At 60.8% G+C, this 54,341-nt stretch carries 65 protein-coding genes and 1 pseudogene (1 of these 66 running past the window's edge); 13 read left to right on the top strand and 53 right to left on the bottom strand.

Annotated elements, in window-relative coordinates; all coding sequences use genetic code 11:
• From trbG to GVI59_RS11220, 10 genes are all read right to left on the bottom strand, one after another.
• A protein-coding gene (gene trbG, locus GVI59_RS11265; RefSeq protein WP_029329730.1) for a P-type conjugative transfer protein TrbG crosses the window boundary here: on the bottom strand, nucleotides 1-263 show its beginning. It extends 739 nt beyond the left edge of the window; the window shows 263 of its 1,002 coding nt (coding positions 1-263); its start codon is at nucleotides 261-263; the stop codon falls past the left edge of the window.
• Entirely contained in the window at nucleotides 260-943 is a 684-nt protein-coding gene (trbF, locus tag GVI59_RS11260) for a conjugal transfer protein TrbF (protein ID WP_010516386.1), read from the bottom strand. The genes trbG and trbF overlap by 4 nt, the downstream gene beginning before the upstream one ends.
• Nucleotides 943-2,367 carry a P-type conjugative transfer protein TrbL gene (gene trbL / locus GVI59_RS11255; protein ID WP_077813798.1) on the bottom strand — a complete coding sequence of 475 codons (1,425 nt, stop codon included), beginning with the start codon at nucleotides 2,365-2,367 and terminating at the stop codon, nucleotides 943-945. The genes trbF and trbL overlap by 1 nt, the downstream gene beginning before the upstream one ends.
• Before the next feature lie 3 nt (nucleotides 2,368-2,370).
• Entirely contained in the window at nucleotides 2,371-3,078 is a 708-nt protein-coding gene (trbJ, locus tag GVI59_RS11250; protein WP_077814490.1) for a P-type conjugative transfer protein TrbJ, read from the bottom strand.
• Between the two features lie 23 nt (nucleotides 3,079-3,101).
• Nucleotides 3,102-5,534, bottom strand: a complete 2,433-nt coding sequence (gene trbE / locus GVI59_RS11245) for a conjugal transfer protein TrbE (protein WP_110912913.1) — start codon at nucleotides 5,532-5,534, stop codon at nucleotides 3,102-3,104.
• 12 nt (nucleotides 5,535-5,546) lie between these two features.
• Nucleotides 5,547-5,822, bottom strand: a complete 276-nt coding sequence (locus GVI59_RS11240; RefSeq protein ID WP_110912912.1) for a VirB3 family type IV secretion system protein — start codon at nucleotides 5,820-5,822, stop codon at nucleotides 5,547-5,549.
• Nucleotides 5,822-6,154, bottom strand: a complete 333-nt coding sequence (locus GVI59_RS11235; protein ID WP_035444205.1) for a TrbC/VirB2 family protein — start codon at nucleotides 6,152-6,154, stop codon at nucleotides 5,822-5,824. Before GVI59_RS11235 ends, GVI59_RS11240 begins: the two co-directional genes overlap by 1 nt.
• Nucleotides 6,151-7,080, bottom strand: coding sequence for a P-type conjugative transfer ATPase TrbB (gene trbB / locus GVI59_RS11230; protein WP_031241578.1), 930 nt, complete (start codon nucleotides 7,078-7,080; stop codon nucleotides 6,151-6,153). The genes GVI59_RS11235 and trbB overlap by 4 nt, the downstream gene beginning before the upstream one ends.
• Before the next feature lie 194 nt (nucleotides 7,081-7,274).
• Nucleotides 7,275-7,721: a hypothetical protein gene (locus GVI59_RS11225; RefSeq protein ID WP_023979799.1), complete on the bottom strand. Its 447-nt coding sequence runs from the start codon at nucleotides 7,719-7,721 to the stop codon at nucleotides 7,275-7,277.
• Between the two features lie 7 nt (nucleotides 7,722-7,728).
• Entirely contained in the window at nucleotides 7,729-9,720 is a 1,992-nt protein-coding gene (locus GVI59_RS11220; RefSeq protein ID WP_173574329.1) for a conjugal transfer protein TraG, read from the bottom strand.
• Nucleotides 9,721-11,029: 1,309 nt separating this feature from the next.
• On the opposite strand from GVI59_RS11220, the gene GVI59_RS11215 reads away from it, so the two are divergent.
• Nucleotides 11,030-11,446, top strand: a complete 417-nt coding sequence (locus GVI59_RS11215) for a hypothetical protein (RefSeq protein WP_062497118.1) — start codon at nucleotides 11,030-11,032, stop codon at nucleotides 11,444-11,446.
• A 132-nt stretch (nucleotides 11,447-11,578) separates the two neighbouring features.
• Here the strand turns inward: GVI59_RS11215 and GVI59_RS11210 are convergent, their stop codons facing one another.
• The 6 genes and pseudogenes from GVI59_RS11210 to GVI59_RS11190 form a co-directional block, all read right to left on the bottom strand.
• Complete coding sequence (locus tag GVI59_RS11210) at nucleotides 11,579-12,658, bottom strand: ArsO family NAD(P)H-dependent flavin-containing monooxygenase (protein ID WP_062497120.1); 1,080 nt, start codon at nucleotides 12,656-12,658, stop codon at nucleotides 11,579-11,581.
• A gap of 8 nt (nucleotides 12,659-12,666) precedes the next feature.
• Nucleotides 12,667-13,365, bottom strand: coding sequence for an arsenical resistance protein ArsH (gene arsH / locus GVI59_RS11205; protein ID WP_110912971.1), 699 nt, complete (start codon nucleotides 13,363-13,365; stop codon nucleotides 12,667-12,669).
• Between the two features lie 23 nt (nucleotides 13,366-13,388).
• Nucleotides 13,389-14,684: an arsenic transporter gene (locus tag GVI59_RS11200; RefSeq protein ID WP_062497122.1), complete on the bottom strand. Its 1,296-nt coding sequence runs from the start codon at nucleotides 14,682-14,684 to the stop codon at nucleotides 13,389-13,391.
• A complete protein-coding gene (arsC, locus tag GVI59_RS19045; RefSeq protein ID WP_231100611.1) occupies nucleotides 14,684-15,121 on the bottom strand; it encodes an arsenate reductase (glutaredoxin) in 438 nt (145 codons plus the stop codon). The genes GVI59_RS11200 and arsC overlap by 1 nt, the downstream gene beginning before the upstream one ends.
• Before the next feature lie 141 nt (nucleotides 15,122-15,262).
• Nucleotides 15,263-15,601 (bottom strand): annotated as a pseudogene (locus GVI59_RS19040) (arsenate reductase ArsC); the annotation flags it as partial.
• Between the two features lie 8 nt (nucleotides 15,602-15,609).
• Nucleotides 15,610-15,951, bottom strand: a complete 342-nt coding sequence (locus GVI59_RS11190; RefSeq protein ID WP_062497124.1) for an ArsR/SmtB family transcription factor — start codon at nucleotides 15,949-15,951, stop codon at nucleotides 15,610-15,612.
• Nucleotides 15,952-16,207: 256 nt separating this feature from the next.
• Here GVI59_RS11190 and GVI59_RS11185 point away from each other — a divergent pair, with 256 nt between their 5' ends.
• Entirely contained in the window at nucleotides 16,208-16,390 is a 183-nt protein-coding gene (locus GVI59_RS11185) for a hypothetical protein (RefSeq protein WP_062497126.1), read from the top strand.
• Here the strand turns inward: GVI59_RS11185 and GVI59_RS11180 are convergent.
• Nucleotides 16,379-16,810, bottom strand: coding sequence for a MerR family transcriptional regulator (locus GVI59_RS11180; RefSeq protein WP_062497128.1), 432 nt, complete (start codon nucleotides 16,808-16,810; stop codon nucleotides 16,379-16,381). The genes GVI59_RS11185 and GVI59_RS11180 overlap by 12 nt on opposite strands.
• Nucleotides 16,811-16,879: 69 nt before the next feature.
• Between GVI59_RS11180 and GVI59_RS11175 the strand changes: the two genes are divergently transcribed.
• The gene (locus GVI59_RS11175) at nucleotides 16,880-17,242 is read left to right on the top strand and encodes a mercuric reductase (protein WP_062497130.1); all 363 of its coding nucleotides are present in this window, start codon (nucleotides 16,880-16,882) and stop codon (nucleotides 17,240-17,242) included.
• Nucleotides 17,235-17,459 (top strand): GDCCVxC domain-containing (seleno)protein, encoded by a 225-nt coding sequence (locus GVI59_RS11170; RefSeq protein WP_081107315.1) that lies wholly within the window; start codon nucleotides 17,235-17,237, stop codon nucleotides 17,457-17,459. Before GVI59_RS11175 ends, GVI59_RS11170 begins: the two co-directional genes overlap by 8 nt.
• 71 nt (nucleotides 17,460-17,530) lie before the next feature.
• Here GVI59_RS11170 and GVI59_RS11165 read toward each other — a convergent pair whose 3' ends face one another.
• The 17 genes from GVI59_RS11165 to GVI59_RS11085 form a co-directional block, all read right to left on the bottom strand.
• Complete coding sequence (locus GVI59_RS11165; protein ID WP_155723214.1) at nucleotides 17,531-17,671, bottom strand: hypothetical protein; 141 nt, start codon at nucleotides 17,669-17,671, stop codon at nucleotides 17,531-17,533.
• Between the two features lie 253 nt (nucleotides 17,672-17,924).
• Nucleotides 17,925-19,664 carry a relaxase/mobilization nuclease domain-containing protein gene (locus GVI59_RS11160; protein WP_010666219.1) on the bottom strand — a complete coding sequence of 580 codons (1,740 nt, stop codon included), beginning with the start codon at nucleotides 19,662-19,664 and terminating at the stop codon, nucleotides 17,925-17,927.
• Nucleotides 19,665-19,958: 294 nt separating this feature from the next.
• Nucleotides 19,959-20,630: a lytic transglycosylase domain-containing protein gene (locus tag GVI59_RS11155; protein ID WP_010666220.1), complete on the bottom strand. Its 672-nt coding sequence runs from the start codon at nucleotides 20,628-20,630 to the stop codon at nucleotides 19,959-19,961.
• 4 nt (nucleotides 20,631-20,634) lie between these two features.
• Nucleotides 20,635-20,973, bottom strand: coding sequence for a DUF736 domain-containing protein (locus tag GVI59_RS11150; RefSeq protein WP_010666221.1), 339 nt, complete (start codon nucleotides 20,971-20,973; stop codon nucleotides 20,635-20,637).
• Between the two features lies 1 nt (nucleotide 20,974).
• Nucleotides 20,975-21,532, bottom strand: a complete 558-nt coding sequence (locus GVI59_RS11145) for a S26 family signal peptidase (RefSeq protein ID WP_010666222.1) — start codon at nucleotides 21,530-21,532, stop codon at nucleotides 20,975-20,977.
• A complete protein-coding gene (locus GVI59_RS11140) occupies nucleotides 21,529-22,029 on the bottom strand; it encodes a DUF2840 domain-containing protein (RefSeq protein WP_146893096.1) in 501 nt (166 codons plus the stop codon). Before GVI59_RS11140 ends, GVI59_RS11145 begins: the two co-directional genes overlap by 4 nt.
• Complete coding sequence (locus tag GVI59_RS11135; protein ID WP_018308123.1) at nucleotides 22,026-22,268, bottom strand: ribbon-helix-helix protein; 243 nt, start codon at nucleotides 22,266-22,268, stop codon at nucleotides 22,026-22,028. Before GVI59_RS11135 ends, GVI59_RS11140 begins: the two co-directional genes overlap by 4 nt.
• Nucleotides 22,265-23,008 carry a DNA-methyltransferase gene (locus tag GVI59_RS11130; RefSeq protein ID WP_018308124.1) on the bottom strand — a complete coding sequence of 248 codons (744 nt, stop codon included), beginning with the start codon at nucleotides 23,006-23,008 and terminating at the stop codon, nucleotides 22,265-22,267. The genes GVI59_RS11135 and GVI59_RS11130 overlap by 4 nt, the downstream gene beginning before the upstream one ends.
• A complete protein-coding gene (gene parA, locus GVI59_RS11125; protein ID WP_018308125.1) occupies nucleotides 23,005-23,643 on the bottom strand; it encodes a ParA family partition ATPase in 639 nt (212 codons plus the stop codon). Before parA ends, GVI59_RS11130 begins: the two co-directional genes overlap by 4 nt.
• Entirely contained in the window at nucleotides 23,640-24,731 is a 1,092-nt protein-coding gene (locus GVI59_RS11120; protein ID WP_018308126.1) for a replication initiator protein A, read from the bottom strand. Before GVI59_RS11120 ends, parA begins: the two co-directional genes overlap by 4 nt.
• Nucleotides 24,728-24,979, bottom strand: a complete 252-nt coding sequence (locus tag GVI59_RS11115; protein ID WP_010668883.1) for a helix-turn-helix transcriptional regulator — start codon at nucleotides 24,977-24,979, stop codon at nucleotides 24,728-24,730. The genes GVI59_RS11120 and GVI59_RS11115 overlap by 4 nt, the downstream gene beginning before the upstream one ends.
• Before the next feature lie 222 nt (nucleotides 24,980-25,201).
• Entirely contained in the window at nucleotides 25,202-25,750 is a 549-nt protein-coding gene (locus tag GVI59_RS11110; protein WP_018308127.1) for a DUF2285 domain-containing protein, read from the bottom strand.
• Nucleotides 25,751-25,769: 19 nt separating this feature from the next.
• Entirely contained in the window at nucleotides 25,770-25,988 is a 219-nt protein-coding gene (locus GVI59_RS11105; protein WP_010518331.1) for a transcriptional regulator domain-containing protein, read from the bottom strand.
• Nucleotides 25,989-26,126: 138 nt separating this feature from the next.
• Nucleotides 26,127-26,390, bottom strand: a complete 264-nt coding sequence (locus tag GVI59_RS11100; protein WP_010518332.1) for a DNA -binding domain-containing protein — start codon at nucleotides 26,388-26,390, stop codon at nucleotides 26,127-26,129.
• Nucleotides 26,391-26,520: 130 nt separating this feature from the next.
• Nucleotides 26,521-26,805 carry a helix-turn-helix domain-containing protein gene (locus GVI59_RS11095; protein WP_018308128.1) on the bottom strand — a complete coding sequence of 95 codons (285 nt, stop codon included), beginning with the start codon at nucleotides 26,803-26,805 and terminating at the stop codon, nucleotides 26,521-26,523.
• A gap of 180 nt (nucleotides 26,806-26,985) precedes the next feature.
• Nucleotides 26,986-27,138, bottom strand: coding sequence for a hypothetical protein (locus GVI59_RS11090; RefSeq protein ID WP_010518334.1), 153 nt, complete (start codon nucleotides 27,136-27,138; stop codon nucleotides 26,986-26,988).
• Nucleotides 27,139-27,478: 340 nt separating this feature from the next.
• Complete coding sequence (locus GVI59_RS11085) at nucleotides 27,479-27,805, bottom strand: DUF736 domain-containing protein (protein ID WP_018308129.1); 327 nt, start codon at nucleotides 27,803-27,805, stop codon at nucleotides 27,479-27,481.
• Here GVI59_RS11085 and GVI59_RS11080 point away from each other — a divergent pair.
• Nucleotides 27,804-28,034: a hypothetical protein gene (locus tag GVI59_RS11080; RefSeq protein WP_010517748.1), complete on the top strand. Its 231-nt coding sequence runs from the start codon at nucleotides 27,804-27,806 to the stop codon at nucleotides 28,032-28,034. The genes GVI59_RS11085 and GVI59_RS11080 overlap by 2 nt on opposite strands.
• A gap of 1 nt (nucleotide 28,035) precedes the next feature.
• Here the strand turns inward: GVI59_RS11080 and GVI59_RS11075 are convergent, their stop codons facing one another.
• The 3 genes from GVI59_RS11075 to GVI59_RS11065 all read right to left on the bottom strand — a co-directional run bounded on the left by GVI59_RS11075 (nucleotide 28,036) and on the right by GVI59_RS11065 (nucleotide 29,111).
• A complete protein-coding gene (locus GVI59_RS11075) occupies nucleotides 28,036-28,227 on the bottom strand; it encodes a hypothetical protein (RefSeq protein ID WP_173574328.1) in 192 nt (63 codons plus the stop codon).
• A gap of 174 nt (nucleotides 28,228-28,401) precedes the next feature.
• The gene (locus GVI59_RS11070) at nucleotides 28,402-28,842 is read right to left on the bottom strand and encodes a hypothetical protein (RefSeq protein ID WP_010517753.1); all 441 of its coding nucleotides are present in this window, start codon (nucleotides 28,840-28,842) and stop codon (nucleotides 28,402-28,404) included.
• A gap of 116 nt (nucleotides 28,843-28,958) precedes the next feature.
• The gene (locus GVI59_RS11065; RefSeq protein ID WP_010668868.1) at nucleotides 28,959-29,111 is read right to left on the bottom strand and encodes a hypothetical protein; all 153 of its coding nucleotides are present in this window, start codon (nucleotides 29,109-29,111) and stop codon (nucleotides 28,959-28,961) included.
• On the opposite strand from GVI59_RS11065, the gene GVI59_RS11060 reads away from it, so the two are divergent.
• Together GVI59_RS11060 and GVI59_RS11055 are read left to right on the top strand one after the other, a co-directional pair.
• Nucleotides 29,110-29,496: a type II toxin-antitoxin system RelE/ParE family toxin gene (locus tag GVI59_RS11060; protein ID WP_010517758.1), complete on the top strand. Its 387-nt coding sequence runs from the start codon at nucleotides 29,110-29,112 to the stop codon at nucleotides 29,494-29,496. The genes GVI59_RS11065 and GVI59_RS11060 overlap by 2 nt on opposite strands.
• Nucleotides 29,474-29,803, top strand: a complete 330-nt coding sequence (locus tag GVI59_RS11055; protein WP_018308131.1) for a helix-turn-helix domain-containing protein — start codon at nucleotides 29,474-29,476, stop codon at nucleotides 29,801-29,803. Before GVI59_RS11060 ends, GVI59_RS11055 begins: the two co-directional genes overlap by 23 nt.
• Before the next feature lie 30 nt (nucleotides 29,804-29,833).
• Here GVI59_RS11055 and GVI59_RS11050 read toward each other — a convergent pair whose 3' ends face one another.
• From GVI59_RS11050 to GVI59_RS11030, 5 genes are all read right to left on the bottom strand, one after another.
• On the bottom strand, nucleotides 29,834-30,763 hold the full coding sequence (locus GVI59_RS11050) for a DUF2493 domain-containing protein (RefSeq protein ID WP_010517762.1): 930 nt from the start codon (nucleotides 30,761-30,763) through the stop codon (nucleotides 29,834-29,836).
• Between the two features lie 320 nt (nucleotides 30,764-31,083).
• Nucleotides 31,084-32,130 carry a DUF7146 domain-containing protein gene (locus tag GVI59_RS11045; RefSeq protein ID WP_029604266.1) on the bottom strand — a complete coding sequence of 349 codons (1,047 nt, stop codon included), beginning with the start codon at nucleotides 32,128-32,130 and terminating at the stop codon, nucleotides 31,084-31,086.
• Nucleotides 32,117-32,557, bottom strand: a complete 441-nt coding sequence (locus GVI59_RS11040; protein ID WP_010517766.1) for a hypothetical protein — start codon at nucleotides 32,555-32,557, stop codon at nucleotides 32,117-32,119. Before GVI59_RS11040 ends, GVI59_RS11045 begins: the two co-directional genes overlap by 14 nt.
• Nucleotides 32,558-32,640: 83 nt before the next feature.
• The gene (locus GVI59_RS11035) at nucleotides 32,641-33,843 is read right to left on the bottom strand and encodes a hypothetical protein (RefSeq protein WP_029604267.1); all 1,203 of its coding nucleotides are present in this window, start codon (nucleotides 33,841-33,843) and stop codon (nucleotides 32,641-32,643) included.
• Nucleotides 33,844-34,195: 352 nt separating this feature from the next.
• Entirely contained in the window at nucleotides 34,196-34,594 is a 399-nt protein-coding gene (locus tag GVI59_RS11030) for a MerR family transcriptional regulator (protein WP_003618791.1), read from the bottom strand.
• Nucleotides 34,595-34,667: 73 nt separating this feature from the next.
• Here GVI59_RS11030 and GVI59_RS11025 point away from each other — a divergent pair, with 73 nt between their 5' ends.
• The 4 genes from GVI59_RS11025 to GVI59_RS11010 are packed head-to-tail and all read left to right on the top strand — an operon-like array spanning nucleotide 34,668 to nucleotide 40,918.
• Nucleotides 34,668-35,318, top strand: coding sequence for a cation transporter (locus GVI59_RS11025; RefSeq protein WP_010516881.1), 651 nt, complete (start codon nucleotides 34,668-34,670; stop codon nucleotides 35,316-35,318).
• On the top strand, nucleotides 35,311-36,753 hold the full coding sequence (locus GVI59_RS11020) for a TolC family protein (protein WP_019088956.1): 1,443 nt from the start codon (nucleotides 35,311-35,313) through the stop codon (nucleotides 36,751-36,753). Before GVI59_RS11025 ends, GVI59_RS11020 begins: the two co-directional genes overlap by 8 nt.
• Nucleotides 36,750-37,784, top strand: a complete 1,035-nt coding sequence (locus tag GVI59_RS11015; protein ID WP_011251445.1) for an efflux RND transporter periplasmic adaptor subunit — start codon at nucleotides 36,750-36,752, stop codon at nucleotides 37,782-37,784. Before GVI59_RS11020 ends, GVI59_RS11015 begins: the two co-directional genes overlap by 4 nt.
• Nucleotides 37,784-40,918 carry an efflux RND transporter permease subunit gene (locus GVI59_RS11010; RefSeq protein WP_019092215.1) on the top strand — a complete coding sequence of 1,045 codons (3,135 nt, stop codon included), beginning with the start codon at nucleotides 37,784-37,786 and terminating at the stop codon, nucleotides 40,916-40,918. Before GVI59_RS11015 ends, GVI59_RS11010 begins: the two co-directional genes overlap by 1 nt.
• 26 nt (nucleotides 40,919-40,944) lie before the next feature.
• Here GVI59_RS11010 and GVI59_RS11005 read toward each other — a convergent pair whose 3' ends face one another.
• Nucleotides 40,945-41,157, bottom strand: a complete 213-nt coding sequence (locus GVI59_RS11005; protein WP_242013065.1) for a hypothetical protein — start codon at nucleotides 41,155-41,157, stop codon at nucleotides 40,945-40,947.
• Between the two features lie 288 nt (nucleotides 41,158-41,445).
• On the opposite strand from GVI59_RS11005, the gene GVI59_RS11000 reads away from it, so the two are divergent.
• The gene (locus GVI59_RS11000) at nucleotides 41,446-42,168 is read left to right on the top strand and encodes a hypothetical protein (RefSeq protein WP_029604276.1); all 723 of its coding nucleotides are present in this window, start codon (nucleotides 41,446-41,448) and stop codon (nucleotides 42,166-42,168) included.
• Between the two features lie 97 nt (nucleotides 42,169-42,265).
• Here the strand turns inward: GVI59_RS11000 and GVI59_RS10995 are convergent, their stop codons facing one another.
• The gene (locus tag GVI59_RS10995; protein ID WP_173574327.1) at nucleotides 42,266-44,323 is read right to left on the bottom strand and encodes a ParB/RepB/Spo0J family partition protein; all 2,058 of its coding nucleotides are present in this window, start codon (nucleotides 44,321-44,323) and stop codon (nucleotides 42,266-42,268) included.
• A gap of 837 nt (nucleotides 44,324-45,160) precedes the next feature.
• Here GVI59_RS10995 and GVI59_RS10990 point away from each other — a divergent pair.
• Nucleotides 45,161-45,915 (top strand): IS5 family transposase gene (locus tag GVI59_RS10990; RefSeq protein WP_366125317.1). Its coding sequence is split into 2 segments (ribosomal slippage): nucleotides 45,161-45,499 and nucleotides 45,502-45,915, totalling 753 coding nucleotides; the frame shifts between segments, so codons are not numbered across the junction.
• Between the two features lie 270 nt (nucleotides 45,916-46,185).
• Here GVI59_RS10990 and GVI59_RS10985 read toward each other — a convergent pair.
• From GVI59_RS10985 to GVI59_RS10945, 9 genes are all read right to left on the bottom strand, one after another.
• Nucleotides 46,186-46,968, bottom strand: coding sequence for a cytochrome c family protein (locus GVI59_RS10985; RefSeq protein ID WP_029604277.1), 783 nt, complete (start codon nucleotides 46,966-46,968; stop codon nucleotides 46,186-46,188).
• Complete coding sequence (locus tag GVI59_RS10980; RefSeq protein WP_173574326.1) at nucleotides 46,965-47,693, bottom strand: hypothetical protein; 729 nt, start codon at nucleotides 47,691-47,693, stop codon at nucleotides 46,965-46,967. Before GVI59_RS10980 ends, GVI59_RS10985 begins: the two co-directional genes overlap by 4 nt.
• On the bottom strand, nucleotides 47,694-49,793 hold the full coding sequence (locus GVI59_RS10975; RefSeq protein WP_156478031.1) for a 2Fe-2S iron-sulfur cluster-binding protein: 2,100 nt from the start codon (nucleotides 49,791-49,793) through the stop codon (nucleotides 47,694-47,696).
• A 170-nt stretch (nucleotides 49,794-49,963) separates the two neighbouring features.
• Nucleotides 49,964-50,527: a c-type cytochrome gene (locus GVI59_RS10970; protein ID WP_173574325.1), complete on the bottom strand. Its 564-nt coding sequence runs from the start codon at nucleotides 50,525-50,527 to the stop codon at nucleotides 49,964-49,966.
• 65 nt (nucleotides 50,528-50,592) lie between these two features.
• Complete coding sequence (locus GVI59_RS10965) at nucleotides 50,593-50,985, bottom strand: hypothetical protein (RefSeq protein WP_062497143.1); 393 nt, start codon at nucleotides 50,983-50,985, stop codon at nucleotides 50,593-50,595.
• A gap of 80 nt (nucleotides 50,986-51,065) precedes the next feature.
• Nucleotides 51,066-51,872, bottom strand: coding sequence for a copper resistance protein B (locus GVI59_RS10960; protein WP_062497145.1), 807 nt, complete (start codon nucleotides 51,870-51,872; stop codon nucleotides 51,066-51,068).
• On the bottom strand, nucleotides 51,869-53,701 hold the full coding sequence (locus tag GVI59_RS10955; protein WP_062497147.1) for a copper resistance system multicopper oxidase: 1,833 nt from the start codon (nucleotides 53,699-53,701) through the stop codon (nucleotides 51,869-51,871). Before GVI59_RS10955 ends, GVI59_RS10960 begins: the two co-directional genes overlap by 4 nt.
• 76 nt (nucleotides 53,702-53,777) lie before the next feature.
• The gene (locus GVI59_RS10950) at nucleotides 53,778-54,185 is read right to left on the bottom strand and encodes a hypothetical protein (protein WP_236748168.1); all 408 of its coding nucleotides are present in this window, start codon (nucleotides 54,183-54,185) and stop codon (nucleotides 53,778-53,780) included.
• Between the two features lie 2 nt (nucleotides 54,186-54,187).
• Nucleotides 54,188-54,341 (bottom strand): metal-sensing transcriptional repressor (locus tag GVI59_RS10945; protein ID WP_173574324.1); only part of this gene is annotated, 154 nt, incomplete at its 5' end.

The raw sequence follows: 54,341 nt of genomic DNA, 5'->3' as shown, positions 1-54,341 counted from the left end.
AGATTGGCCTGGGTCACGCGCACGGTAGGGTCAGCCGCCTCGGGCACGACATGGGTACGCCGTAAGGGCGGAAGCGGCTTGAGCTGGCCCGGCAGCGGGAGTGGCTGTGGCACCTCCGCCACCCGCACAGGCTTCGGCGGATCAGGCAGGAGCGTGGCCTGGGCCGCGTCGTCATATCGTATGACGGGTGGATGGTACTGTTGCGCGCAACCCGCCAGGGGCAGGGTTAGCAACGGCAAAGCACGAAGAGCGCGACGGATCATTGCCCGAGTTCCTTCGACCAGTTGATGGCAGAGACGTAGATTCCAAGCGGGTTTTTCCGAAGATGATCAGCGTCGCGCGGCGTGCGCAGAACAACCGACACGATGGCGGTCCAGCGTTCGGTGCCGGTGAACGCGCCGTCACGGTAATGGCGCTCGGTCCAGGCGACGCGGAAGCTGGCGGGCGAGGCCCGGATTACCGAAGCGATGTCCAGCTCGACCTGCTCGTGCCCGATCCGCGAAAACGGATCATTCAGGCGGGCATAATCGTTCAGCGCCACGGCACCAGAAACGCTGGTGAAATTATAGGCGCGCAGCCAGTTATGCCGGACCACGACGGCATCGGATGACAGGGAGCGCACGTCGTGGACGAACTGTGCCAGATACCAGGCAATCTGCGGATCAGCGGGCATGTAGCCGGACGTCGCCGGCGCCACGACCTGCGCCTGACCGAGCGTGTCGACCTGCACGACCCACGGCGTGATGGTGCCGCGCGCGGACTGCCAGACCAGCCCGGCCCCGAGACCTGCGGACAGGAACAGGGAACCGAACGCCATCAACCGCCAGTTGCGGGCCTGCACACGGGCCGAGCCGATGCGCTCATCCCAGATCTGTGCGGCTTTCTGGTAGGGCGTGACGGGCTCGGGCGTGGTCCCGTAGCGTGTTGTGGAGCGACGGAACATCATTCTTTCTCCGAGAGATCGATGGACGTGGACCCGCCCCCGCCATCGGCGGAGCGGATGATATGGGCGGCCTCGGCAGCATGGGTGGCGGCGTTGCGGCGCTTCATCTTTCGCGCCCAGCGGGGCGGCTTGCCGTCGGAGCCGTCGCCGCCATCGGGGCCGCCGCCAGGGTTACCGCTACCGGCAGGCCCGGTACCGGGATCACCTCCGCCGCCGGACGGGCCTGAAGATCCACCGTCACCCGATGGCCTATCGCCTTCTCCGCCGGCGCCCATCGCACCGGCGGCCCAGCGTCCGCCAGCAGAGTAGCTTTCCTTCAACGAGGATGTTGCCGCGCCGACCTTGTTCTTCACGGCGTTCATCGCAGCACCACCAGCGGCGCGACCGACATTGCCAGCCGCCGACGCCATGCCCGCCGCGCCGGTCTGTCCGGCTGCTCCCATGGAGTAGGCTGTCGTGGCGGCACCTGCGACGGCAGCCCCGCCGCGCGCTGCCGCGGCCGTCGCACCAAGCGCGGCAGCGCCCCCAGACGCCAGGGCAGCGGGCGCGGCAACAGCCGCAGCACCCATCGCGCCCACCGCCATTGCGGTTCCGGCCGCTGCCCCGGCACCAAGCTGCGGGGCACCGGAGATCAGCCCATTGGCGAGAGAGCCGCCGAAAATGGCGAGACCCACGATGCAGAGCGACGCCAGAACAACGGACAGCGCCTGGCCGATGGTGGGCGCACTATCACCGTAGGACGTCGTGAACTGCCTGAACAGCACGGAGGCGATGGCGGAAATGACCGCCAGCACCATGATCTTCACACCGGACGATACGACATTGCCCAGCGCCTTCTCGGCCAGGAAAGCGGTGCGATTGAACAGGGCGAACGGGATCAGCACGAAACCGGCTAGGCTGGTCAGCTTGAACTCGACGATCGCCACGAAGAGTTGCACCGCGAGAATGAAGAAGGCCGCCAGCACGATGAACCAGCACAGGACCAGGACGAGGATCTGCACGATGCTGGCCAGCGCACCGAACGAAAACGCCAGTTTACTCGCCGCATCCAGAAGCGGTTGCGCGGCATCGAGCCCGGTCGCCGCCAGTCGGCCGGGGTGCATGAAGTCCGCAATTGCCAGCGTGCCGCCGCCGGCCTTGAGACCGAGGGCCGCGAAACTGTTGAAAACGATCCCCGACAGGCCGCTGAAATGGTCGATGATGAAGGCAAAGAAGCCGATATACAGCGTCTTCTTCACGAGACGCTGGACGATGTCCTCGTCGGCCGCCCACGCCCAGAACAGCCCCGCCAGCACGATGTCCAGCACCGAGAGCGAACCCGCGAGCGACACCACGCTTCCCCGGACCAGACCGAAACCGCTGTCGATCGTGGTCTCGAAGGTATTCAGGAAGCCGTCGATGATGCCGACATTGTCGCTCGCCATTGCTCAATATCCAGAACTTGGGATGGCGACGGCCTGGGGAACATAGGCGTCATACTGCGAGAAATGCTGATATTGGGCTTCCGCACCGGCCTCGTTCGCCGCCTGTCGCGCCCGTTCGAGGTCCGCGGCCCGGCCATTAGCCGCGAGTTCGGCCTGGATGTCGGAAAGCTGGCGAGACTGAAGCGCGAGAAGCTGGTTTCCCGCCTGTGCGGCCTGTAGCGCCCCGGCCGAACTCTGGCTCGCCGAGACCAGTTGCGTCATGGCCGAGCTGTCGCTCGGGATATTTCCTACCACCCGCGCCTGAAGCTTCAGGGCATCCTCGAACCCACCCACGGAATTCTGCCACCGCGTCTGCGCCTGACTGAACAGGGCGCTGTCTGACATGCCTGACGATAACGATGTGTATGACTGCTGGTACTGCTGCTCAACGGACTGGACGCTGTATGCGATATTCTGCGCCTGCGCGAGCAACGCCGTCGTCTGGGAAATCGTCGATTGCAGCGTCGACAGTGTCGAAAGCGGGAGGCTCGCCAGATTGCGACCCTGATTGACCAGCATCTGCGCCTGATTGGCCAGTGACGTGATCTGGTTGTCGATCTGCTGGAGCGTGCGCGCCGCGATCAGCACGTTCTCGACATGGTTCGCGCCATCATACACCGCCCATTGGGCATGGGCGGATTGAGAAGCAGAAACCGTAAAAGCAACGACCATAACGGCAGGAATCAGACGATATCTCACGGCACCTCCCCTTCCCGCAGAAGATCAGCCGCCCACATGACATCACGCGCCTCGAACCAGGCGGGCAGGAACCCAACCCGCCCGTGCTCCGCCAGCACCCGATCGATCAGCCTGTGGTCGTCCTTGCCGGAGGCCGCGCACAGCGCCAGGGCGACAGGGCCGAGCCCCAGTTCGAACAGCCGGTTCCCCCGCTGGGTCTGGCAGTAATATTCCCGCTTGGATGCCGCGCGGGCGATGATGGCGATCTGCCGGTCATTCAGCCCGAAGTCGCGATAGATGGCCGCGATCTGTGGCTCGATCGCCCGTTCGTTGGGCAGGAAGATCCGGGTCGGGCAGCTTTCCACCACGGCAGGCGCAATGCGGGAATTGGCGATATCGGACAGCGACTGGGTGGCGAAAATCACCGATGCGTTCTTCTTGCGCAGCGTCTTTAGCCACTCTCGGAGCTGGCCGGCAAAGTCCCCGTCATCCAGCACCAGCCAGCCTTCGTCGATGACCAGCAGCGTCGGCCTCCCGTCCAGTCGCCCTTCGATGCGGTGGAACAGGTACGACAGAACGAATGATGCCGCGCTGGAGCCGATCAGCCCTTCGGTCTCGAACACCACGACATCGGCGTCACCCAGACGTTCGGCGTCTGCATCGAGCAGGCGGCCATAAGGACCACCGAGGCAGTATGGGGCCAGAGCCTGCTTCAAAGCGTTGGATTGAAGCAGTGCTACCAGCCCGGACAATGTACGTTCCGGCACAGGCGACGATGCCAGGGAATTCAGCGCCGACCAGAGGTGAGACTTCACCTCGGGGGTCAGCGTTACCCCTTCACCGACAAGGATCTGCCCCAGCCATTCACTGGCCCATTTGCGCTCGTCGGGATCGTCAATCTGTGCCAGCGGCTGAAGGGAAACGGCGGAATGCCCATCGCCCTCGTCCGTCAGCCCGCCTCCAAGATCGTGCCAGTCCCCGTCCATCGCCATCGTCGCCGCACGCATGGACCCGCCGAAATCGAAGGCAAAAATCTGCGATCCCGCATAACGCCGGAACTGGAGCGCCATCAGCGCTAGCAGGACAGATTTGCCAGCTCCTGTCGGTCCTGCGATCAGCGTGTGGCCGACATCGCCGACATGGAGCGAGAAACGAAACGGTGTAGCGCCCGCCGTCCTGCCGTAGAAAAGAGGCGGGGCGTTGAAGTGGGTGTCGCGCTCCGGTCCAGCCCACACCGCTGACAGCGGAATCATATGCGCCAGGTTCAACGTCGAGACGGGTGGCTGGCGCACATTGGCATAGATATGGCCGGGAAGAGAGCCGAGCCATGCCTCCACGGCGTTGAGGCTTTCCGCCATGCAAGTGAAGTCGCGGCCCTGGATGATCTTTTCGACCAAACGGAGTTTTTCTGTAGCGATGGAAGCGGAACCATCCCAGACCGTTACCGTGGCGGTGATGTAGGCCTGCCCGACGTCATCAGCACCGAGGGACTGCAAGGCAAGGTCCGCATCCGCCGCCTTGTTGGCGGCGTCGTTATCCACCAGAACCGACGCCTCGTTGGTCATCACCTCCCGAACAATCGCCGTAATGCTCTTGCGCTTTGCGAACCACTGGCGACGGATTTTTATCAGCACTTTCGTCGCATCCGTCTTGTCCAGCAGGATCGCGCGGGTGGACCAGCGATAGGGCATCGCCAGCCGGTTCAGGTCATCCAGGATTCCGGGAAAGGTCCGCGACGGGAAACCGGTGATCGTCAGCGTTTTCAGGAAGGCATCGCCGAGTTTTGGCTCCAACCCGCCCGAAAGCGGCTGATCGACCAGCAGCGCGTCAAGATGCATAGGGATTTCCGGCACCCGGACACGCTGGTTCCGCGTCGAAATGGTCGAATGTAAATAGGTCAGCGTCTCACCGTCATTGAGCCAGGTGGCCTCGGGCATGAAACCGTCCAGCAACGCCAGCATCCGGTCGGAGCGATCCACGAACGCATGGAGCATGCCGTGTGGGTCCGGCCCTTCGCGCTCCCTGCCCTCGAACAGGAACCGGGCAGCGCGATCAGATGATTCCGCCGGTGGCAGCCAGACAAGGGTCAGAAAATACCGGCTCACGAAATGTGCGCCCTCATCCTCGAACTGCTCACGCCGTTCCAGATCGACCATGTGCGAGGCGGCATCCGGAAAATCGCTCTCGGGATAGAGTGTGGCCGGGACGCGCTGCGCCTCGACGAACACCGCCCATCCGGAGCCCAGACGGCGGAGATTACTGTTGAGCCGTGCGGTGACACCGACCAGTTCGGCGGGCGTGGCGCTGTCCATATCGGGGCCACGGATGCGCGCCGTGCGCTGGAAACTGCCGTCCTTGTTCAGGACCACACCCTTTTCGACCAGCGCGGCCCAGGGCAGGAAATCAGATAGAAGGGCACTGCGATTACGGTACTCGCCAAGGGACATCATGGCCGATCTCCCCTATGCCCGCAGCCAGGCGGGATAGCGGAGATGCCGCCGCCCGACCTCGATGAACAGCGGATCGCGTTTCGCGCCCCAGAGCGCCAGCCCGTGGCCGACGATCCAGAAGGCGGCCCCGATCAGCCAGAGACGCAGGCCGAGTGTTATGGCCGCCGCCAGCGTGCCATTGGCGATGGCCACGGCACGGGGAGCGCCACCCAACAGGATCGGGTCGGTCAGGGAGCGATGCACCGGGACATGAAAGCCCGGCACCGCGTCATCGTCGTATCCCGCCATCAGATCAGCGCCCCGCCCGAGAAGGAGAAGAACGACAGGAAGAAGCTGGACGCCGCAAAAGCGATCGACAGGCCGAAGACGATCTGGATCAGGCGGCGGAACCCACCCGATGTTTCCCCGAACGCCAGGGTCAGACCCGTGACCGTGATGATGATCACCGAGATAATCTTGGCGACCGGTCCCTGCACGGATTGCAGGATCTCGTTCAGGGGCGTTTCCCACGGCATGTCCGACCCGGACGCCAGGGCCGAGGAACACCATGCGACCGAAAGCAGCAACATGGCGGAAATGGCGGGCGCGTGCCGACGCACGCGGATTATGGCATGGGTCATTGGGAATCTCCCGAATTCTGGAAGGGATGAATGCGATAGGCGCCGGTGGCGGGATCGAGCCCGTCCACGGTGGCGAGTTCGGAGAGCCGGCGGGCATTGCCTCGCCCGGACAGGACAGCGATCACGTCGATGGTGTCCGCGATCATGGCGCGTGGCACCGTTACCACCGCTTCCTGGATCAGTTGTTCGAGACGGTAGAGAGCGGCGAGCACTGATCCCGCATGCAGCGTACCGATGCCGCCCGGATGGCCGGTGCCCCATGCCTTGACCAGATCAAGGGCTTCGGCACCACGCACCTCACCGATGGGAATACGGTCGGGACGCAGGCGCAGACCGGACCGGACGAGATCCGACAGCGTGATGACCCCTTCGCGGGTCCGCAGGGCAATGAGATTGGGCGCCATGCATTGCAACTCGCGCGTGTCCTCGATCAGGACGACGCGATCGCCGGTTTTCGCGACCTCGGCCAGCAGGGCGTTGACCAGCGTGGTCTTGCCCGTGGATGTGCCGCCTGCGACCAGGATGTTCTTCCGTTCCGAAACAGCGCGGCGCAGAGACACCGCCAGCCCTTCTGTCATGATCCCGGCGGCGACATAGTCATCGAGGGTGAACACCGCGACGGCGGGCTTGCGGATCGCGAAACTGGGGGCCGTCACCACGGGCGGCAGCAATCCCTCGAACCGTTCGCCGGTTGGCAACTCGGCCGAGACACGGGGCGCACCCTCATGCACCTCAGCCCCGACGTGGTGTGCAACCAGACGCACGATGCGCTCGGCGTCGGCAGGTGTGATGGTTTCGCCCGTGTTGGCCATGCCCTCTGACAGCCGATCGATCCACAGCCGCCCATCGGGATTAAGCATGACCTCGACCACAGAGGGATCGGCAAGGTGCCGGGCAATCGCCGGCCCCATCGCTGTGCGCAGCATGGACACGCCGCGCACTCTGGCCCCTTCATGGATGACGGAAACCGACATGACCTTCCCCCGTATGGGCCGCACGCGACGGACGAACAGCGACGGGGATCATTAAGAAAGGCTGGAAACAGCGCGTTTCAACAAGAATTCAGAGGTCGTAGAACGGCGGCGAAACACAGGGCAAAAATACTTGCGGGGTGCGGATTTTACGCCTCCGGTTCATCCCGTGCGCCGGGGTCCAAAACATCCTCCGGGATTTCCTGCTGGAGTCTTGGCCCCTGGGCCAGCCTACGGCCGAGGGCGGCGACAAAATTATCGTAGCGCACCCCGGCCTGCGCGCGCGCCGCCTTCGCGGCCGGTTCGGGCAGCGGCGGGGTCGTGGTCAGCCAGAAACGGATGAACAGCGCTAGTGTCTCCACCGTGATGCCGATATCGCGCTCCAGCCGCGCGAGACGTCGGTCCTGCCGGTCGAGGCGCTTCGATGTAGCAGCCTCGCGGCGCTCTTCCCCGTCGGGCGAGAGGAAGGAAGCAACGGCGGCCTCGACGATCAGCGACATCGGCTGCGCGCGTCGCGCGGCATAGGCAGACAGGGTCTTCATCACATCGGGATCGAGATAGACGGAGATCTGGGCCTTCTTTTTCGGTATCGCCATGTCTGCCTCACAGTCCAAGCTCATCGCCACGGTCGAGCGACGCCTGCCGGGCGATGCCGCGCCTGAGATCGTTCATCCGGTTGTTGCGGGGCGCGATGTCGTCGAACTCATCGACCGGATCGGGCGTGAACTCGTTCTCCAACGGCTCCTTTTTCTCGACAGTGCCTTCGTCCAGTTCGGGCTGATGGCGTCGGGCGGACTGCTTCGGGTCTTCTTCCTCATCGTCCCCTGTCCGCGTTTCGGCCGCCGCATCGGGTGCCGGCGGCCTGGGCGGCAGGGGACGGCTACTCCAGTCGTCCGGGCACCCATCCTTCGGGGGCGTAGGCTTTGGCGGCGGCAGAATGCGTTCCTGGAAGCGCGCATCCTCGAAGTAACGGGCCTTCTTCGCACGGATCGGATAGAGGCCGGAGGTCATGACGATCTCATCCGCTGGCGGGAGCTGCATGACTTCTCCCGCCGTCAGCAGCGGGCGTGCCGTCTCCGAGCGCGAAACCATCAGATGGCCCAGCCAGGGCGAAAGACGGTGGCCCGCGTAGTTCTTCATCGCCTTCATCTCGGTGGCGGTCCCGAGCGCGTCGGAGACACGTTTTGCCGTCCGTTCGTCGTTGGTGGCGAAGCTCACCCGGACATGACAGTTGTCGAGGATCGAATTGTTCGGCCCGTAGGCCCGCTCGATCTGGTTGAGGGACTGGGCGATCAGGAAGCTCTTGATCCGGTAGCCCGCCATGAAGGCCAGCGCCGATTCAAAGAAATCCAGCCGCCCGAGGGCCGGGAATTCGTCGAGCATCAGCAGCACACGTCGCCGCCGCGCCGCGGCATCAAGGTCTTCCGTCAGGCGCCGGCCGATCTGGTTCAGCACCAGACGGATCAGTGGCTTGGTGCGGCTGATGTCCGACGGCGGCACGGTCAGGTAGAGCGTCACCGGGCGATCGGCGCCGACAATGTCGGCGATGCGCCATTCGCAGCGCCGCGTCACTTCCGCGACCACTGGATCGCGATAGAGGCCGAGGAAGGACATGGCGGTGGACAGCACACCCGAGCGCTCGTTGGGGGATTTGTTCAGCAACTCGCGCGCGGCCGAGGCCACGACGGGATGCGGACCGGCGTCACCGAGATGCTTCGTCCGCATCATCGCTGACAGCGTGGTGGCGATGGGGCGCTTCGGGTCCGACAGGAAATTGGCGACACCGGCCAGGGTCTTGTCGGGCTCGGCGTAGAGGACGTGCAGGATGGCGCCGACCAGCAGGGAGTGCGAAGTCTTCTCCCAATGGTTGCGCTTCTCCAGGCTGCCCTCCGGGTCGACGAGGATATCGGCGACGTTCTGGGCATCACGGACTTCCCACTCCCCACGCCGGATCTCCAGCAACGGGTTGTAGGCCGCGGAGGCTGCATTGGTTGGATCGAACAGCACGACGTGGCCGAAACGGGCGCGGAATCCCGCCGTCAGTTCCCAGTTCTCACCCTTGATGTCGTGGACGATGGCCGAACCGGGCCAGGTCAGGAGCGTGGGGATGACCATGCCGACACCCTTGCCGCTGCGCGTTGGTGCAAAGGTCAGGACGTGCTCTGGCCCGTCATGCCGCAGGTACTCTCGACGATAGCGGCCTAGTACCACGCCGTCGGGGTCAAGCAAACCGGCCTGGGCGATCTCCTTGGCGTCAGCCCAACGGGCCGAGCCATATGTCTCGATCCGCTTCGCCTCGCGCGCCCGCCAGACCGAGAGGCCGATCGCAGTAAGCGCAGCCAGGATGCCGCCCGACGCGGCGATATAGGCACCCCGTGCGAAGACCTCCGGCGCATAGGCGTCATACGCATACCACCACCAGAAGAACGCGGGCGGCAAGTAGAATGGAAACCGCAGGATTATGAACCAGGGTCGCCCGAGTTCGGCCTGGAAGGCCAGCTTCCAAGCGATCCATTCGGTCGCAGCCCACATGGTCAGCAGGATGATCGCCAAGACGACGATGATCTGCCCCCAAAGAATCTTGGTGCCCGACATCGGGAGCCCTCCCTTTTAGAGGAGGAAGGAACGGCGGATTCCTGCGTTCAAGTGCTTTTAAGCGTTGTTCGCAGCCGGGCAAACCAGAGCGAAAAAATACTTGCGCTGTGCGGACAAGGTCCGCCCAGCCGATCCTGGGACACACCGGTAGCAGGCGATTCGGACATAGGGCTGAGCTTCAAAAGCACGGTGACGGCAATGACAATGAGGAATGGACGATCGGCAGCGCAGCCTGCCTTCGGATGGAAAATATGTGAAAAATCATAGTATTATTGCACAAAGAGACTTTTCATTTCTCTGGGAAAGAATAACAGAGTGCTGTGCCTTGTGAAGGCCGTGTTGGCCGGCGCCTGAAATGCTGCGACTTCATTAACCAATACTCTGTTGGTTTCCAAAATTCTTGTTGAATTGACGGATATACATCGCGAAGGTGCTGTGCGCACGTGTGCTTACGGAGGGTGACACGGGGATATCCCATGTGTTATTCTGAAATCGGCGTGTCGAAACGCTTTTTGCAACTGGGCGGCCTCCTATGTCGGGTGGCCTGCCGAATAGAACACCCGGACCTATGGTCCTGCGGTGAACAGCCTTGGCTGTTCTCAGCAGGGGAATAGGCAGGAGGTGGCTACGCCCAGTGCAAAACACCTTTCGACCCGCCCGACGCCAGGCGGGTAACGGGGAGTCACGCCCTCAATTCGCTTCCGTCGTCGTCATGTCGTGCGAGGCGGAGAGCGGATTGGCGATAGAAAAAGATGACGAAATTTCCAATGCGTGTTGTGCGTCAGACATGGCAGACGCCTTGATCCGTTCCTTCGGATGGAGTGGAGCGTGGAACAAAGCTCATGCGCATGTGTTGCGATGTGTTGAGGCGGGTCATAGAGACAGCGCGCAATTCTGGATGAATGTACGAAATATCGTGGATCACCTCACGACGTTGGGGCCGCAGGACCGTGACTTAATTCACTGAACGGTCATAGAAAGTATTCGGAGATGGACATCGATTCTGAGGATCAGATAGTCAAATTCTGGATAAAACAGCATCTTCGCGCGCGGTTTGGCAGCATTATCAATGAGGCCGTTCCTGATGCACTTCTATGTCTTCTTCATGGATCGAACGCGTGTACAGATTTTGAAATTACTGATGATCGGCCGGATCCTGACGGACCGACATCTACCGCACAGGAAGGTTAGTGTGGGATTCAAACGCCATGGTTGGCGACAACGGTGAAATGACATAGACAGAAGAGAACATCGGACATCATGCAGGTGAGGTCTTCGGCCTCTGTCTCTCCATGGGAAAGGACTGAAAATGCGCATCAGCGGCATATCTTCGATTATCGGCAATGCGACACAATCCTCATCAGGAGCCGCAACAGAAAAGACAGGAATTCTGCAATCTTCGTCCCTTGACTTCAGCAACATTTCCGCATCGAACCTGCAAGACGTGAATGCAGAACTTTATGATCAGGGGAAAATTACTCTCCGTCAAAGCGGTGAACTCTCACTACTGGACGGATGGGCACTCCAAGGCGTCAATGGCGGCCAGCTTCGCCAGTCATCCACCGGCAATCTCAATGCCTATTCCTTGCTTGATACAATGATCAACTATCAGGAAACGAACGGCATCGGCGATGTGAAAGATACGGTTGCGTCCCTCAAGGCATTGCGCAGCACTCTCGCAGAGTACGATACGAACAATCAGAATAAAACGACAGTCGTCGCGTGAGATTTCTTTATCCGCAGGGATATCGGATCGTGTGAAGTGCCTAAAGTTCGTGGTTGATAGCAAGTTCTATGCTGGCCGCTGCGCGCGGCAAACGGACGGTCGTAGTCGCGCCCCGGCCGCCGGAATATCCATTCAGTTCTTCGTTAATCGGACATCCTGTGTCGGCGACGCAAGCCAGGCCGCCAGTTGCCTGACCATAGATCGTGCGACGCGGCCTGCCCCCAGCAGGGTGGCGCATGCGGGGCCGCACCAGGATCCATAACCCAGCAGCCAGAGACGTGGCTCCCTGACGGCCTGCTGTCCGTTAACGCGAATCAGCCCGTCCGGCTCGATCACGTCGAGCGGCGCAAATGCGGAGAGCGCGGGTCGGAAGCCGGTACACCAGATGATCGCGTCGATGGCTTCTTCCCGCCCGTCGGGCCAGACGACGCCCGTTGCGGTCATACGTACAAACGGGCGCACCGCGTGGAGCACGCCTCGCTCCATGGCGGCGCGCACAGGTGGTACCATGACGATATCGCCAAAACCGCCGGCAGGCATGGCCGACGGGCCGCCGAGAACGCGAGCGGTCGCCCGCTCGAACAGAACCCGTCCATCCACGTCATCGGGCAAGAAGACGGGGTCATGCAGCGTGACCCATGTTGCCTGGGCGACAAGCGACATCTCCGCCAGGATCTGCGCCCCGGAATTGCCGCCTCCCACCACAAGCACACGCCGGCCAGCAAAGGGCGCGGCATTCCGGTAATGGCTGGAATGGAGTTGCGTCCCGCCAAAGAGGTCATGCCCCGCGACATCGGGAATGAAAGGGGCTGACCACGTACCGGTCGCCCCGATAACCGCACGGCTGAGGAAATCACCTGTGTTCGTCCGGACATTCAGGAGTTTTCCTTCCGCGCGCTCCACGCGATCGACCGATACGGGGCGGTGGATCGGCGGCGCATAGCGCGCCTCATACCGGTACAGATAGTCCAGCACCTCGTCGCGGGTGGGGTAGCTGCCATCGGGCGTGTCGGGCATCGGCCAGCCGGGCAGTGAACTGTAGGACGCGGGTGAAAACAGATGCAGGGAGTCCCAGCCGTGGACCCATGCCCCTCCCGCCTGCGTCCCGTTGTCCAGAATGACGTAGGTCAGCCCGGTCCGGCGCAGGAAATAGGACGCGGCGAGCGCTGCCTGACCGCCGCCCACGATCACGACATCGAACGGTTCCGCCATTGCCCGGCTCACAGACTTTCCGGGAGACGAAATTCCGCCTTGCGTTCACTGTAGCGATCCACGAGGTGGTCGGCCCGGTCGCGCAAAAGCCATGTGAACTTCACCAACTCTTCCATGACATCCACCATCCGGTCATAGAGGGGGGACGGCTTCATCCGGTCATCGTCACCGAACTGCGTATAGGCCATTGGCACGCTGGACTGGTTGGGGATGGTAAACATCCGCATCCACCGGCCCAGCACCCGCAGGGCATTGACGGAATTGAAGCTCTGCGATCCGCCCGAGACCTGCATGACCGCCAGCGTGCGGCCCTGCGTCGGGCGGATCGAGCCTTCGGTGAGGGGCAACCAGTCGATCTGGTTTTTGAATACTGCCGTCATGTTGCCGTGCCGTTCAGGGCTGCACCAGACCTGGCCTTCCGACCAGATTGAGAGGTCCCGCAGTTCCTGCACTTTCGGATGGGTCGCAGGCACGGAATCCGCTACCGGCAGGCCGGTCGGGTCGAACACCCGTGTCTCGGCCCCCAGCACCTTCAGGATGCGTTCTGCCTCAAGCACCAGCAACCGGCTGAAGGATCGGGGACGCAAAGAGCCGAAGAGCAGAAGGATACGCGGCGGATGGTCCACACGCGGTTGCGGTTCCAGCCGCGCGAGATCGACCCGTTCAAGATATTCGGGGTGGAGGGCCGGCAAGTCAGGTTCAGTCATTGTGATATCGGTCCATTCGTGCATTACAGGTGGCTGATCCAGGGCAGCCACAGGGCCAACGCCGCGAGCGTGACCAGCAGGACAGGCGGGGTGATCGCCAGTCCGACTTTCATATACTGCCCCCATGTGACCCGATGCTTCTTGGATGCCAGCACATGCAGCCATAGCAACGTGGCGAGACTGCCGATCGGGGTGAATTTGGGGCCGAGGTCACAGCCGATGACATTGGCATAGACCATCAGGTCGCGAGTCAGCGGTGTGATGTCGTGAGCCTGCTGGATCGCCAGCGCCCCCACCAGCACGCTCGGCATGTTGTTCATGACCGACGAGAGAAGGGCCGCCAGAAAGCCGGTGCCGATCGTGGCCGTGAATGTTCCCTGATGGCCGAGCCAGACCAGCGCGGTCGCGAGATAGTCAGTCAGCCCGGCATTGCGCAGGCCATACACCACCAGATACATGCCCAGCGAGAAGATCACGATCTGCCACGGCGCGCCGCGCAGCACTGTACGGACCGGAATGACGTGTCCCCGCCCGGCGACGATCAGGAGAGCCCCAGCCGCAAGACCTGCCACGATGCAGACTGGGATATGGAACGGGGCGGTCAGGAAATACGCGGCCAGGACCAGCGCCAGCAATGGGAACGCGGCGCGGAACACGGCATGATCCCGGATCGCCGTGGCCGGGGCGGGGAGTTCGGCCACGGGATAAGTCGCCGGTACCTGCCGCCGGTACCGCAGCCAAAGCACCGCCAGCGTCGCGCCCAGCGCCACCAGATCGACAGGGACCATGATCGCGGCATAGCGATCGAACGCAATGCCAAAGAAATTGGCGCTGACGATGTTCACCAGGTTGGAGATGACAAGCGGCAGGCTGGTGGTATCCGCGACGAAGCCAGTGGCGATAATAAAGGCCAGCGCCGCAGCAGGACTGAGGCGAAGCTGCGTGAGGATGGCGATGACAATGGGCGTGAGCAGCAAGGCCGCGCCGTCATTGGCGAACACAGCCGCAATGGCCGCTCCCAGCACCACGATCAGCGGGAATAGCGTCCGGCCTCGCCCCTTGCCCCAGCGCACGACGTGCAGGGCGGCCCAATGGAAGAACCCGGCCTCATCCAGCAACAGCGAGATGACGATCAGCGCGATAAAGGTGAAGGTCGCGTCCCAGACGATGTGCCAGACGACAGGAATGTCGTGCCAGTGGATCACGCCAGCCGCCAGGGCCACGGCGGCACCTGTCATGGCGCTCCAGCCGATGCCCAGCCCCCGAGGCTGCCAGATGACAAAAACCAGCGTGGCAACGAAAAGCAGAAGAGCCAGCATCAGGAGATCCGCTTTCCGGATTCATCGACGATCTTCTCGCCGTCCTCTTTGACGAAAGCGCCTCGCTGCGGGTTGGGCAGGATGTCCAGTACCGCCTCGGACGGACGGCAGAGCGCAACACCGAGCGGGGTGACGACGATCGGCCGGTTCATCAGGATTGGATGCGCCATCATGGCGTCGATCAGGTCGTCATCGGTCAGGGATGGATTGTCGAGGCCAAGCGCATCATAGGGCGTGCCCTTGCGCCGCAGGAGATCGCGAACCGAGATTCCCATGCGCGTGATGAGACTGACCAGTTCGGCGCGCGATGGCGGAGTTTTGAGGTATTCGATGATGGTCGGCTCGATCCCCGCATTGCGGATCAGGGCAAGTGTATTGCGCGATGTACCGCAATCCGGGTTGTGATAGATCGTAACGCCGGTTGTCTCGGTGCCAATGTCGCGCAATTTCGTCACCAGACTGGCAGTCTCAAGCTTGGCGATCGGCAACGCGACAAGCAGGGAAATACGATTCTTCAGACCCTTGAACGCCGAGACGAACGCGCGTTCCCGGTCGGCATCGGTTCCCGAAACACTACTCGGATCGGGAATGCCCCAATGGGCCGTGATGGGTTTTCCTGGCCATACCGGACAGACTTCTCCTGCGGCGTCATCGCAGACGGTAAAAACGAAATCCATAACGGGAGCGTTCGCAACAGCGAACTCATCCCAGGGCTTGGAACGCAGCCCCTCGGTCGGGTAGTCGAAGCTCGTCAGTACTTTCAAGGCGAGAGGATTGACCTGCCCCTTGGGATGGCTTCCGGCGGAGAAGACTCTGAAATGGCCGGCACCATCCTTGCGCAGGATGCTCTCGGCCAAGATTGAACGTGCGGAATTACCCGTACACAGAAACAAGACATTGAAGACGCGATCGGTCATTGGGGGGCTCACTCGGATGGGCAGCAGGAGGACAGTTCTGCAACCAGTGGCTCACAGAGTTCGGGGCTTCGCCCGCAGCAGTCCTTGACGAGAAACAGCATCAGTTCCCGCAGGCGCGGCAGGCAGGCACGATAGACAATCACACGGCTATGGCGCTGCGAGGTCAGCAGGCCAGCCCGCGTCAGGGTGGCGAGATGGGCCGAGATCGTGTTCTGCGGGACATTGAGATGCCGCGCGACGTCTCCGGCCGGCAGCCCGTCCGGTTCGTGGCGCACCAGCAGGCGGAAGATTTCCAGTCGCGTGGATTGCGACAGTGCGCTCAGGGCTGATAGGCTCGATTCGGTATCCATATATCCTTACTCACGGATATATGGAATATTGTCAAACCCCTTTCGCCCGATGGACCGTTCCTGTCGCCGGATTGCTCAGCGTCATTGCCGATTTCCGACTGGCTGCTTTCCCGACATCGGCCATTCATCATTCTCTATTCCACTGATGGCGGGCCGGCGGGACCGCGCATCACACGGACGCTCGACGATGCCGCCGTCAAGCTTGGGCCTTTGCCTGCCATGATCGCCGATCGGGTGCGTCGCTGCACCCGCCGCGTTGATCGGTGCGTCCAACGTTTTCGGGCTGGCCGTCGCTGCCGCGATCAGCCTGTTCGGCCTGGGCTCGGGCGCTGCGCTCGCGATCGTCGTGGGTGTGCTCGTCGAGGTCCCGGTTATGCTTTCGGTCGTTGGACTCGTGAAGCGCACGCGACTCTGGTATGAGGTGCGTTCAGCCGTCTGAGGGTGCGGCTGACGGGGTCACCTCGGCGAGGGTTTCGAGCAGCGGGCAGCCGCTATTGTCGCCGCGTTCGCAGGCCTGCACCGCCCTCGTCAGCACGCTCGCCATCCGTTCGAGGTCGGCAAGCTTCGAGCGCACTTCTGCCAGATGGTCCTTTGCCAGATCGTGCGCTTGCTGGCACGACTGCGCGCCACCCTCAGCCAGCGTCAAAAACGTCCGGATCGCCTCGATCGAGAAGCCGAGTTCACGGGCTCGGCGAACGAAGCTCAGACGGCGCACGTCGCCTGCACCGTAATGGCGATAACGCCCGCGTCGGATCGGGACAGGAAGCACGCCGATCCGCTCATAATAGCGGATCGTCTCGATGTTGCAGCCCGTTTGGCGTGAGAGTTCGCCGATCGGTATCGTTTCTGAAGCCGGCATGAAGATTCCGCTTGAGTCTGTAGTTGCTACAGATGGTATCGCTCGGTTCGGTCACGCACAAGGATTCGTATGTCGCAACCTCTTCAACCCCGCCCCAAGGGTATCGGTGCCGCCTCCCTCACACTCGGCGGGATTGCGGCGGCATTCGCCGTCGCCTCGTGTTGCGCGCTCCCGATCCTGCTCACGTCAGCCGGACTCGGCGTCGCCTGGCTTTCCGGCATCGCGGTCGCAACTGCGCCCTTCCGCACGCCGCTTCTGATCGTCGGCGCGCTGTTCCTCCTGTTCGGTGCGGTCTTGCTCGGGCGGCAGCAGGTTGCGGCATCGCGTTGCGGACCGGACGGTGTCTGCACGCCGCCGGCGGTCCGGATATTCACCTTTGCTGGCCTGCTGGTCGGCGTCGTGCTGCTCTATCTTGGCTACCGTTATGCCTGACGCCGCGATCGAACTGCGCTCCACGCTCACCTGTCCACATTGTGGGCATCAGGCGACCGAGACCATGCCGACCAATGCGTGCCAGTTCTTCTACGACTGCAAGGGTTGCGGTATGGTGCTCAAGCCCAAGCCGGGCGATTGCTGCGTATTTTGTTCCTATGGAACCGTGTCGTGTCCGCCGGTCCAGGCCGACGGCAAGGATAGCTGCTGCCGTTGATTGGCAAGCCACCGCAAATCAGCGGCGTAGCACCTCAACCGCAATCAGCTTGATCCTGGGCCACAACAACGTCAGCCAGCACCATCATCGCGGTCGCGATGCCCAAGCGGAGTTATTATCGCTGGATCGAGCGTGGCGTGCTCGACGGTTGTCTGGCGACCCTGATCGGGGAAGTGGCCCGCCACAGCGCGCTGCAAGCCCGGCTTCGTCACGCTGCTCCATTCCATTTCGCCCCTGCGGGTGCAGCCCGCCGCTTCTGCGGGCCTCTCGGCTCGCTCTCGTCGCCCACCCCCGCCTCGCGGGAGGTTCATGGGGCTTTTTGGGCAGGGCCGGTGGCAGCGATGATTTTTTCTTCCGACCGCCGTTTGGGACTGGACTGTCAGGATATGTCGCCAGCAACTTCCTGTCCCTCGGCGCGTCTATCTTCAATCCAGGGGAATTTAACTGTCCTTATCGCTACGACGACTACAGTCCGAGCCCCCGGTTCCGGGTGAAGCTCCAGTCGATCCCGCCATCGTCGCGTGCGACGCCGGAGACGTGCTGGCCCCGCTGCTTCTCCAGCGACGGAGTCCATGGTACAAGCTGGAACTGGAGCCCATCATCGATCATCGCATAGCGGCCGGAGGCCAACGTCATGCGTTGACGATACGTGCCGGTGACATACTCACCCGAGGCCGACTGGCTGAACGCCCGGCCTGTCTCGCCGGCGAGCTGCTCTCCGACTTCCCGGACCTCGCGGTCCCTGAGTTTCCCGATCAGGTTGCGCGCAAGGACCACCCCCTGCGTCCGACGTTCGGCAAGACCCTGCTCAATCAGTTGCTCGGTCCGCCGCTCCATCGCCTCGCGCACTTCGGCACCGAAGCCACTCTGGCCTAGCGCCGCGGGATCGCGCGCCACTGCTTGCCGGTCGAGCCAGGTGGCCCCTCGCGCCGTCACCTGATCCTCAATCGACAGGTCAGAACGAACAGCCAGAGCAACGCGACGCTGCCCTTTCCTGTCATCGAAGGCGCGAAGCTCCACAACCGATCCCATGCTGCCATCACCGGTCGCATCGAGATCGGGAAAGCGGATATGATGCGTGCGGCCATCCACCCCGTCGATGACGGCGTAGGCAGTGCCTTTCAGTTCATCGTCCAGCCCGCGATCGACCAGCCTGCCGATGACGGGAACATCAAGGCTTTCACCCCCCAGCACATAGCTCGACGCGCTCCGCTCGATGCCGCGCTCGGTCAGGGAGCGGTGGATACGCTTGATGATGTCGCCGCGCTCCCCGAGTTCGCGGAGCGTCACCTCGGCGGATTCATCCAGCATCCATTGTCCCTGACCGACCTGATGGGCGAGGCCAAGCCCTTCCAGGCTGCGCAGGCGCCCGACCTTCAGGGCCTCGAACGGATCAGGCTGCCGATCCGGCGCTGGCGCCATGTCGATGATGCCGTTGCGGCCCGCGTCGCGGGCAAGTTGCCGGTCAAGCTGGGTCCAGTGCTCGGCATCGACCTGGCGTTCGAGTGCGCGGTGAATTTCGACGTCATTGCGCGGCCCGAGTTCCTGCGTCACCAGATCCTGGGCGCGGGCGCGCAGGCCCTCGCGGATGTAATCGCGGGAGATCACGAGATCGCTGCCATCTTCGGCCACGCCGCGCACGAGGATATGGACATGGGGGTGCTGGGTGTTCCAGTGGTCCACCCCCACCCAGTCCAGTTTTGTGCCGAGGTCTTTCTCCATCTGCCCGACCAGCTCGCGGGCATAGCCCTTGAGGTCGGCCATGTCGGGCGCGTCCTCGGGTGAGACGATGAAACGGAAATGGTGACGGTCGTCCTCGCAGCGCTCGGCGAACGCCTTCGGGTCAGCATCGTCGATGCCAGGACCGAAGAGCCGCGCCTTTTCGCCGTCCTTCGTGACCCCTTCCCGGCGCAGGTAACGCAGATGGGCGGCGAGTGGCGCCTTGCGCCCGCTGTGGCGCACGACACGGGCCTTGACGGTCACGCGGCGGGCACGGCTGGTCAGCAGACGATTGGCCCTGGCTGCTGCGACGCGGCCACGCCCGAAGGACGAGCGGGAACCGCCGCCGCTGCGGCCCGATCGGAACCCACCGCCTCCGGCACGCTGGGCCGAGGCGAGGGCCTGGGCGACGAAGGGCTTGAGCCGCTGGGCGCGCGGCGAGCGGATGCGGCCCAGACGGGGCTGGAAATCATTCTCGCGGGCCATTGGCGCCCCGAATGTGCGAAAAAGGCCGGTGCAACAAGGAAAAGTAGGGTCGGAAAACATTGGAGGAGAGAGAGAAACATTGTGTAGGAAAGGTAAAAACGCTGGAAAACCAACACCCCAACCGAGGCGCAATGTGCGCCCTTTTATCTCGCCTCTTCTTTGCCCAGACCCAGTGCGCCCCCTGATCCCTGCTACGATCCCTCATGAGAAACGCTGGACCACGCCAGACCACGATGATGCGCTGACCTGCGACCGGCTGCGAATGGGCGGTAAGCAGAGGCGGATTCGGCATGGTCATGGTGCCGGCTCCCTGTCAGAAACCGTCACGAACAGGCCAGCGGAGTGCGGTGCAATAGGCGACAGATCGCGTGCGGTGATGTTGGCAGACGCATCGTTCGCGAGTGCGATAAAGATCGGCGCGCGCCTCCATGCCAGGGGATCGGGATGCACCGCCAGAAGCGGTATTGTGTCACCGTTCTGGCCGAGAAGAGGCAGAAGACCGGCGACATAGGCGAGTGTTTCGGGCGGCAACGGGCGATGCCGATCGCGGAAGTCCTCGTAGCGTCCCGGTCCGGCATTATAGGCTGCGAGAAATCCCGGTGAGCCGTAGCGATCGTGCATCTCGCGCAGGTACGCAGCACCCGCGAGAATGTTGTCATGCACATCGAATGGATCACTTCCCAGCCCGTAACGGACACGCAGGTTGGCCCAGGTCGTGGGCATGATCTGCATGAGTCCGACCGCGCCTTTTGACGAAATCGCGCTGGTGTCGCCGCCGCTCTCAGCACGCATCACCGCCCTTATCCAGGCGGTCGGAACGTCGAAACGGCGGACTGCTTCAGCGATCTGGGCAGCAAAAGGATCGGTGCCGGCGAGTGTCGAAACCGACGCAGCCCGTGTCTGGTCGGCAGCAGCCAATACGCCGATCGCGGTGATGCCGACAGCGAGGAAGAAGGCGCGTCGCATCGTCTCAATCTCCCCGTTCGGCGCGCTTTGACGGGCGCGTCCAGTTCAGCACCCAGACCGCGCGGTCGTCGGCGGTGCGGAAGAGATTGGCCCGGATCGGCTGCGTGAAGGCGGGATCGTCGAGGGCTACGGCGATGTATTCACCAGCCCTCTCGCCGGTGCGTTTCCAGCCTGCGCCGACCTCCGGGCCGTCCGCGTCGGTGAGATGGACGCGATAATCCGGAGCATGTTCGGCATCAGAAAAATCGGCCGGAATGAGGATAAGATCCTGCGTCACGGTGAGGGTGCGGATGCGCCCGGCAAAGCCGGTTTTGGTGCGGGTGAAAAGACCGATCTGTGCCATCTTATTGTCCTTTCGAGGATGGATTGGAGGATGAGGCGACGGCCTGGCCGCTCCCGGATGGACGCCAGACCGGGGTGGCACGGCCGATGACGGTGGAGAGGGACAGCACGCCGAAATATCGACCGTCGAGACTGCGTGGTTCGGCCGGGTTCATGACGAAGACCTGGCCGGGATCGAGGTGTTGGCAGCCCTGCCAGACGGGCAGCGGGCGGCCACGGTGATCGACGGATTGCGCGTCGCCAGCGAATTTTCCGTCGATGGTGATGCGTTGTCCGGTACGGCAAACGGACTGCCCTGCGATGGCCGCTACAGGTTTGAGCAGGGGCACACCGAGAGGGAGGTAGCCGCGCGTCGCCAGCAGCGTCGCCGCGCGCTCGGGCAGACGGACAGCGACCAGATCGCCGACATGCGGCGAAAGGTCCGTGTGCAGCCGATAAAGTCCGATTGGCACGCTCGCCGTCTCATTCCAGATCAGCCGGGGCATAGGATGCACGGCCAGTGAAATGCCCACGCCGAGCACCGCGAAATAGGTGGCGAAGAACCAGCCACGCCGGGTCATGACGTCACCTGCCGTCGCTTGAGCCATGCTGACTGCTGCTCACGCGTGTAGCTGCGGGGCTCATGTCCGGCACTGATGCGATGGTGGAGATGCCGCCAGTATTCGGGTGCGGCATCCGCCGGGTCGATGCCCAGCGCGTCAATAACGTCGATCGCCCGGAGTACGCGCTCGACCCTCGGCCAGCTATCGACACGCAGCAGGATTTCGCCACCGGGACGCACAAACGGGAGGGTCTGGAACGGGCTTCCTGCCTCCACCGCCCGTACGATGTCCACGCGGGAGACCGTGGCTCCCAGATCGTTCGACGCCCAGCGAACGAAGGCGAAGATGCTGCCCGGCGCGAAACTGGAAATGCGGCGGCGACCATCAAGGATCTGTTCGTCAACGCGGTGGCCGAAGCGCAACCAGTGCTCGATACGCTTCTCGATCCAGGTCAGTTCGACATGGGTCAGCGACGCCGCGCGGCGATGCGGCGGCGTAGAAAATCGTCCGTTCATGGCACGTCTCCGGGATTGTCAGGGAACTCACGGGCGAGCAGCGCGCGCAGCATGTCGGCGACGGTCATGCCGCGCTGGAACGCCGCGACCTTGATGCGGGCGCGCAGCGCCGGCGTGACGTCGATGGTCAGCCGGGCGGTGAAGTGGTTGGCAGCCGCAGGCTTGTCCGGCGCCTTGACCCAGCGTTCCGGGTCGGCGGGGCGCGACGCGAAGCCGGGTAGCGTGCGACGCTCTGTCATGGCGATATTCCCTCGCCGAGCGGCAGCACGGACGCGATACGGTCGCGCGCTTTCTGCGCCATGACAGGATCGATCTCGCAGCCGACATAGCGCCGACCGGCGAGCCGACAGGCGACGCCAGCAGCCCCCGAGCCGGCGAACCAGTCGCCCACCAGGCCACCCGGTGGGCAGCTCGTGCGGATCAGGATCTCCAGCAACGCCACCGGCTTCTCGGTCGGGTGGATGGCCCGGCCATGCGTATTACGGACCGGAATCACGGAGCGCATCAGGCGCGGGCCACCGTCCTCGCTGACGTAACGACCGGCATCGATCCGACCCATGTGGGGCGGCCGGTGTTTCCGTCGTACCGTGCGTGCCCGTGCGTCGGACGTGGTCGGAACCACGTTGTAGACGGCGCGCCAGGGCGTATCGTCGCGATAGAACTGGACGATCAGTTCATGCACGCGCCGGAACCGATCGGCATGGAAGCTGGAACCGTTCTGCTTCTCCCAGACCAGTTCCTGGGCATATTTCCAGCCCGCATTCCGAAATGCCGCGTTGGATGCAAGGAAACTCCGCAGGGAGCCGAAAACCCAGAGCGAGCCGCTGGGTTTCAGGGCAGCGAGCGCCTTGCCGGGCCAATCCGCTATGCGCCGGTCCCATGCGAGCGACGTATCGCCATAGGGGGGATCGACCAGGATCATGTCGTAGGGGCCGTGCCAGGGCATCAGGAGCGCGCTGTCGCCGGTCAGCAGGGTCATGACACCAGCCCCCCAATCTCGGCTGTCAGTGCGGCGATTTCGCGGGCGGCAATCCCCTGCGGGCGCAAGTCGCAGACCAAGCGGCCGGTGCGCGCCATGTCGGCGAACGCGACCCGCTGGCCGATCCGCGCTGCCAGCGCCGCCGGCTCATGCCCCACCAGCGCCAGCCGGGTTTCGCGGGCGATCACCGTGCGCGCGGCGCAGCGGTTCAGCACGAAACGGGCCAGCAGACCGGGACGGAAGAGCCGCGCTTCCGCCAGCAGCCGCAGCATTTCGGCCGAGGCCCAGCCGTCGAACGGCGAAGGCTGCACCGGGATCAGCACCAGATCGGCCGCCAGCAGGGCGGAGCGCAGCAGCGCCGCCACCCGAGGCGGACCGTCGATGACGACGTGATCCACCCCCTGAGCCAGTTCCGGCGCCTCGTGATGCAGCGTGTCGCGCGCCAGGCCGATCACGCCGAACAGGCGGGGCAGTCCCTCCCGTGCGCGCTGCGCCGACCAGTCCAGCGCCGAGCCCTGCGGGTCGGCATCGATGACCGTCACGCGCCGGCCTTCCCGAGCCCATTGGCCCGCGAGATGCAGCGCCAGCGTCGTCTTGCCGACGCCGCCCTTCTGGTTGAGGAGGGCCACGATCATGGCCCGTCTCCGCGTGCTTTTGGGCCGGAAACGGAGGGACCAGGGCCGTTATCCGCAAGGCGGCCCGCCCCATCAACATAAGAGTTAGATTCTAAGTTAGATAAGTTAAGGGCCGGAATCGCCGTTTCAGGCCAAAGACTTAGCTGCGATTCGTGCGTGCGAAGTCCCGATAGTCCTGCGTGTGATGTCCCGATAAGGGTTGCGTGTGAAATCCCGATACCATTCACATGGTTATCCACAGGAATTGTGGATAAGTCGGCCGGCAGGATGCGGAGCAATTCGCGCGCGCCGTCGCGCTCGATGCCCAGGCGATAGCCGGGCAACGACTGGCGGGCGGCGATATGCCGGATCTGGATGGCGAAATCCGAGACACGCACCAGGCTGCCGGATTTCGCATGCAGATGGGCGATCTCGAAGGTCCAGCCCGCACGCTGGCGGCCAGCATGCTTGCGGGCGATGCGATAGAGCCAGCGTTCGATGCCGCCGGTGAGGCGGAAATAGGCCGGGTCGATGGCAAGCACGAGCGAGCGGTCGATCACGCCGCGATAGAACCATTCGGGAATGACGATCTCGACACCAGCGGCGCGGCCCGTCTGGCTGGCACAGATCTCCCATTCGGTGATCCAGGAGAACTGCTGACGGCGCCAGTTCTGGCCGTTGCGGATCGTAGTGGCGACCACGGTGGACTGGAGCCGGGTCAGTGCCGCCTTGAGTAGCCCATAATCCCGCGCTCCCGTCTGACGCCCGATACTGCTCAGAAGCTGATAGGGCGTGAAGCGCAGGAAGCGCGATGTCGTAAGACCAAGATTTTCCGCCTCGACGATCTGGCTGGCGGCCCAGATCAGCACATCGGCGTCCCAGATCGTCGCCATGCCATGGTCGGGCATGCCGAAGACTTCGACACGGACGTCACCGGCTTCATAGAAGATCGGCACCGTGCGCTTTGTCTTCGCGAGCGAGAAGAACGGTCGCTCCATCAGGTCGCGCTGATCGCGCGGGCTGGCATCCCCGCCGGAGACCACGAACGGGTCGAGCCTGTTGCGTTCGCTTGCGCGCCTGGAACGCGGAATACCCGGCGCGGCATTCATCGTGGGTCATGCCCGGCGGCACGCGCCGCGTCATAATTCGGGTCGGAGGTGGATTTGCACGCACCGGCGGCTGCCCATACGTCGAGGTCATCGATCAGATAGACGACGCGACCACCAAGCTTGCGGAACGTCGGTCCTGTACCGTGGCAGCGATATTTTTCCAGTGTGCGCGGCGAAAGTCCGAGAATTTGCGCAGCCTCATGGGTGCGCAGATAGCGCGCCGGTGAGGGCGTGGGTCTGTTGAGCATGATATGCCTCCGTCCGGTTTTGAAGCGTCGCGGCGAAGTCGCGGCGGATCGGGATGACGGTGGCGAAGAAAGCAGGCGTTGGGGGTGGACGAAGATTTTTCAGACTCAGTGTCCACCTTCGGCGGACCATGACGCGCGCAAGAGTTACCGTGCGCAGCCGGGCGCAGGCCAGCGTCGAAAAAATGGAGGGAAACAGCGCAGGAGAGCGAAAAACGGCTGATGCTATTTGCCGTGTAAGAAATCCAGGTAACCGCCGTTTACCCGGTTCTCTGCGTCCTGAATCAGGCGATCCGCAAAGCGCCGCGCCGCAGTGTTCTTCCACTCGATGGAAGGTAAAATCGCCTGCCATGAACGGCCGGCGGCTATGGCGACCTCACGTGGGCCGCCACCAATTTCCTGAATGTCGAAGGCGATCAGAAGCTGAATCTGCCGCGCACGCTGGAGCGGCGTGAGCTGGAGCGCGCGTGGAAGCAGGGCAACGCGGCTGCCACGCAGATGCCGGAAAAAGCGCAACGCCACGTCGAGACGAAGCTCGCCGGCAGCGTCCAGCGGCAGCAGCACGGCGGGGCGTTGCAAGGCCGAAGGGTCCAGAAGCCGAAGAAAGAGATCGCCAACCGCGTCGCCGATCGTAAGCCACCCGCCATCCGCATCGTCGTGACGGGCCAGGATATTCCCCAGCATGGCGGGTTCGATCGGGGTCACCGTCGCGAAACCCGAGGGTGCCGGCGTGAGAATCAGCGTGGCCGGGGAGACCTCGGGCCTCCAGACCATGCGGCCGCGGCGGGCGGGTTCATCGGGAGCATGGACAAAAGCCCAACCCCCAGCGTTCGGCGAACGCCGCGCGCTCTGCGGCGGCGTCCGTTGCCCGGCGGGCGATGCGTCGTTGCAGGCGGGCATACTCGCGACGGTACGTCGCGTTGCGGCGCAGGAACTCGACGGCGAAACCGGAACGGTCCAGAGTGCTGATACGGTCGCGTATTTCCTGTGAACGCCAGAAGGATGTCGGCATGGTGACCTCCCTGTCTGGCCCCTCATACGGCAAGGGGGCAGCCTCAATTAGCCGGATCGGAACCGCGAGCGCATAGACCCTGATTTTCTATTGGGGAGAGTGCCGTGGGGGACCAGCGCGTGGGCCGGCGAAGCCCGGCTATTGCAGGCGCGGCTCCAGCAAATGCCGGTAGCCGGCTTTGGTCATCCAGCGCGCCCGTGCAAGATGGTTGTCGTAAACAGCCCTGGCGCGCACGGGTTCACAGACAGGATCGATTTTGAACAGCACCGCAACGACTTCGCGCCAGTCGGCACCTTCCTCGTCGGCGATCAGGAGGCGGAGATAAAGGTCGAGATGCTGCTCGTCATAGGCGTTCACACGCGCCGTCAGAGGCGGGTGATCCTGGAAGGATGGGTGGGTCATGACGATCCCTCGTGATAGCGCTGTTGGATCGGTTCGATAACAAATTCGTGGAATGACGACCGTTCGACGGTTCCGCGCTGACGCAAAAAACAACGCGGGGCCGAGTGGGAAGGCTGCGCGGCCAGGCCGATCAGGACGGCGCGCGTCTGCGACGGCCCGCATCCTGTCGCGTCTGTGGATCGGAAGTCTCGTGAAGAAACATGACACCACGCCCTTGCCCGGACTCGATGAACAGGATGCCCGCTGCTTCCAGCGCGCGGCGGACCTGGTCGATCGTGCCCTCATGGACACCAAGGCCACGCTCGGATTCAAGGCGCTTGAGCGCGGTCAATGCTACGAGGGCTTTTTCAGCGAGCCGTTCCTGTGTCCAGTTCAGGAGTGCCCGTGCCGCCCTTACCTGTCGGCCAGTGATCATCCATGATCACATCCGACATGCAGGGCATGCACACCAGAAATACGACTATAATAGTCGTATAATGGAGATTCAATATCGTTCTTTCAGTTGGATAGTGAGGAAACACCGGCGTCCTGCTTCTGATAGGACCGTCAGTGGGGTCCGCCGTCGGTACGGGCGACCAGACGAAAAGACCCCCGCTTACGCGGAGGCCTCCCCGTCGTGGCATTTTGCTGCGAATTGCGCGCATACCTGGTTCAGTTCACGCTCGATTTTGGCCCGCTCACGACGGCTGAGGTGAAAGCTGGTCAGTTCGGCGCGCAGCATCTGGATCTGGTCGTGTAGCGTGGTCATCGTCCTGCTCCTTTCGTTTTTCGAAGACAGGCCGTCGCCTCATGCGCGCGTGAATCGGGTCAAGGATCGCCGCAGGCGACCGCCCCAGCGGCGCGCGGGGGAGCCGATTTTGTCTGGTGTGCCCGTAGGGTGCGCCGGGCAAAATTGGGGGGACCGCGCGTCCTTGAGGCGGTTCACGCCGGGCATGGTACAATGGGAAGGCTGAGGGAAGCCCTGTTCCCCTTTCTTGCCCACACATTGGCAGATTGGGCGCGGCGCGACTGGTGCGCCCACCCGCCGGTTCGCGATCGGTCATGCGAAGGCCCCACCCGGACCGGCCGGGCGGGGGATCGCTGGCACCTCAGTCGCCGTTGCGGCGGCCGTTGGGGCGGGACCAGATCAGGCTGTAGCCCTCGCCGTCCTCGTCATCGAAGAGGTTGGCGAAGATCGGGGCGTTGAAGCTCGGATCGTCGAGCTTGAGGCTCAGATAGTCGCGCCCCTCGTTGGAGCGCCGGGACCAGGCCGCTCCGATCTCGACCCGGCCGACGAAGACGCGGTGGCTGGGGGCATTTTCGTTCAGGCGCGTGGTCTCGGGGGCGATGCGGACGTTGGGGGTCTGGAGCGAGAGGGTGACGATCTCGCCGTTATATCCGTTGCCGACTTTCTTGAAGGTGCCGATGGTAGCCATGATACTGCTCCGTGATCTCTGTTACCGAGCCCGCACCATTGCGGCCTCGATGGCGATCGGACAGACGGAGGCGAGCGGCGGCGCATCCCGTAGGGACCGAAGCGCAGCGGAGGACGGCGGGACGGAATTTTCTTGTTTCGCGAGGAATGACGGCGCAGCCGTCAGGGGAAGAAAATTATGGACCGCTGTTGCGCCATGGCCGATCGAGGCGCAGCCGACCTTCGGCTAGATCAGCCATCTTGAGAGGCGGCATGCGTGCGCGGCCCGACAGAGCACACATCACGGAGACTATGGCCACCCGCGCCCCACGCAAGTGTCGGCCAGGAAGGGGAAGGCATCGTCATGCCCTGCTTCCGACCCTGCACACGCCCCGTTCCGGGACTGCGTTTCGCACGGACACGCCCTGCCTTCCGGGATTCCACCGGCCGATGCTGACAGGAAGCGCTGGACGTCCACGCTCCAGGGAAAGAGCACCTTCAGCCAATATGCTGCAATCAGGGCCTCATCGATCGCTCCTGCCATACCCTCCTGACAGCGAGGCGGCCAGATGCGAAAGCCCCCGATCCTGTCCTGCCTCGCCGGTTGCCAGAGCGGTGTCAGACCCGCGCGATATTGCCGCCGGACGGTCCGGGTGGGGCCACGGTTGTAAAGCGGATGAAAGCGGTGACGCCCACCGCGATCGCGCCGATGATGGAGAAAAAGAGCTGCCACGCCGGAGACGGCATCAGCATCTGGGCGATCCCATGTGTCGTGCTGTAGCCCATGATAATGGCGGGCACCGTATAGAGCAGGACGATCAGCAGCTTGAGCCACATCCACGGCACCAAGGCGAAGGCGACCTGGCCAATAACGAAGGTTGCAGCGCCCGCGACGAAACCGACGATGATCCCGCCGACAACACCAGCACCCGCACCATACGCCCAGAACCCGGCCATCAGACCCATGGCGCAGGGCAGGGCGAAGACTGCCACGGTAAAGAACAACCAGCACAGGAAGCCAATGCCGGCGACGAGCAGGAAGGGAGCAAGGATGAACATGGCGGCGGTCTCCGTGCAACCGACAATGTCGGACGGTCGCGCCTGCCACCACCACCACGGCGCAACCCGCATTATAGCGCAGATGATACGGTGACCGGAACGAAAATCCGCGCGGCTTACGTCCCGCCGGTGACGATATCATCGAAATCTATCGCTGGTATGCGGACGTTGCGGTCAATCAGGTCGAGCGTTATTGCCTTCCCCCGTGATCCGGTGGCGTTGCGAAGAACCTTGCGATCCATAGCACCTGGTGCTACATAGGAGGTCATGACCAATGCCGAGCCATCCCAGCGGGCATTCAAGACCGCCTGGTTCGCCAGGGCGGCCCGGAAAGCTCGCATCAAAGACGATGAACTCTGCAAAGCGATCCGGGAGGTCATGAAGGGTCAGGCCGTCGATCTGGGTGGTGGTGTCTTCAAGAAGCGCCTGAACAAGAACCTGCATCGCAGCATTATTCTTGCGAAAGGCGGTCGATACTGGATCTACGCCTATCTGTTCGCGAAGAAGGACCGGGACAATATCGATAGCGATGAACTGGAAGACTTCCGGACCCTCGCCAAAGCCTATGCCGTGCTGACCGGGGAACAGGTCGAACGGCTTTTGAAGGATCGAGACCTGACGGAGATATGCCATGGCGATGAAGAGAAAAAATAGCTTCCGGAGCGACATTTCCGAGGCCATTCATTCCGGGGCGGTAATGCTGCACAAGGTCGGCGCGCTCGACAAGGCGACGATGCGTGATTTTGACACGCGCCATCTGGTGGTGCCCCCTGCGATCGAGCCGATCGAGATCAAGCGTCTCCGCGAGGCGAACAATGTCAGCCAGCCGGTCTTCGCGCGGTATCTGAACACGAGCGAAAGCACGGTCGAGAAGTGGGAGAGCGGCGCCAAACGGCCGAGCGGGATGGCGCTCAAGCTGTTGAGCGTCATTCAGAAGCACGGTCTTGAGGTTCTTGCCTGAGACGCTGGCTTGCGGGGAAGGAGAGAGCGCTCACGCGCCGCCTCCGAACCGCAGGACCGGGATACCGAGCCGCTTTGCCTTGTCGGCCAGATTTTCCTGGATGCCTGAACCGGGGAAGACGATGACGCCGATCGGCATAGTGTCGAGCAGCGCATCGTTACGACGGAAGGGCGCCGCCTTGGCATGCCTGGTCCAGTCCGGCTTGAAGGCGATCTGCACGATATCGCGGTGATCGGCCCAACGTGAGGCAATGAACTCAGCACCTTTGGGCGAGCCACCGTGGAGCAGCACCATGTCGGGATGCTTGGCCCGCACCTTATCCAGCCGGTCCCAGATCAGGATATGGTCGTCGAAGTCCAGGCCCCCGGTCACGACCACCTTGGGGCCGGGCGGGACCAGCAACTCGCCCTCGGCGCGGCGTCGGGCGTTGAGGAAATCGCGGCTGTCGATCATGGAGGCCGTCATGGTGCGACGTGACACCAGCGAGCCGGCCTTCGGACGCCACGCGCTCAGGGTCAGGCGCTCGAACTGCTCCTGCGCCTCGTCGCGGAAGATCTCGTAGGCGTTGCGGCGCTCGATCAGGGTCAGCCCTTCGGCGATCAGCCGCTCCAGTTCCACCGAGCGGATCTCGCTGCCATCCTGTTCCTGCTGGCTCCGTTTCTGCGCCTGCTCGTTGCGGTCAAGCTCACGCTCAACCTGGCCGACCATGCGGTGGAAGATGTTCACGGTGGACCAGAGCAATGCTTCGAGATCGGCTTCCAGCCGTGTGTCGGTCAGCGTCGCAGCGATGGCGTCGAAGATGTCGGCCACAGCACCCCCGATGCGCTGCGCTTCGGGTAGCGGCCTGGGGTCCGGCTCGTCCGCGAAGGGACGGTAGCCATACATCTGGAGTTCGGTCAGCACATGCGCGGTGGATGAAGCGGCGTGCGGCGGTTCGAAATCGTCGGTCATGCGGGTCATGAGGCTGTCCTCCCAGGTCTCCGGCTGCGCCCTTCGCGGCCTTTCCGGGGGCGGACAGCGGCAGACCAGGGACGGGCCGGAACCGCGCGCTGGCGCGCGGCCGCAGCACAGCGAAGGATGGCAGGGGGCCGGCTATTTTGCCTCGCGATGTAAAGCGCCCCCACAGGGCGCGACGGAAAATAGCCGGCTCACGCCATTGAAGGCCCGGCCCGGCTGACGCCCGCTCCCCACTTGAAAGGCCGGGGCGCGGACCTGCCGGACGGGAGGCAGGACAGGCCCGCCGACAGAAGACGGCCCCCCCACTCCTCTTTCCGGCCCGCTCAGGTATCGGCGGCCTCCAGAAAGCGTGCCACGTCCGCTGGCGCGAGTTGCGGATGCAGGATCGCCCGCAGCGCGCCGCGTCCCAGCGCACGGAGATCATCATTGAAATCGCCCAGCCGTGGCGACAGGCCGATCAGTTCGATCCCGGCGTCACCCGCGCGGGCGTGCAGCGTCGCCAGCGCCTGATCCCCGGCCGGATCGTCGTCGCGCAGGACGTAGAGACGGCGTAGCAGCGGCGGAAAGATCAGGGCAGCGAGATGTGCCGAAGACAGGCAGGCGGCCAATGGCAGATCGGGCAGAACCTGCCGCAGCGAAAGCACCGTCTCGATGCCTTCCCCGGCGGCGAGCACGTCGGATGCCACCCCGAAGCGCACGGCATGACCGAGCAGCCCGCCCAAGGCACGGCGCGGATGGTCGACCGGTGCCTTGCCACGGCCGTCCGCCGCCAGCCAGGTGCGATGCACACCGGTCAGAGTGCCGTCGAGGTCGGTGACAGCGGCGATCATGGCGGGCCAGGTCTCGGTCAGACCGTCCTCGTCCGGGCGGTAAAAGCAACGCGGATGGAAGCGCAGGGCTTCGGTTCCGTGCAAAAGCGTAATGTCGCGTCTACGGAGATACGCGTCTACGGATGTGCCTATGATCGGCCCGGACATGGCCCAGAGCCGTCGTGCCGCTTCGGAAGAACTGGCGGAAGCACGCTCACGGGCAGGTCGGTCCTGTGACGGCGGCACTGGGTCAGGATGCGGCAGGCTGAGGAAGGCGCGTGCCTCGTCGGCCACGTCGCGGAAATCCACCAGGCCGAGGCTTTCGCGGATCACGTCGAGCAGGTCGCCATGCTCACCCGACTGAGCGTCCGTCCATTTTCCCGCCCTGCCGTTGGCGGTGTCGTGGAGCCGGACGAACAGCGACTGGCCGGGCGTATTGCGCACGTCACCGACCAGCCAGTAATTGCCGTGACGGCGACCGGCGGACAGATACTGCCGGCACACCGCCTCCGCGTTCTCCGCCAGCCGACGGGCGAGATCGCCTGCATCATGCAAGGTCATCGCCCTGCCCTCCTGTGTCGGGATTGCCTCCGTCCAGGGCGATCGCCAGCCAGCGATCGGTGGTCATCCATGAAATCGTTTTGCGCCTGCCAAGGTCAAGCAGATGCGCACCGCCGCTGAAGGCGCCTATCCGGGGACGTGAGGCCGTATTGGCCCACTGGAATCCCCATCGGCCCCGCAACCGGAATATTCGCGCACAGCGTAGCACGAATTCCACCACCTGATGCGGATCTCCGATCGTCTCATCGTGCATCCAGAGTTTCGTGCCGCCATATTCGGGCACGATCGATAGGACAAAACCGTCAGAGGGTGGATCTTCCGCCGCCAGTTCGTCCATGAACGCATTGTAGAGGTCGAGCGCCTTTGCGGCATTGTCCACTGTGCCCACATCGAGAACGCAGGAAAAATGCGTGAAGAAATCAGCCATCGGAAAAACTCCCGAAACGAAAAAGCCCGGCGCAGTGGCCGGGCTCGTAAAAACGTCTTTACGGAAAAGCGTGCAGTCGTCTTTCAGGACGCACGCTCCATCAGCCTGCGGGCCTTCTCCTCCAGATCCAGCCGCGTGTCCTGATTGGCCTTTGTCCGCGCCAGCGCCGTGATCCCCTGCACGAAATCGAACACGCTCTCCGGCTTGCGCCCTTCCTCATGCAGCACGGTTTCGATGATCTTCGTTGTCTCTGGCTTCGAGAACCCGCGACGACGCAGGAAACTTTCGCGGTCCTCGTCGGTTTTCGCCACCAGCGCCTTGCGCGAGGCCTGAATGCCCGAGACGAACGAGGCCGGGCTGGCTGTGGCGAAGTTCCGTAGCGCCGGTGTCGCCTGATGCACGAAGCGTGAGGCTGCAAACTTGCTATGCCGGATCGTGATCTGTTCGAAATTTTCGACGCCCCACAACATACGATTTTGACACACTCCGCGCAGGTAGAATGACGCAATGCCGAGGCTCTTGCTGCCGACTTCTGAATTCCATGCATAGAAACCCCGGAAATAGAGATCGGGCTCACCATTGGGCAGGCGTCCCGCCTCAATCGGGTGTGTATCGTCGACGAGAAACAGGAACACATCGCGATCCGATGCGTAGAGCGTCGTGGTTTCCTTCGTAATGTCCACATAGGGGTTATGGGTCATGGTGGCCCAGTCGATCACACCGGGCACCTTCCAGTTGGTATCGCCGGTGCCATCACCGGCGATCTTGCGCACCGCGCCCACCAGTTCATGGTCCCAGATACGACCGTAATCGGGACCAGTTAAAGCACGCAGTTCGACGCGCCCGTCCTCGGTTTCCAGCGTCTTGACCAGTTCGGCCCGGTGCGACAGCAACCCGTGCTGCAGGTTGATTGCCGCCAGCGGAGCCGGAAGATTGCGCAGGTACGACGAGGGGGCACCAACCAGGCTGCACATCTGGCCAAAGGACCAGTGTGTGGGAGCAATCGGGTCATTCTGCCCCGGCACGGTCAGGGTCAGGCGCTCGGCATTGTCGCGGCTCGCCTCCACTCGGATGGCGCGGCTTTCTACCGTGCGGGCCGTAGCCCGATCCGCACGCGCCAGCGTGGCGGCATGCAGCTCGGACAGCGAGAGATACCGCTCATCATCGGGGCGCGAGAACCATTCGGACGAGACGCGGGCACTACGCTTCCCGCGCGAAGGATCGATCCGGAAGCCGCCGGACGCCGCACCACGGAACGCAGGGGGCAGGATGGTGGTTGTAGTCATGGAAAACTCTCCTCTGATGCCGGTTATTCGGCACAGAAGGCGAAGCCACCCTCTTCCTCTGATCACCACTTCCCACGCGGGATCCCATCCAACCGCAGAAACACCTGGCCCCTCATTCCGGAACACGGCGTCCCCGTCACCTACCGGAAATCACGACTGCAATGGGGGGGAAGCCGAATGTCTGCTTCAGAACTGGCCTGATCATAAACTGCCACCATGGGAGCACGTATAGTCCTTGAATTTTCCATGAGGATTTTTCAGATTCTGACACGTGAGGATGAGGCCGTATAACTATTTCGGGTAATCTTCCGTCAAATGCAGAATCGACTGGCTGCGAAAAAAGTCAGGAGAACTAATTATCAAACGGAGAAAGTGCTTCAATAATTCGGCATTCTGAAATATTACCTCCCCCGCATGATTCTATCATCGTAGAAAGTTCATGGCGCAATGCGATGAGATCCGCAATTTTGCGCTCAATTTCTGCCATATGGTCACGAGCAATTCTATCAACTGTCTTACAATCCTGGGTTCCCTGATCCGTTAGGGATAATAGAGCTCTTACCTGGTCTAATGAAAAACCCAGATCCCGAGATCGACGAATAAAAGACAGTCTCGCGAGTGCCTCATCATCATAAGTGCGATAATTGCCATCGGTCCGCTGTGGCGGAGCCAGAAGACCGATCCGTTCGTAATAGCGGATCGTCTCGACTTTGGTATTCGTCGCCTTCCCCAAGGCACCAATCGATCGCATTCCCTGCCTCTTGACCCTGTAGTTGCTACAGGGAGCATACATTAAAACAGATGATTCGTCAGGGAGGCGCTGGATGGCAGGAGGATGCTGTGGTGGATGCACAGATACGCCGCTACCAATCAATAAATCATGGCGGAGAGCGCTCCTGATCGCGCTTTTTCTCAATGCCAGCATGTTTGCCGTTGAAGCTGGGGCTGGCGTGTCGGTTGGATCTGCATCCGTACAGGCGGACGCGATTGATTTCCTTGGCGACAGCGCCAACTACGCAATAAGCCTCAGTGTTGCCGGAATGGCATTGCGATGGCGAGCTGGCGCGGCCTTTCTGAAAGGCCTGACCCTGTTCATGGCTGGGCTATGGGTAATGGCCAATGCTGGGTGGATAGTAATGAACAGCAACCATCCGCCTCACCCAGACGCAATGGGCGGCATTGGTCTGCTTGCCCTCGCGGTCAATCTGGCCTGTGCCCTCATATTATGGACACACCGGAAAGGTGATGCCAACCGCCGTTCTGTATGGATCTGCTCTCGTAATGATGCGATCGGAAATGTTGCCGTTGTGCTGGCAGCTCTGGGCGTGTTTGGCACTCGTTCTGCGTGGCCGGATATTGCGGTAGCTGCCATCCTTGCGATGCTTGGTATTAGTGGAGGTGTGCAGATTATGCGACAATCGAGAGTAGAACTAACAGATAACAAATCAGATATATCACGACATATCAATGTATAAATCATATAATACTCTAGAATATATTAAGCAGGTAAGGAGACGCACACGCTATAATGCGGCATTCATTCTCCTGATTTTTCCCCTGCTCTGTGGCTGTACAAATAGTGATCACTCAAATATTTCGCCGGAATCAGATGTCCAGAAATTTTCCAGCCGTCAATTTACGGATGCCGGATTGCAAGAATTCATTACAAAAGTTCTCGGACCAAACGTATCGAGTCAGGAAAACGCATGGGGCATCACTCGCCTGACGCTTGCTACCTTGTATTTTCATCCCGATATCCTTGTAGCTAAAGCTGAACTGGAAACGGCTCGCGCTGGAATCAAGACAGCCGGTCAACTGCCCAATCCCAGTTTCACGGTGCTGGGTGGCCCATCGGCTCATTACGTCGGCTACGGCGCGTCAATACTGATCGAATTTTTCGGCAGGCGTTATCACCGTATCAAAGAAGCCAGATATCGGGCTGCCGTCGCGCAATGGGAAGTCATCAATACTGCATGGAAACTACGCAGCGACACGCGGTCTGCTCTTCTCGGCGTCTGGGCTGTATCCGGGCGCCTCAAGCTTGTGGAAGAGACTGCGGCAGCTAAACGCGAACTCTTTACCCTGGAACAGGCACGTTTTGATCAGGGGCGAGCATCCGCTCTCGAAATATCGCAGGTACGGACGGAAATGATCCATGCCGAGTTGTCTGTCAGTGATCTGCGGCGCGAGTATGCCGTCCGTAAGGCAGCTCTGGCAGGAGCAATCGGGGTTCCTGCCGAAGCACTTGATTCCATTGCTCTTGATACAAAAGCATTTGATGTCTGTCCCGACCTCATGGAATACCGCGATTCACAGGACATGAGATACCAAGCCGTAATGCAACGCGCGGATCTGCGGGAACTTCTTGCGTCTTATGACGCCGCCCGACAGGCTCTACGGGTCGAAGTTTCCCGACGCTATCCCGATGTCACCATCAGTCCCGCCTATAACTGGGATATTTCAAATCGCTTTGAGGTAAATCCCTCTCTGCAAATTCCGATTTTCAATCAGAACGAAGGCCCCATAGCTGAAGCTGTTGGGCAGGAGCATGAGGCGGCGGCTCGTCTCCGGCGTGCAGAGAACACGGTGTTTAAGTCCATCTCGCAGGCTACGGCCAATTACCGCGGCACGACATCAATTCTGCTACAGGCGGATGAACTTGCCAAAACCGTACGGGTAAGGCTGAACCAGATGCAGCACCGCCTTCAGTCAGGCGCAATCGACCGACCAACGATGGTTATGACTCATATAGAGCAGATTCAAGCAGAGACCGCTCTTCTTGAAGCAGAAATTCAGCAACGGCAAGCCATAGGTCAGATCGAAGATGGCATGCAGCAGCCCATTTTTGATCACACCAGTGCCGCGCAGGTTTCCGGCCTGCTTGAAAATAACCAAAGGAACTCACCATGAAAGCGAGGGCCTTCTGGCTGCCTCTTGTAGGTCTTTCTGTCTTCCTAGTTCTAAACGTGGCGGACATTGCTATTGCAGATGATGATGATCCACCAGTTTCGGTTCTTGGCGCAGAGGCGACCGTGACGGTCTCCCCGGAAGCAGTTACGAAGAGTGGCATCGCTTCTGCACGACCCAGCATCGTGCCTTGGAGAAAGTTGGTTCCCGCCTATGGTTACGTTCTGAACGCAACACAACTTATCACTCTTGTTAGTGATTATGCTGACATGAAAGCGCGGCTGGAGAGCATGCAGGCACAGCAGACGCTTGCCCGTGCGAAACTCGATCGTGACAAAGGACTGTATCGCGACCGGCAGAATATCTCTCAGGAACAATTCCAGGAGACAACAGCCAGATTTCAGTCCAACTCAGCTATGGTAAAAGCAGAACAGGTCCGGGTGAATAACGCACTTAATATTATCAGACAGCAATTTGGTTCGGTCATATCTGACGCTACCGAAAAAAATACAATTTTCATTACACAGTTACTTCAACAACAAGTGGTCTTGGTCAAGGTGACCCTTCCACCAGATACGGATCTACCAACCCCACCAAGTCAGGCGGATGTGACCGATTATGGAAACACGGGTGGACACGGGACAATGCTCCACTATTTGTCTCCTGTAACCATGACCGATCCTGCTATTCAGGGGCGTAGCTTTTTCTATTTTGCGTCGGCTGAAAGTCAGCTTGTCGCGGGCATGAATGTTTCCGTTCTCCTGCCTACCGAAGAGGAACGTCCCGGTATCCGGATACCTGCATCAGCTATTATCTGGCTGCAAGGTAAGTCGTGGATATACCGTGATAACGGACACGGAAAATTTACACGCCTACCCCTTACGACCGACGTGCCGGACCGAGAAGGTGGCTACCTGATCCAAGATACTCCAGGACAAATCACACACGAAACGCAAATCGTCGTAGAGGGTACGCAATTACTTCTGTCTGAAGAATTCCGAGCTCAGCTTGAATCAGGAGACGATGACGACTGATGACGGGACGTTCTTTCAGCCTTCAGGCAGCTATTATCGGGTTTTCGATCCGCTTCCGGGGCGTGGTTATCGCAACCGCATGTCTGTTGTTCTTCTATGGCCTGTATGGCTTGAGACATGCCAGCTATGATGTGTTTCCGGAATTCATTCCGCCACGGGTCACGATCCAGACCGAAGCCGCTGGTTTTACGCCGGAACAGGTCGAAACATTGGTTAGTCGCCCAATGGAAATTGCCCTGACCGGCCTCCCGGGTATTCAGCGCGTGCAATCGACTTCGATTCAGGGACTGTCAGTCGTCAACGTCCTGTTTGCGACATCGACCGATATTTATCGCGCCCGGCAACTGGTCGGGGAACAAATGAATGTTGTTGCACAGCAATTGCCAGCCGGTGTTCATGCTCCGACTATGACGCCACTGACCTCATCCGCCGGTCTGGTACTGGTGATTGGTCTGACGTCGGAACAACAGTCCCTCATGCAGTTGCGCACGCTTACTGACTGGTCATTAAGGCCGCGTCTGCTGGCGTTGCCTGGTGTGGCTGGAGTCAGTGTGTTTGGCGGGGAGCGTCGGTCACTCCAGATACAGGTACATCCAGACCAACTCATCTTGCATCATATCGGACTTGATGACGTCCTTGCGGCTGCCCAGGAAGCAACTGGCATACAGGGGGCCGGCTTTATTGATACCCCGAACCAAAGAGTCGTTCTTCAGTCTGACGGTCAGGCCCTGACGCCAGAAAGTCTGGCCCGCACTGTGATTGTCCGCTCTGATAATGGTGCTGTCACACTGGGCAGTATTGCCACTGTAACTGAAGCCCCTATTCCCGCCTTCGGCGCGGCCAGTATCGAGGGAAAGACAGGCATTGTGGTTAATATATGGGAACAGTACGGTGCCAATACGATGGCTGTGACCCGGGAAATCGAGGCGGCACTTACCGATTTCCGCCCGCAATTGCAGGGACAGGGGATTACATTGCATGCTGACCTGTTCCGACCCGCCAATTTCATTACGACCGCATTGGGGAATGCCACACGAGCATTGCTTCTGGGCGGTTTTCTGGTGGTTGCCGTAATCTTTCTTTTCCTTTTTGACCTGCGAACCGCTGCAATCTGTTGCGCCACCATACCTTTGGCTATTCTGATAGCCCTGTCGTTGCTGGAGACACTCGGGGTTACTTTGAATGCCATGACCCTGGGGGGGCTTGCTATCGCCATCGGCGAGGTCGTGGATGACGCCGTGATCGGGGTCGAAAATGTTACACGCCGATTGCGTGAAAACCGGCTTCTGGTCCAGCCCGCATCTACAGCGCGCGTCGTACTCGATGCATGCGTTGAAGTCCGCAGTGCAGTGGTTTACGCGACCTTTGCTGTCATTATCGTTTTCTTGCCTGTCATCGCCCTTCCCGGACTTTCGGGACGACTGTTTGCTCCACTGGCAACAGCTTATGTTCTTGCGGTCATGGCTTCTCTTGCCGCTGCTGTAACCGTTGTACCTGCACTCTGCGCATGGCTCTTGGCGACGCCTGGAGAAACCCGGAGAGAGCCCCCCCTGGCAGGATGGACCGCCAGAGCTTATGAACGTCTTCTGGCCAGATTAATGCGCCATCCCCGATTTGTTATAGGCGGGATGATCCTGACCACCTTGATAGGGTTTGCGGCCCTTCCATTCCTTGAAAGCGATTTCATTCCTGATTTCAAGGAAGGTCACCTTATCATTCATATGACGGCTGCTCCGGGGACTTCCCTGGAACAGTCTCTGAAATTAGGTAGACAGGTTACAGAAAAACTTCGTCAGCTTCCCGAAATCCGTTCGGTTGCTCAGAGAGTCGGACGCGCCTCGCTGGATGAGGACACGTATGGACCACATACCAGCGAGTTTGAGGTTGATTTGAATCAGGTGGATGGGAAGGCTTCCCGACAGATTGATGCCCGCGTTCGCAAAGCGCTTGACGGGTTCGTTGGGGCCAGTTTTTCTGTCAGTAGTTTTTTGACGATGCGCGTAAACGAAACCCTTTCTGGTTCGTCTTCGGCTGTGGCAATCAATATTATTGGCGATGATCTGGATGTATTGGATATCCAGGCAAATAATATTGTCCGCATGTTGCATCAGATACATGGCGCAACAGATGTCCGGATAGAAGCACCCCCTGGTGTTCCGGAACTTGCTATTCGGCTACGCCCTGCTGATCTGGAGCGCTGGGGGCTTCGGTCGGCGGATGTACTCCGATCCATCCATACAGCCTGGCAGGGTGAAACCGTGGGGCAGATATACGAGCGTTCTGCGGCTTTTAATGTTATGGTTCGTCTTGATGACGCAAGTCGTAATGATGTTGCGTCTGTCGGCTTCCTGCCACTGCATACTGTTCACGGAAACTACGTACCACTCCGCGCTGTCGCAGACATATATGAGACGAACGGTCGCTATCAGGTGTCACATCTGGGAGCACAGAGAACACAGACTGTCACCGCAAATGTTACAGGACGATCAGCTCAATCTTTCGTTCAGGACGCACGCACGGCTATAGCAAAAAATATCAAACTGCCTCTTGGAACCTACGTTCAGTTTACATCCGCAGCGGAAGCTGAATCACAATCACGCAAGGAACTGTTTATAAATTCCGGGCTCGCTGCCATAGCGGTCATGATTCTGCTCTCAATAATCACACAAGGATGGCGCAATCTCGCTCTGATACTCGTCAATCTTCCCTTCGCATTTGTCGGCGGCATTCTGGCAATCATTGTTTCCGGCACAACGCTAACTCTTGGGGCAACAGTCGGCTTCGTTACTCTATTCGGGATTACGCTTCGGAATTCGGTGATGATGATTTCGCATTTTGAGACTTTGGTCGAGCGGGAACATCTCACATGGGGAGTAACAACAGCGCTCCGGGGGGCCAGAGACCGCGTCGTCCCCGTACTCATGACATCGCTCGTTACGGCGCTTGGACTGGCGCCTCTGGCTGTTGATATGAATGCGCCTGGGCGGGAAATCGAAGGACCTATGGCAGCTGTCATTCTTGGAGGGCTCATGACATCAATGATACTTAACCTGTTTGTTTTGCCTATTCTTGCTGTCAAATTTGGTAGTTTTTCTGAAAACGAAACGGGAGTTCCGGAAACCTTGTTCAAGTGACAGGTATGGGCCACTGCTGCACAGAACTACTTGAAGATTATGTCCGATATGCCAATAGAACCCAGAATGAAAACTGCTTCCGTATCACGCTCGGCCAGCATTCGGTCTGGCTCGACCTTCTGGTTGGGTTCGGAATTGCCTTCATGAATCTTGACGCTGTCCAGAAAATCTGGATTGCCGCCCGCACCGAACATCATCGTGTCAAGGCCGAAAACCGAAAGCATCGTTGCCCGATCCAAATGATTTATACTCCCTGCCCAGTGGCTTCGGGCGTGTCTTGCTACGGCCAACCTAAGCGCCTGTATTCTTGCTGGTTATTTCCCATAACGATCACCCCACTCTCGGCTCCAAGTGATAGCGGGGGACTGCGCGGACTATGTCCGTTATGCGAAAGGCGAGCCAACCCACTTTTATGTCCGACATGTAGGCGACAACCGACATTACAATGAAGGACGCGGGACGGAGATCGTCCCTACGTCGCAAAGCCAGACTGGCAACTCGCACCGACCTGGTTCATTGTTTATGTAATGAATCCGTTTCGTTCGCCCGACACCGACCTCCCCCTGTCGCATGCCCTCATCCTGAAGGCCGCGCTGCTGACGATCGGCTATATTGAGGAAAACGGCCCGATCGGCCTCACGCCCACCAAGGCGCTCAAGCGCTATTTTGTCGCGTGGGCCGCCGAGGCATTTGACTGGCCAGCCTATACGGTCGAAGACCTCTACGCCGTTAACAAAGTCCTCAATGAACACGATTTCCCGCCGCTGGTGATCCTGCATGAGGTTCTGCTCAGTGCGAAGCTCGCACGGCATTTCAAGGGAACCCTGCGGCTGACCGACCTGGCGAGAAAACTCAGATCGGAGCCTGCCCGGCTCTGGATGCTGTTAACGACCCATCTCCTCTTTGTCGTTGACCACAGTCCTTACACCCGAAGCGATGAGCCGCTGTTCGGCAACTGGGATATCTTTCTCAACGTCATCAATATCGAAGCCCAGGCTGCCGTCACCGAAGAGCGACTATGTTCGGTTCTCTACGGGGGTGAAGAGGAGGAGATCCGTCACCGGGATTTCAAGCTGACCGCCAGTCTGTACGTCCATGTCCTGCGTCCACTGTGCTGGGCAGGACTGCTCAACGAGCACCGAACCGGTACCGGCCTCAACAGGCGGGATTTCTATACCAAAACACCCTTATGGACAGCGGCCCTCAGGCTTGAAACGGATCGACACCTGCAGCCGGTGACCCGTCACTGACCACCGTCGACAGCCATTCCGGCGTGATGTCGTCGTCCCCATATAAAAGGCGCCTTCCGGAGACCGAAAGGCGCCAATACCAGTCAGCGGGCTGACATCACTCGGCCGCCACCGCGTCCGGGCTATCGGGCATATGAGCTACCCCTGCTCCCCCTTCACTTCGCTCCGCCACGTTCCTCGTCCGCAATGCCTCGGGCAGCCATCCGGAGCCCTCCAGCAGCCGCTCAGCCGCTTGCGCCATGTCACCCTTCTTCATATGGGCGATACGCTCTGCCGCCTCGGCTCCCCGCGCCTCGCGCACGGCTTCGAGGATGCGGGCCTTGGTGACGCGGCCGAGATAGTTCTCCACCGTTGGCTGCCAGCCTGCTTCGGCCAGATCGAGCGCGAGCGCAGTGGCGAGACGGCCTGCTCGCGCAAGCCGCTCCCTGACGCTGCGTGCCAGAGACGGACCATGAGACGATTCATGCAGCGCGTTGATCCCGAAAGACAGGCAATGCGCTAGCAGGGCCAGACGGCTGGTGTCGTCCAGCCGGTCGAGCCACAGCCAGAGTGCAGCCTCGTCTTCCGGCAAATCGTGCTTCCAGCCCTCGTTGCGCTGGCGCAGCGCGTGGGCCGGCAGGCTGCCGGGCATGTCGGGGGAATGGACCTGCAGCGGGATTTCCCGGACATAGGCTTCCAGGCAATCTGCGCCCGAAACCTGCCAGTACAGATCGCGTACCAGCGTGTGAAGCAGTTCGGTCAGCGCGACATGCGGATTGCTGGCAAACGCATCCCGCAGGGCCAGTGTGCGCCAGGCCGTCAGTTCCGTCAGCAGGCGATCGGAAAGCGGTTTCAGTCCGTCTTCCTCCTCGGGGTCGGTATCGGGTGCGCCTTCCCTCCCATCCCCTTCGGCATCATCGCCATCGCCGCGGTGGTCAATGGCGTCGTCATATCTGTCTGATTCGTCCTGATCGACTTCGAGTTCGACCGGCATATCTTCCGGCCGGACGAAACCCCGTGCGACCAGCAGCGTGCCGTCTGTATCCAGGCTGACGAAGACACCGGCCCGGACCATGTCCGCCGGATCGAAGGAAACAGGGCGTTCTTCCAGCGCCTCGATAGCCTGCTCGATTTCACCCAGCCGCGTATCGACGTCCTCCGGGAACTCATCGGCCTGCGCGTATTCCGCCTCAATGGTTTCCTGCTCGCTGTGCAGAGCGGTCAGACGGCCCGCTTCTTCATCGGAAAGTTCAACGGTCGTCCCGTCGATCTCCGCGAACTGCCGTGTGTGTCCCCAGGGGAAGGACAGAGCCGTTTCGACCCATTTCCAGCCTTCGGCTCGGATATCCTCGGCCGCTGCCGCCAGTTTTTCCATCACCAGCCGGTCGAGAAGAGTGGGATCGCCCAGCCAGCCGCCATCGTCGGCTTCGAACAGGTCACGCATGACGGGACCGCCAGCCGCAAGATAGGCGTCCAGCCCGACGAAGCTTACGCGGCGATCCGATGCGCGCACGGTTTTTTCCGTCAGCATGCGGCGGATCAGATAGGGCTCGCGGTTATGGCTCTGGGCAATAATCTCCCAGACCTGCTCCTGCCGCGCAGGATCGTCGCTGATCGAGAAGGCCATGAGCTGTTCCAGCTTCATGCCGTCGTGCTCGTAAATCTCGAGCAGTTTGTCGGACACGGTCATCAGGCGCAGGCGCTGTTTGACCACGGTGGGCACGACGAAGAACGCGGCGGCGATCTCGTCCTCGGACATGCCCTTCTCCAGCATGTCGCGAAAGGCACGAAACTGGTCCAGCGGATGCAGCGCCACGCGCTGCACGTTCTCGGCCAGGGAATCATCCTCGGCGAGAATGGCCGATCCGGCCTCGCGCACGACACAGGGCACCGGGGCCGTTTTCGCCAGTTTCTTCTGCTTTACCAGCAGTTCGAGCGCGCGGAAGCGACGACCGCCGGCTGGCACTTCATAGGTGCCGGTTTCTGCCCCCTCGCCGTTCAGAACGGGCCGGACGTTCAGGCTCTGGAGCAGCCCACGACGTTCGATATCGCGGGCCAGCTCCTCGATCGACAGGCCGGCCTTCACACGCCGCACGTTGGACTGCGACAGCACCAGCCTGTTGAAAGGGATATCACGGGACGCATTGAGGGCGATTTTCTGGATGGCGCTCGCCATGGCGGGACACTCCGTGACGGACCGGCGGAAGACTCTCTCCCCCCTCTTTATCCGTCACGAAATCACTCCCACCCTCTGACTTTTCATGAAAAACCCGAGGCCGATTAAGTCCTTAACCATCCTCTTGTCGGTCGTCCAGCCTGCGTTATCTGCTCCTCGAAACTGGACATGTGTACTCGCAGTATACATCGCAAAAGATGTGATGTTCAGATCTGTATCTGAATCAAAACACCAACATGAACCGCACCGTCAACAGAATATGCTAGGCCCCGTGTAATCCACAGAAAAAGCTACCGAATGTCTCAAACAAAAACGACGCCTCGCCATTCGGCGCTTCTGACTGAAGCCGGATCGCGACATCATGACACCTATTAATTACATCATGATATACACAAACGATGTTTCAAAACCTACTGGACGACGTATTTAGGGCAACCTTGTGCAGTCCAGCGATACGTCGTGATGTTCTCCCCACCCCTTTTGCCGGGAAGTGGCACACCTTCGGGCATTTAAATCCGCCAGACAGTTCTTGAACTCAGCCGTTCCCGGAGTATGCCCCATGCTCCGGCAACTTTGTTTGTCCTCACTGAGTCGACGATCTGTCGTCGTGCCACACGCAGAAAGCAAAGCGATCAAAGAGATACACGTCGTTATTTTAAACGAATTCCTCAAGTATGCGATCATAACGTTCCTCCACCATCATCAATGGTAAGCATATAGTAAAGCCTGAACACTCCTACGGCGTGTCGTCAGTTAAGACCTGAGAGCTTGAAGTGAGGGTTGTACGTTCTGTTGCTCTGTGCTGACTGTTTTTCCGGCTTTGGAGGAGAACAACAGATGCGGCGCTATGGCTTACGTGACGACCAGTGGGAGCGTATAAAAGACTTTCTTCCGGGTCGTGAGGGTCATGTCGGAGGCACTGCTGCAGACAACCGCCTTTTCGTAGAAGCTGTGCTGTATCGCTACCGTGCAGGCATTCCCTGGCGTGATCTTCCGGGCCGTTTCGGGGACTGGAAAAACGTGCACAGACGTCTGCGTCGCTGGTGTGAAACTGGTGTTATTGAGCGGATCTTTCGCCATTTGGCAGCAGATCACGACAATGAATACATGATGATCGACAGCACCATTGTCCGGGCGCATCAGCACAGTGCCGGAGCCCTCAAAAAGGGGGCGCGGATCAGGCCATCGGACGATCCCGGGGCGGATTGACCACAAAGATCCATGCTATCTGCGATGCTCTGGGCAATCCGGTGGAGATCGATATCACACCGGGACAGGATGCGGATATTAACCGGACGGAACCGATGCTGGAAAACATCGATCCGGATGCCTTCCTTGCTGATAGGGCGTATGACGCAGACAGGTTGATCGACCGATTGACAGAGCGCGGGATTACCCCGGTCATACCGTCAAAACGCAATAGAGCGATGCCGCGGAAAACCGACTTCGCTCTTTACAGGGAACGTAATCTTATCGAACGGTTCTTCAATAAACTGAAGCAGTTCCGCGCTATTGCAACCCGCTACGACAAACTGAAATCCACCTTCCTCGCGGCGGTTCAGTTCGCCTCAATCATCATCCTGCTTAACTGACGACACGCCGTAGGAGTTTCCTAATAATTATAGATTTTTTTTGAAGAAATGTCAATTTTTCTATCTAGCCCTAACCTGGAAATAACCCTATTCGGGCCAGAGTAAGCCAACTGCTTGCTTCAAAAGTTTACGACATGCGAAATAATCATGCGTAACGTTCGATATATTTTCTGATTTACAATATATTTTTTGGGCAATGCCGCCGCTTCCAGTGATTTCATCATCACACACGCGTTAAATGGCGATATTCTGACGCAAATTTCGTAAGATTTAATGGTGCTTATACCATCCATACCCTCGAATATTGTTCCATGCATCGGTGGTATGACAGGCATAGCAATGCTCCACCGGGGCATCCTGATGCGCGACGTGCTGCGAAATCATTTTGAAATGCATCATGTAATGGCTGGGCGGCGCCTTGTGACAGGCGTTGCAATCCGTCGATATCTGATCGGCGGGATGTTCGAACGCGGCGATCAGCCATGTATTGGTGGAGTGACAACTCGCGCAATCAGGACCAAAGCGGGCGCGATGAGGATCCACGTTGGAGTGACAGCTTGCGCAATTCAGATGGAGAACGGCATCACGGTCAAGTCGATGATCAGTCGGAATAGCCGCAGCGCTTCCCGGAATCGGCGACGCTCCAACCAGCCCGGCTGAGCGAAGTTGCGCAACGGTGTCTGACCAGAAATCCGCCCTCGTCAATGCACTATGATCCATCACGGTCATATGTGGCCGTTCACCGTGCTCCACATGACAGGACGTACATTGCGTCGCCGCGACATGAAACCGGGTAGATTGCTTATCGGCGAACGACGCCAGAGAATGACATGTCACGCAGTTATTACTCACAACACCTGAAAAGGGCTTGTGACAGGTCTCGCACTGGCTCGCTATAAACTGATGCGCCTTCGAGACTGGTCCCGGACTCACCAGTCCTTCCCAGCCTGGAATGGCGTTACTGCCGGAATGATGCATGGTAAGCGGCACCGCCACACCAACGATTAAGGCCGCGGCCGCAAAAATCGTATAGAGCAGGACGACGGGCTTCATATCCACCTCAACCCGTAATACACGCCCGACCAGATATGAAGAACCAGCAGAAAATAGAGGATCGTCGCAAGAACAATGTGGACCTTACGCCATCGCCCGAACAATGAATTCACGACGTTCTCCGATCTGACAGCGTACTCGACATCTGCCAGCGCGGAGGCGATGGTGGCTTCGCTATCCAATGCACACCGCGTACCCGGATAGGCCGATGTCAAAAGAAGACGCTGAACGATGTTGCGGGGCGCATCCGACGTCTCGGACATCAGATGCGCCATCCCGGCACCGGCAAGTGCGGCGCGAAGTTGTGCCAACTCCTGGGCGCGGCCACGCAGTCCACGGCCGATCTGAATCAACATGTAACGTCCGACATAGCCGCTGATGACGAGGACGAGCATGATGCCGGTGAGGGAAATCCCCATCGGGCTGTCGAATTTGTGGGCCGCGTGGATCAGGCCGAGAATAGGAGCCAGAACGCCGGCATAGATATGCACCGACAGCAGAGTGCGGCTCTCAATCCGAGGTGCAAAATAACGATGCACGACAGGAATCCGCTTTCCCGCCACATAGATCAGCGGCACCAGCATCAGGATGGCGGCGGAAATGCCAATCAGACTGCCAGCCAAGCTTCCGGGAAAGCGCGGTGCGACATGCACCAGAAATCCCAGCGGAAACAAGACCAGCAGGACAACCAGAGCACCAACGACAATTGCGCTGCGTTCCTGCATTTATGCCTCCACCACAAGCGGGCCACCGGTCGTCTTCGCCTGGCAGGCCAGGATGAAGCCCTTGGCCTTGTCGGCCGGATCGAGCCCATCCTCAACCGCCATTGTCACCTGGCCTTGCAGCAGGTGTGTCATGCACATGCCGCAGATCCCGGACCGACAGGAGGATGGAATATTGACGCCTGCCGCATCAGCCGCGTCGAGAACCGTTTCATCCAGTTGCAACGGAGCCGATTTCCCTGAAGTGGAAAACGTAATGGTCGTTGCGGCAGGCGTGACGGCCGGAGATGAGGGGGCCGCCACAGGCCCGACCGCAGGTTCGGCCTTCATCGCGGCTGGTCCGAATGCCTCGCTATGAACATTGGCTTCCGGCACACCGAGATCCGTCAATAACGCTCTCATGCTTGCCATCATCCCGGGTGGGCCGCAGACATGGATACGTCGGTTTGTGAGATCTGGCACCGATTGCTGAAGCAGTTCCTTCGTGATGCGCCCTTCCGGCCCCGACCACTCTGTCCCCGGCGACCGCCGCATGGTGGCAATAACGTGCAGTTTGTCATTGCGACGTTCCAGCCACTCGATTTCCTGGCGAAACACATAGTCGATGCTGGCATGAGCGGAATAGACGAAGTAGATCTCGCCCGGCCAGACGATATCGGTCAGGTATCTCAGGACCGCCATCATCGGTGTGATGCCTACGCCGCCGGACAGCAGGACGATCGAGTCTGCCTCTTCACCCGTAAAGGTAAACATACCCGATGGACCCGCGATCTTTAAAAGATCACCCTCCTTGACCGTGTCATGCAGGTAGCGCGAGACCAGCCCGTGTTCCTCGCGTTTGATCGTTAGTTCGAGATGTTCGACCTGCCCCGGCGACGATGCGATCGTATAGGACCGGCTCGCGGGCTTGCCAGACGTCGGCTCGATGGTGAGTTGCACGAACTGGCCGGGTTTGAAGTCAAAGGGAATCCGCCCCCCATCGGCCGGAACCAGATAGAACGTCACGATCGCCGGCGTCTCCCGAATGATCCGGGCCACTTTCAGGCTGCCACGCCAGAGGCCGTGTCGCGGTACGTCGACGATCGGAGTGGCCGTTCCACCGCCTGGTCCCGGTACAGGGGGAGGCGGGGGAACAGGAGGTGTTGGACCGCCGCCGGTCGACGATGGTGGCATGGGCGGAACCGTTGGTTTCGGTGCGAATGCCGTGGTGGTCGTGAGAATCTCCTGCACACGATGCAACCGCAGGACCTGCAAGATCAGCAGAGCGATCGATACCAGGATCAGGATCGTCATGAACACCAGGTGAGCCGGCGTCAGTCCGAAAAATAGGCCGTTTTGCTGGCTCGCCGCGATTGTCGGCAGACCCATCTGTGCCGTGAACCAGTTGAAAGCCACCATTTGAGGATTAACGAGGCCGGTCGCGGCCGCGCGCGCGGCCATTCCGCTATCGAGCAACGCAACACCGTCATGGAGATGTTGGCTGGACCGACGCATCGTCTCCCACGACAGGGACTGAGTGGCATCGACCGATGCGGTGCCGACTTCGCGAAGACCGTCTTGAAGCCTCTGTGCCGCAATATCGGCCAGCATCTGACGTTCGGCGTCCGTCAGCTTCGGATGCGTCATCATGAAGGTATAAAGCGGCGTGCGACCGCGCGCTCCGCAACAACCTGCGTCGGCCTTGTCCGCCCCGGGAACCGCACTCAATGCCTGCCCAGCCTGGGGCAGCATGCGGCTCATCATATTGCCCTGCTCAGTCGGCCTGGATGATGGCGCACCGGGGATCCCCATCCCGCCCATGCCAGGGTGATGGCTCGCATGCTCGTCACCACCCATCGACATCATGCCGCCCATGTCGGACATGCCTGAGTCGGGTCGAGCGGGGGTCGTCTTCATTCCGCCGGACGATTCGGCACCCCGGTCGGCATCCCGGGGCGCTGCCATAGGCCCATCGTCTTCCGGCTGATCGCGCCGCAGCGCCAGCGAAGGTGGCGGGCTGCCTGCCGTAGGCCCCGCCATAGTGCCGCTAGACATGGCCGGAACGGCAGGTGACTCACCCGGTGCCTGAGCAAATCCCTCTGACATGCTGATGAGCAGTGTCATGATCACGACACTCCCGCTCAAAAAGACGCGCCTCATGCTTTCTCCAACACGCCATCATCCTCGGCAAAGTTCATACCGGCCCGTTTTCCGGATGTCGTCAGGACACCACTTATTACTATACGGGGGTATGGCATATTTTCCTTGATCTCGATCAATTATCCCAGCGGCATCTACTGTCGCGGCATCGGCATATCCATGTCGTGATGCATATGATGCCCGCCGGCTGCTTCTGCCCGAGCGACCAGCGCCTGGTAGGTGGAACTGTTCATTCCCGGAAGTTTCTCGAGAAACGCCACAATGTTCCAGAGATCGTCATCACCATGATCCGCCCAGGACGGCATGCCCGACATCTTGATGCCATGCTTGAGAATCCAGAACAGTTCGCCCGGCGTATAACGTTGCGCTACATCATTCAGAACCGGTGGCTTCGGATACATCCCCTCCGCCATATCCTCGGCCTCGACGCCCGGCGCCGAATGACATGAGGCGCAATGCATCGAAAAATGCGATGCACCACCGACGAGCCGTGCCTGCGTCTCAAGATCGACAGGTGCGGTAATGCCCTCGGCGTGATGCCGGATTGAATGGAGGTGTGCCGTTTCCAGAACACGATAGGTCAGCCGCCAATGCGGCGAGGTGGCGCCCACATCATACAGACCACCGAAAGCGACGGCCGTTCCCGCGCCGATCCCGACCAGCAGAATACCGGCGAGACTCCAGGCTAATCTTTTCATGCGTGCCTCCCTGGGCATCTCCAAGGGCGACGCTTATGGCGCCGCCCCGCTCCATCAGGAATCGATCAGCGCTGATGAACCGCGTCGGGCATGCTCTGCGGCCCCATCGGCATCTTCATGCCGCTTTCCTTGTCACCGCAGCCCATCTTCATCTTGTGATCTGACGGCGCCATGGCGTGGCCGTTCGACATATCCATGCCCTTCATCTTCATACAGCCTCCCATCTTTCCTTTCATTTTCATGCCCTTCTCCATGCCCTCCATGCCGGAACCGGACATGCCGTCCATTTTCATCTTGTCGTGGTCCATCCCCGACATACCGGACATGCCCTGCATCCCGGACATATCCTGACCCTGCGGCTGGGCCGGTGCCGGAGCGGGTGTCTGGGCATGCGCAACCGAGGCTGTGGCCAGAAGTGCTACCAGAGCGGCCGAGATCCTGAAATTGACAGTTAGCATTTGTAAGTTCCTTATCTTTTTTTATCTGAATCGGGACCGCACGGTGCGTCCCGCAACGACTTCACATCGGGCAGGAGCGGTCAGAACCACGTCCTGATCCCGAAGGTGAAATTCAGGTCCTGGACACGCTCATGCCTTGAACGTGCCATGTCGGCGGCCTGACCGAACGTGCCGGAATAACTCACGCCGATATAGGGCGCGAATTTCCGATGCCATTCGTAGCGAAGCCGCAATCCCGTATCGATATCGGACAGCCCGGTTCCGACGCCGCGCGCACGATCGGACGCGGAATAGAAGTTCATCTCGACCTGGGGTTGGAGAATCAGGCGATTGGTCAGCAGGATATCGTAGGAACCTTGCAGACGCCCCGCCGCGCCTCGGTCACTGAAATATGCCGTGGCCTCCACATTGAAGAAATATAGCGCCAGTCCCTCGACCCCGATCGCGCCCCAGGCCCGTGTGGGGCCGTTGTCAATATCGAGACGCACGCCAGTCTGGACATCGAAATACCGGGAGATGGCACGATCATAGAGGGCCTCATGATCTCCATCACCGAACTTGCCGTTTGTGCCGACCGTGCCTTCGGATTTCAGCCAGAGCTTGTCGTAGTCAGTGCCGAACCAAGCCTGCCCATCGTAACGGAACTGCCCGCCATCGGCACCAAAGCGCGCCTCGAACTGGTCGAGCAGCGCATGCATATAGATGTTATGGTCCATGACCGGCTGGATGCCGTTGACATAGACCACGGGCGCGGGAGCCGAGGCGGTCTGCGCTTCCTGGGTTCCTTCGCTCTGGCGTGCCGGGACTGACTGGGCGCGTCCCGTGCCAGGTACCGCGGTAGCCAGTCCAGCGGCAAGGACCGTGCCACCTATCAGACCCCGGATCACGACACCACCACCGTGCGGAACATGCCCACCTCCATGTGGTAGAGCAGGTGGCAGTGATATGCCCACAGCCCGGGTTCGTCCGCCGTGACCAAGTAACTCAGCCGCTCACCCGGCTTGACGGTAATCGTGTGCTTGTAGGGTCGGCAGTCACCCTGCCCATTTTCCAGTTCGCTCCACAATCCATGCAGATGGATTGGATGCTCCATCATCGTGTCGTTGATCAGGACGAAGCGCACCCGCTCGCCCAAAGTCAGACGAATCGGTTCCGCTTCCGAGAACTTCTTGCCGTCGAATCCCCAGATGAAGCGTTCCATGCTGCCGGTCAGGTGCAGGGTGATCTCGCGCGACGGCGGGCGTGGGTCCGCGCCCGGGATCGTGGCCCGCAGATCGGCATAGGTCAGAACGCGGCGACCATTATTCTCCAGCCCGTCGCCCGGCTCCGCCAGCCGGTTGATCGGCATCATGGCGACACTCTGCACCGCGACGCCGGGTTTCAACTCTGTTTTATGCCGCGACGCAGCCGCCATGCCCGGCATATCCATCGCAGCGGCTCCGGGTCTGTTAGCCTCCTTCATGTCCATGTGATCCATGTCCATGCCGCCGCCGGCAGGGGCATCACCGGGCTTCCCCGGCGAACTCCCCATCTCCATGCCCGCCATGCCGCCCTTCATGTCCATATTCCCCATACCCATGTCGGTCATGGTGCGCAGAGGGCGCGGGTCCATGGGGGGAACCGGCCCGGCAAGGCCCGAACGGGTGGCGAGCGTGCCGCGCGCGTATCCGGTACGATCCTCGGCCTGGGCAAAGACTGTGTACGGTCCATCGGCGGTGGGGCTGACAATTACATCGTAGGTTTCCGCTGGCCCGATGCGGAATTCATCGACCGGGATGGGCTCCACGTCATTACCGTCGGCCTGAACAACGGTCATCGTCAGGCCGGGAACCCGCACGTCGAACAGCGTCATCGCCGATGCATTGATGAAGCGCAGGCGAATGCGCTCGCCCGGTCGGAACAGGCCCGTCCAGTTCGCCCCGGGAGACTGGCCGTTGATCAGGTAGGTGTAGATGATGCCCGAAACATCCAGAATATCGGTCGGTGCCATGTTCATGGCACCCCATTGCAGACGATCCCGGATGGTCGCACCCAGCCCCTGTCGATGCGCGTCACGGAAGAACGTGCCCACCGTACGCTGGCGGAAATTGTAGTAATCGCTCTGGAATTTGAGGTTGGAGACGATGTCCTCGGGATCGACGTCGGTCCAGTCGGACAGGACCATCACATAGTCACGGTCGAAATGCTGCGCGTAACCATCCTTCGGATCGATGATCAGAGCCCCATACAGGCCCGTCTGCTCCTGGAAGCCGGAATGGCTGTGATACCAGTAGGTGCCGCTCTGATGCAGCGGGAAGCGATAGGTGAACGTCTCGCCGGGCGCGATGCCGCCGAAGCTGAGGCCGGGCACGCCATCCATGTGGGCCGGCACCCGGAGGCCGTGCCAGTGGATCGACGTGGGCTCATCCAACCGGTTGGTGACGTTCAGTTCGACCGTGTCACCCTGACGCCAGCGCAGGATCGGCGCGGGCGTGGAGCCGTTCACACCCACCGCGTGCATGCGCGCACCGGTGATATTGATCGGTACAGAACCGATCGTAAGGTCGAAACGGGTGCCAGGCAGCGGGTCGGGCCGACCCGACGCCGGCGCATAGACCGGAGCGTAGGCGCCCGCGCTGCCCTGCGGGACGGCCAGCGCCGCCCCCCACAGGCCCGTCCCGACGACGAAACGGCGGCGCGTGATCGCGCTCCGTCCCGCAAGGGATCGTATTGACATGAATAATAGTCCGCAAAAGAGAGAAGGCGGAACCGGTCATAGGTCAATGACCAGTCCTGAGACTGTCAGAACAGAATCAGGCCATCTGTCTGGGCGGTGGCAGCGCCGGCGCGAACCCATGACCGACGATGCGATCTGAGCGAGACAAGCCGAAAGGTGCCGTAACACCTGAGTAATCAAACGCCCTGGTCACGGAGGGCGGCATCAGCCAATTGGCGACGCAGGCACCCTGGGCGCAGCAATCGCCGCAATGATGACATGGATGATGGTCGTGGCACGGTTCATGATTGCAATGTGCGGTCGTCGTATCCGCACGGGATGGCATCTGCATCCCTGGCATGTCGGCCATCGGCTGGGTAACCACAGCAACTGTAGAGGGCAACGTGGCGGCATGACCCGGCATGACGGATGCCAGCATCAGCCCCACCTGCAGAAGCAGGCAGGCCAGCAACCGTCCCAACCGTATCGCGCCGATCTCTTGCACGTCTACCCCGTCATCTTGCTGACCGTTTCGATCAGTTCCCCGATTTTTTCCTGACGCTCCACCGGATCGCCGGATTCGATCGCCTCTACAACGCAGCCCGCGATATGTTCGCGCAGAACAAGCCCCTCGAGCCGATGCAACGCCGCCTTGGCGGCC

The organism is Acetobacter sicerae (assembly GCF_011516765.1).
GTDB lineage: Bacteria > Pseudomonadota > Alphaproteobacteria > Acetobacterales > Acetobacteraceae > Acetobacter > Acetobacter sicerae.
The sequence above is the reverse complement of the archived record's forward strand: the minus strand, read 5'-3'. Positions and strand labels throughout refer to the sequence as shown.

Coding starts and splice junctions, on each gene's coding strand:
- GVI59_RS11055 (WP_018308131.1), top strand. CDS start 29,474: ATGGCGATGAAGAGAAAAAATAGCTTCCGGAGCGACATTTCCGAGGCC.
- GVI59_RS11200 (WP_062497122.1), bottom strand. CDS start 14,684: ATGCTGGCTCTTCTGCTTTTCGTTGCCACGCTGGTTTTTGTCATCTGG.
- GVI59_RS11100 (WP_010518332.1), bottom strand. CDS start 26,390: ATGACCCACCCATCCTTCCAGGATCACCCGCCTCTGACGGCGCGTGTG.
- GVI59_RS11145 (WP_010666222.1), bottom strand. CDS start 21,532: ATGACCCGGCGTGGCTGGTTCTTCGCCACCTATTTCGCGGTGCTCGGC.
- GVI59_RS11065 (WP_010668868.1), bottom strand. CDS start 29,111: ATGACCTCCTATGTAGCACCAGGTGCTATGGATCGCAAGGTTCTTCGC.
- GVI59_RS10955 (WP_062497147.1), bottom strand. CDS start 53,701: ATGTCAATACGATCCCTTGCGGGACGGAGCGCGATCACGCGCCGCCGT.
- GVI59_RS11190 (WP_062497124.1), bottom strand. CDS start 15,951: ATGGATACCGAATCGAGCCTATCAGCCCTGAGCGCACTGTCGCAATCC.
- GVI59_RS10995 (WP_173574327.1), bottom strand. CDS start 44,323: ATGGCGAGCGCCATCCAGAAAATCGCCCTCAATGCGTCCCGTGATATC.
- GVI59_RS11210 (WP_062497120.1), bottom strand. CDS start 12,658: ATGGCGGAACCGTTCGATGTCGTGATCGTGGGCGGCGGTCAGGCAGCG.
- GVI59_RS11150 (WP_010666221.1), bottom strand. CDS start 20,973: ATGGCACAGATCGGTCTTTTCACCCGCACCAAAACCGGCTTTGCCGGG.
- GVI59_RS11240 (WP_110912912.1), bottom strand. CDS start 5,822: ATGGCGGGATACGACGATGACGCGGTGCCGGGCTTTCATGTCCCGGTG.
- trbB (WP_031241578.1), bottom strand. CDS start 7,080: ATGCTGCGCACAGCGATGGGGCCGGCGATTGCCCGGCACCTTGCCGAT.
- trbF (WP_010516386.1), bottom strand. CDS start 943: ATGTTCCGTCGCTCCACAACACGCTACGGGACCACGCCCGAGCCCGTC.
- GVI59_RS10980 (WP_173574326.1), bottom strand. CDS start 47,693: ATGCAGGAACGCAGCGCAATTGTCGTTGGTGCTCTGGTTGTCCTGCTG.
- GVI59_RS11220 (WP_173574329.1), bottom strand. CDS start 9,720: ATGTCGGGCACCAAGATTCTTTGGGGGCAGATCATCGTCGTCTTGGCG.
- GVI59_RS11035 (WP_029604267.1), bottom strand. CDS start 33,843: ATGACTACAACCACCATCCTGCCCCCTGCGTTCCGTGGTGCGGCGTCC.
- GVI59_RS11045 (WP_029604266.1), bottom strand. CDS start 32,130: ATGACCTTGCATGATGCAGGCGATCTCGCCCGTCGGCTGGCGGAGAAC.
- GVI59_RS10970 (WP_173574325.1), bottom strand. CDS start 50,527: ATGAAAAGATTAGCCTGGAGTCTCGCCGGTATTCTGCTGGTCGGGATC.
- GVI59_RS11115 (WP_010668883.1), bottom strand. CDS start 24,979: ATGCTCAACAGACCCACGCCCTCACCGGCGCGCTATCTGCGCACCCAT.
- GVI59_RS11120 (WP_018308126.1), bottom strand. CDS start 24,731: ATGAATGCCGCGCCGGGTATTCCGCGTTCCAGGCGCGCAAGCGAACGC.
- GVI59_RS11025 (WP_010516881.1), top strand. CDS start 34,668: ATGGCAGGAGGATGCTGTGGTGGATGCACAGATACGCCGCTACCAATC.
- GVI59_RS11135 (WP_018308123.1), bottom strand. CDS start 22,268: ATGACAGAGCGTCGCACGCTACCCGGCTTCGCGTCGCGCCCCGCCGAC.
- GVI59_RS11040 (WP_010517766.1), bottom strand. CDS start 32,557: ATGGCTGATTTCTTCACGCATTTTTCCTGCGTTCTCGATGTGGGCACA.
- GVI59_RS11090 (WP_010518334.1), bottom strand. CDS start 27,138: ATGACCACGCTACACGACCAGATCCAGATGCTGCGCGCCGAACTGACC.
- GVI59_RS11070 (WP_010517753.1), bottom strand. CDS start 28,842: ATGTTCATCCTTGCTCCCTTCCTGCTCGTCGCCGGCATTGGCTTCCTG.
- trbJ (WP_077814490.1), bottom strand. CDS start 3,078: ATGGTCGTTGCTTTTACGGTTTCTGCTTCTCAATCCGCCCATGCCCAA.
- GVI59_RS11095 (WP_018308128.1), bottom strand. CDS start 26,805: ATGATCACTGGCCGACAGGTAAGGGCGGCACGGGCACTCCTGAACTGG.
- GVI59_RS10965 (WP_062497143.1), bottom strand. CDS start 50,985: ATGCTAACTGTCAATTTCAGGATCTCGGCCGCTCTGGTAGCACTTCTG.
- GVI59_RS11175 (WP_062497130.1), top strand. CDS start 16,880: ATGTCGCAACCTCTTCAACCCCGCCCCAAGGGTATCGGTGCCGCCTCC.
- GVI59_RS11080 (WP_010517748.1), top strand. CDS start 27,804: ATGATACTGCTCCGTGATCTCTGTTACCGAGCCCGCACCATTGCGGCC.
- GVI59_RS11235 (WP_035444205.1), bottom strand. CDS start 6,154: ATGACCCATGCCATAATCCGCGTGCGTCGGCACGCGCCCGCCATTTCC.
- GVI59_RS11020 (WP_019088956.1), top strand. CDS start 35,311: ATGTATAAATCATATAATACTCTAGAATATATTAAGCAGGTAAGGAGA.
- GVI59_RS11180 (WP_062497128.1), bottom strand. CDS start 16,810: ATGCCGGCTTCAGAAACGATACCGATCGGCGAACTCTCACGCCAAACG.
- GVI59_RS10975 (WP_156478031.1), bottom strand. CDS start 49,793: ATGACACTGCTCATCAGCATGTCAGAGGGATTTGCTCAGGCACCGGGT.
- GVI59_RS11160 (WP_010666219.1), bottom strand. CDS start 19,664: ATGGCCCGCGAGAATGATTTCCAGCCCCGTCTGGGCCGCATCCGCTCG.
- GVI59_RS11050 (WP_010517762.1), bottom strand. CDS start 30,763: ATGACCCGCATGACCGACGATTTCGAACCGCCGCACGCCGCTTCATCC.
- GVI59_RS11155 (WP_010666220.1), bottom strand. CDS start 20,630: ATGCGACGCGCCTTCTTCCTCGCTGTCGGCATCACCGCGATCGGCGTA.
- GVI59_RS11010 (WP_019092215.1), top strand. CDS start 37,784: ATGACGGGACGTTCTTTCAGCCTTCAGGCAGCTATTATCGGGTTTTCG.
- GVI59_RS10985 (WP_029604277.1), bottom strand. CDS start 46,968: ATGAAGCCCGTCGTCCTGCTCTATACGATTTTTGCGGCCGCGGCCTTA.
- GVI59_RS11140 (WP_146893096.1), bottom strand. CDS start 22,029: ATGAACGGACGATTTTCTACGCCGCCGCATCGCCGCGCGGCGTCGCTG.
- GVI59_RS11085 (WP_018308129.1), bottom strand. CDS start 27,805: ATGGCTACCATCGGCACCTTCAAGAAAGTCGGCAACGGATATAACGGC.
- GVI59_RS11000 (WP_029604276.1), top strand. CDS start 41,446: ATGAATCCGTTTCGTTCGCCCGACACCGACCTCCCCCTGTCGCATGCC.
- GVI59_RS11105 (WP_010518331.1), bottom strand. CDS start 25,988: ATGCCGACATCCTTCTGGCGTTCACAGGAAATACGCGACCGTATCAGC.
- GVI59_RS11015 (WP_011251445.1), top strand. CDS start 36,750: ATGAAAGCGAGGGCCTTCTGGCTGCCTCTTGTAGGTCTTTCTGTCTTC.
- GVI59_RS11110 (WP_018308127.1), bottom strand. CDS start 25,750: ATGGTCTGGAGGCCCGAGGTCTCCCCGGCCACGCTGATTCTCACGCCG.
- GVI59_RS11225 (WP_023979799.1), bottom strand. CDS start 7,721: ATGGCGATACCGAAAAAGAAGGCCCAGATCTCCGTCTATCTCGATCCC.
- parA (WP_018308125.1), bottom strand. CDS start 23,643: ATGATCGTGGCCCTCCTCAACCAGAAGGGCGGCGTCGGCAAGACGACG.
- GVI59_RS11215 (WP_062497118.1), top strand. CDS start 11,030: ATGCGCATCAGCGGCATATCTTCGATTATCGGCAATGCGACACAATCC.
- GVI59_RS11030 (WP_003618791.1), bottom strand. CDS start 34,594: ATGCGATCGATTGGTGCCTTGGGGAAGGCGACGAATACCAAAGTCGAG.
- GVI59_RS11060 (WP_010517758.1), top strand. CDS start 29,110: ATGACCAATGCCGAGCCATCCCAGCGGGCATTCAAGACCGCCTGGTTC.
- trbL (WP_077813798.1), bottom strand. CDS start 2,367: ATGGCGAGCGACAATGTCGGCATCATCGACGGCTTCCTGAATACCTTC.
- arsH (WP_110912971.1), bottom strand. CDS start 13,365: ATGACTGAACCTGACTTGCCGGCCCTCCACCCCGAATATCTTGAACGG.
- GVI59_RS11130 (WP_018308124.1), bottom strand. CDS start 23,008: ATGACCCTGCTGACCGGCGACAGCGCGCTCCTGATGCCCTGGCACGGC.
- GVI59_RS11170 (WP_081107315.1), top strand. CDS start 17,235: ATGCCTGACGCCGCGATCGAACTGCGCTCCACGCTCACCTGTCCACAT.
- trbE (WP_110912913.1), bottom strand. CDS start 5,534: ATGATGTCCCTTGGCGAGTACCGTAATCGCAGTGCCCTTCTATCTGAT.